The 55,531-nt window shown below is 65.6% G+C and carries 60 protein-coding genes (2 of these 60 running past the window's edge); 43 read left to right on the forward strand and 17 right to left on the reverse strand.

What is annotated here, in order from left to right; genetic code table 11:
- From Hhyl2_RS06000 to Hhyl2_RS06020, 5 genes are all read left to right on the forward strand, one after another.
- A protein-coding gene (locus Hhyl2_RS06000) for a mandelate racemase/muconate lactonizing enzyme family protein (protein WP_483549823.1) crosses the window boundary here: on the forward strand, positions 1-660 show its 3' portion. 396 nt of this gene lie to the left of the window's left edge; 660 of the gene's 1,056 nt are visible here — the last part of the coding sequence; the start codon falls outside the window, past its left edge; the stop codon is at positions 658-660.
- A complete protein-coding gene (locus Hhyl2_RS06005; RefSeq protein WP_483549824.1) occupies positions 653-2,143 on the forward strand; it encodes a class I adenylate-forming enzyme family protein in 1,491 nt (496 codons plus the stop codon). Before Hhyl2_RS06000 ends, Hhyl2_RS06005 begins: the two co-directional genes overlap by 8 nt.
- A 70-nt stretch (positions 2,144-2,213) precedes the next feature.
- Positions 2,214-3,125 (forward strand): DUF7537 family lipoprotein, encoded by a 912-nt coding sequence (locus Hhyl2_RS06010; protein WP_483549825.1) that lies wholly within the window; start codon positions 2,214-2,216, stop codon positions 3,123-3,125.
- Positions 3,126-3,179: 54 nt separating this feature from the next.
- On the forward strand, positions 3,180-3,917 hold the full coding sequence (locus Hhyl2_RS06015; RefSeq protein ID WP_483549826.1) for an NRDE family protein: 738 nt from the start codon (positions 3,180-3,182) through the stop codon (positions 3,915-3,917).
- Positions 3,918-3,945: 28 nt separating this feature from the next.
- Entirely contained in the window at positions 3,946-4,296 is a 351-nt protein-coding gene (locus tag Hhyl2_RS06020) for a helix-turn-helix transcriptional regulator (protein ID WP_483549827.1), read from the forward strand.
- A gap of 78 nt (positions 4,297-4,374) precedes the next feature.
- Here Hhyl2_RS06020 and Hhyl2_RS06025 read toward each other — a convergent pair whose 3' ends face one another.
- Genes Hhyl2_RS06025 through Hhyl2_RS06040 form a run of 4 tightly spaced genes read right to left on the reverse strand, consistent with a single transcriptional unit; the run spans position 4,375 to position 6,986 of the window.
- Positions 4,375-4,788 (reverse strand): hypothetical protein, encoded by a 414-nt coding sequence (locus tag Hhyl2_RS06025; protein ID WP_483549828.1) that lies wholly within the window; start codon positions 4,786-4,788, stop codon positions 4,375-4,377.
- Positions 4,789-4,837: 49 nt separating this feature from the next.
- A complete protein-coding gene (locus Hhyl2_RS06030; protein ID WP_483549829.1) occupies positions 4,838-5,173 on the reverse strand; it encodes a DUF8060 family membrane protein in 336 nt (111 codons plus the stop codon).
- Positions 5,170-6,180, reverse strand: a complete 1,011-nt coding sequence (locus tag Hhyl2_RS06035) for a DUF7490 domain-containing protein (protein WP_483549830.1) — start codon at positions 6,178-6,180, stop codon at positions 5,170-5,172. Before Hhyl2_RS06035 ends, Hhyl2_RS06030 begins: the two co-directional genes overlap by 4 nt.
- Before the next feature lie 53 nt (positions 6,181-6,233).
- The gene (locus Hhyl2_RS06040) at positions 6,234-6,986 is read right to left on the reverse strand and encodes a DUF2797 domain-containing protein (RefSeq protein WP_483549831.1); all 753 of its coding nucleotides are present in this window, start codon (positions 6,984-6,986) and stop codon (positions 6,234-6,236) included.
- Between the two features lie 76 nt (positions 6,987-7,062).
- Here Hhyl2_RS06040 and Hhyl2_RS06045 point away from each other — a divergent pair, with 76 nt between their 5' ends.
- Positions 7,063-7,518: a YbhB/YbcL family Raf kinase inhibitor-like protein gene (locus Hhyl2_RS06045; protein ID WP_483549832.1), complete on the forward strand. Its 456-nt coding sequence runs from the start codon at positions 7,063-7,065 to the stop codon at positions 7,516-7,518.
- Here the strand turns inward: Hhyl2_RS06045 and Hhyl2_RS06050 are convergent.
- Entirely contained in the window at positions 7,515-8,441 is a 927-nt protein-coding gene (locus Hhyl2_RS06050) for an NAD-dependent epimerase/dehydratase family protein (RefSeq protein WP_483549833.1), read from the reverse strand. The two genes, Hhyl2_RS06045 and Hhyl2_RS06050, sit on opposite strands and share 4 nt — an antisense overlap.
- Positions 8,442-8,532: 91 nt before the next feature.
- On the opposite strand from Hhyl2_RS06050, the gene Hhyl2_RS06055 reads away from it, so the two are divergent.
- From Hhyl2_RS06055 to Hhyl2_RS06095, 9 genes are all read left to right on the forward strand, one after another.
- Complete coding sequence (locus Hhyl2_RS06055; RefSeq protein ID WP_483549834.1) at positions 8,533-9,183, forward strand: DsbA family protein; 651 nt, start codon at positions 8,533-8,535, stop codon at positions 9,181-9,183.
- Complete coding sequence (locus tag Hhyl2_RS06060; RefSeq protein ID WP_483549835.1) at positions 9,180-9,728, forward strand: tRNA (cytidine(56)-2'-O)-methyltransferase; 549 nt, start codon at positions 9,180-9,182, stop codon at positions 9,726-9,728. The genes Hhyl2_RS06055 and Hhyl2_RS06060 overlap by 4 nt, the downstream gene beginning before the upstream one ends.
- A 12-nt stretch (positions 9,729-9,740) precedes the next feature.
- Positions 9,741-9,938, forward strand: coding sequence for a hypothetical protein (locus Hhyl2_RS06065; RefSeq protein ID WP_483549836.1), 198 nt, complete (start codon positions 9,741-9,743; stop codon positions 9,936-9,938).
- Between the two features lie 69 nt (positions 9,939-10,007).
- On the forward strand, positions 10,008-10,535 hold the full coding sequence (gene tfe, locus Hhyl2_RS06070) for a transcription factor E (RefSeq protein WP_483549837.1): 528 nt from the start codon (positions 10,008-10,010) through the stop codon (positions 10,533-10,535).
- Positions 10,535-11,206, forward strand: coding sequence for a DUF2110 family protein (locus Hhyl2_RS06075; RefSeq protein ID WP_483549838.1), 672 nt, complete (start codon positions 10,535-10,537; stop codon positions 11,204-11,206). Before tfe ends, Hhyl2_RS06075 begins: the two co-directional genes overlap by 1 nt.
- Before the next feature lie 4 nt (positions 11,207-11,210).
- Entirely contained in the window at positions 11,211-11,999 is a 789-nt protein-coding gene (locus tag Hhyl2_RS06080; RefSeq protein WP_483549839.1) for a DUF5803 family protein, read from the forward strand.
- Between the two features lie 55 nt (positions 12,000-12,054).
- A complete protein-coding gene (locus Hhyl2_RS06085) occupies positions 12,055-12,747 on the forward strand; it encodes a competence/damage-inducible protein A (protein WP_483549840.1) in 693 nt (230 codons plus the stop codon).
- A 203-nt stretch (positions 12,748-12,950) separates the two neighbouring features.
- The gene (locus Hhyl2_RS06090; RefSeq protein WP_483549841.1) at positions 12,951-14,024 is read left to right on the forward strand and encodes an ATP-NAD kinase family protein; all 1,074 of its coding nucleotides are present in this window, start codon (positions 12,951-12,953) and stop codon (positions 14,022-14,024) included.
- A 104-nt stretch (positions 14,025-14,128) separates the two neighbouring features.
- Entirely contained in the window at positions 14,129-15,163 is a 1,035-nt protein-coding gene (locus Hhyl2_RS06095; RefSeq protein WP_483549842.1) for a PhoU domain-containing protein, read from the forward strand.
- A 14-nt stretch (positions 15,164-15,177) separates the two neighbouring features.
- On the opposite strand, the gene Hhyl2_RS06100 is transcribed toward Hhyl2_RS06095, so the two are convergent.
- Positions 15,178-16,359, reverse strand: a complete 1,182-nt coding sequence (locus Hhyl2_RS06100; RefSeq protein ID WP_483549843.1) for an LEA/WHy family protein — start codon at positions 16,357-16,359, stop codon at positions 15,178-15,180.
- An 82-nt stretch (positions 16,360-16,441) separates the two neighbouring features.
- Here Hhyl2_RS06100 and Hhyl2_RS06105 point away from each other — a divergent pair, with 82 nt between their 5' ends.
- The 5 genes from Hhyl2_RS06105 to Hhyl2_RS06125 all read left to right on the forward strand — a co-directional run bounded on the left by Hhyl2_RS06105 (position 16,442) and on the right by Hhyl2_RS06125 (position 19,397).
- Positions 16,442-16,672, forward strand: a complete 231-nt coding sequence (locus Hhyl2_RS06105; RefSeq protein WP_483549844.1) for a DUF7525 family protein — start codon at positions 16,442-16,444, stop codon at positions 16,670-16,672.
- Positions 16,673-16,752: 80 nt separating this feature from the next.
- Complete coding sequence (locus tag Hhyl2_RS06110; protein WP_483549845.1) at positions 16,753-16,977, forward strand: DUF7123 family protein; 225 nt, start codon at positions 16,753-16,755, stop codon at positions 16,975-16,977.
- Between the two features lie 38 nt (positions 16,978-17,015).
- On the forward strand, positions 17,016-17,447 hold the full coding sequence (locus tag Hhyl2_RS06115) for an SRPBCC family protein (protein WP_483549846.1): 432 nt from the start codon (positions 17,016-17,018) through the stop codon (positions 17,445-17,447).
- Positions 17,444-18,262 (forward strand): carbon-nitrogen family hydrolase, encoded by an 819-nt coding sequence (locus Hhyl2_RS06120; RefSeq protein ID WP_483549847.1) that lies wholly within the window; start codon positions 17,444-17,446, stop codon positions 18,260-18,262. Before Hhyl2_RS06115 ends, Hhyl2_RS06120 begins: the two co-directional genes overlap by 4 nt.
- Positions 18,263-18,341: 79 nt before the next feature.
- A complete protein-coding gene (locus tag Hhyl2_RS06125) occupies positions 18,342-19,397 on the forward strand; it encodes a DUF4349 domain-containing protein (protein ID WP_483549848.1) in 1,056 nt (351 codons plus the stop codon).
- Between the two features lie 247 nt (positions 19,398-19,644).
- Here Hhyl2_RS06125 and Hhyl2_RS06130 read toward each other — a convergent pair whose 3' ends face one another.
- Together Hhyl2_RS06130 and Hhyl2_RS06135 are read right to left on the reverse strand one after the other, a co-directional pair.
- A complete protein-coding gene (locus tag Hhyl2_RS06130) occupies positions 19,645-21,177 on the reverse strand; it encodes an aldehyde dehydrogenase family protein (RefSeq protein WP_483549849.1) in 1,533 nt (510 codons plus the stop codon).
- Between the two features lie 72 nt (positions 21,178-21,249).
- Entirely contained in the window at positions 21,250-23,361 is a 2,112-nt protein-coding gene (locus Hhyl2_RS06135; protein WP_483549850.1) for a CDC48 family AAA ATPase, read from the reverse strand.
- Between the two features lie 85 nt (positions 23,362-23,446).
- Here Hhyl2_RS06135 and Hhyl2_RS06140 point away from each other — a divergent pair, with 85 nt between their 5' ends.
- The 6 genes from Hhyl2_RS06140 to Hhyl2_RS06165 all read left to right on the forward strand — a co-directional run bounded on the left by Hhyl2_RS06140 (position 23,447) and on the right by Hhyl2_RS06165 (position 31,303).
- Positions 23,447-23,581: a DUF7128 family protein gene (locus tag Hhyl2_RS06140; protein WP_483549851.1), complete on the forward strand. Its 135-nt coding sequence runs from the start codon at positions 23,447-23,449 to the stop codon at positions 23,579-23,581.
- 51 nt (positions 23,582-23,632) lie between these two features.
- A complete protein-coding gene (locus Hhyl2_RS06145; RefSeq protein ID WP_483549852.1) occupies positions 23,633-26,731 on the forward strand; it encodes an FAD-binding and (Fe-S)-binding domain-containing protein in 3,099 nt (1,032 codons plus the stop codon).
- 100 nt (positions 26,732-26,831) lie between these two features.
- Positions 26,832-28,157, forward strand: coding sequence for an MFS transporter (locus tag Hhyl2_RS06150; protein ID WP_483549853.1), 1,326 nt, complete (start codon positions 26,832-26,834; stop codon positions 28,155-28,157).
- A 57-nt stretch (positions 28,158-28,214) separates the two neighbouring features.
- The gene (locus Hhyl2_RS06155) at positions 28,215-29,045 is read left to right on the forward strand and encodes an MBL fold metallo-hydrolase (protein ID WP_483549854.1); all 831 of its coding nucleotides are present in this window, start codon (positions 28,215-28,217) and stop codon (positions 29,043-29,045) included.
- Positions 29,046-29,125: 80 nt separating this feature from the next.
- Positions 29,126-30,367: a zinc ribbon domain-containing protein gene (locus Hhyl2_RS06160; RefSeq protein WP_483549855.1), complete on the forward strand. Its 1,242-nt coding sequence runs from the start codon at positions 29,126-29,128 to the stop codon at positions 30,365-30,367.
- 39 nt (positions 30,368-30,406) lie between these two features.
- A complete protein-coding gene (locus Hhyl2_RS06165; RefSeq protein ID WP_483549856.1) occupies positions 30,407-31,303 on the forward strand; it encodes a phosphoribosyltransferase HisG-related protein in 897 nt (298 codons plus the stop codon).
- A gap of 29 nt (positions 31,304-31,332) precedes the next feature.
- Here Hhyl2_RS06165 and Hhyl2_RS06170 read toward each other — a convergent pair whose 3' ends face one another.
- Complete coding sequence (locus Hhyl2_RS06170; protein ID WP_483549857.1) at positions 31,333-31,572, reverse strand: DUF5816 domain-containing protein; 240 nt, start codon at positions 31,570-31,572, stop codon at positions 31,333-31,335.
- Between the two features lie 72 nt (positions 31,573-31,644).
- Here Hhyl2_RS06170 and Hhyl2_RS06175 point away from each other — a divergent pair, with 72 nt between their 5' ends.
- Positions 31,645-33,006 (forward strand): bifunctional metallophosphatase/5'-nucleotidase, encoded by a 1,362-nt coding sequence (locus Hhyl2_RS06175; RefSeq protein ID WP_483549858.1) that lies wholly within the window; start codon positions 31,645-31,647, stop codon positions 33,004-33,006.
- Positions 33,007-33,038: 32 nt separating this feature from the next.
- Positions 33,039-33,482, forward strand: coding sequence for a universal stress protein (locus tag Hhyl2_RS06180; protein ID WP_483549859.1), 444 nt, complete (start codon positions 33,039-33,041; stop codon positions 33,480-33,482).
- On the opposite strand, the gene Hhyl2_RS06185 is transcribed toward Hhyl2_RS06180, so the two are convergent.
- On the reverse strand, positions 33,443-34,447 hold the full coding sequence (locus tag Hhyl2_RS06185) for a mechanosensitive ion channel family protein (RefSeq protein ID WP_483549860.1): 1,005 nt from the start codon (positions 34,445-34,447) through the stop codon (positions 33,443-33,445). The two genes, Hhyl2_RS06180 and Hhyl2_RS06185, sit on opposite strands and share 40 nt — an antisense overlap.
- A 79-nt stretch (positions 34,448-34,526) precedes the next feature.
- Between Hhyl2_RS06185 and Hhyl2_RS06190 the strand changes: the two genes are divergently transcribed.
- Together Hhyl2_RS06190 and Hhyl2_RS06195 are read left to right on the forward strand one after the other, a co-directional pair.
- Positions 34,527-35,261 carry a proteasome assembly chaperone family protein gene (locus tag Hhyl2_RS06190; RefSeq protein ID WP_483549861.1) on the forward strand — a complete coding sequence of 245 codons (735 nt, stop codon included), beginning with the start codon at positions 34,527-34,529 and terminating at the stop codon, positions 35,259-35,261.
- 113 nt (positions 35,262-35,374) lie between these two features.
- Positions 35,375-35,569, forward strand: coding sequence for a DUF8106 domain-containing protein (locus Hhyl2_RS06195; RefSeq protein ID WP_483549862.1), 195 nt, complete (start codon positions 35,375-35,377; stop codon positions 35,567-35,569).
- A 3-nt stretch (positions 35,570-35,572) separates the two neighbouring features.
- Here the strand turns inward: Hhyl2_RS06195 and Hhyl2_RS06200 are convergent, their stop codons facing one another.
- Positions 35,573-36,424, reverse strand: a complete 852-nt coding sequence (locus Hhyl2_RS06200; protein ID WP_483549863.1) for an eIF2B alpha/beta/delta subunit family protein — start codon at positions 36,422-36,424, stop codon at positions 35,573-35,575.
- 88 nt (positions 36,425-36,512) lie between these two features.
- Between Hhyl2_RS06200 and Hhyl2_RS06205 the strand changes: the two genes are divergently transcribed.
- Complete coding sequence (locus Hhyl2_RS06205; RefSeq protein WP_483549864.1) at positions 36,513-36,947, forward strand: type IV pilin domain-containing protein; 435 nt, start codon at positions 36,513-36,515, stop codon at positions 36,945-36,947.
- A 6-nt stretch (positions 36,948-36,953) separates the two neighbouring features.
- On the opposite strand, the gene Hhyl2_RS06210 is transcribed toward Hhyl2_RS06205, so the two are convergent.
- Positions 36,954-38,039 (reverse strand): DoxX family protein, encoded by a 1,086-nt coding sequence (locus Hhyl2_RS06210; protein WP_483549865.1) that lies wholly within the window; start codon positions 38,037-38,039, stop codon positions 36,954-36,956.
- 141 nt (positions 38,040-38,180) lie between these two features.
- Here Hhyl2_RS06210 and Hhyl2_RS06215 point away from each other — a divergent pair, with 141 nt between their 5' ends.
- From Hhyl2_RS06215 to Hhyl2_RS06230, 4 genes are read left to right on the forward strand one after another with little or no spacing between them, the layout of a single operon-like run.
- Positions 38,181-38,660: a GNAT family N-acetyltransferase gene (locus Hhyl2_RS06215; RefSeq protein ID WP_483549866.1), complete on the forward strand. Its 480-nt coding sequence runs from the start codon at positions 38,181-38,183 to the stop codon at positions 38,658-38,660.
- Between the two features lie 39 nt (positions 38,661-38,699).
- A complete protein-coding gene (gene priS / locus Hhyl2_RS06220; protein WP_483549867.1) occupies positions 38,700-39,878 on the forward strand; it encodes a DNA primase small subunit PriS in 1,179 nt (392 codons plus the stop codon).
- Positions 39,875-40,756 carry a hypothetical protein gene (locus Hhyl2_RS06225; RefSeq protein ID WP_483549868.1) on the forward strand — a complete coding sequence of 294 codons (882 nt, stop codon included), beginning with the start codon at positions 39,875-39,877 and terminating at the stop codon, positions 40,754-40,756. The genes priS and Hhyl2_RS06225 overlap by 4 nt, the downstream gene beginning before the upstream one ends.
- Positions 40,757-40,796: 40 nt before the next feature.
- Positions 40,797-41,309 carry a TspO/MBR family protein gene (locus Hhyl2_RS06230; protein ID WP_483549869.1) on the forward strand — a complete coding sequence of 171 codons (513 nt, stop codon included), beginning with the start codon at positions 40,797-40,799 and terminating at the stop codon, positions 41,307-41,309.
- 52 nt (positions 41,310-41,361) lie between these two features.
- Here Hhyl2_RS06230 and Hhyl2_RS06235 read toward each other — a convergent pair whose 3' ends face one another.
- From Hhyl2_RS06235 to Hhyl2_RS06245, 3 genes are all read right to left on the reverse strand, one after another.
- The gene (locus tag Hhyl2_RS06235; protein ID WP_483549870.1) at positions 41,362-41,712 is read right to left on the reverse strand and encodes a HalOD1 output domain-containing protein; all 351 of its coding nucleotides are present in this window, start codon (positions 41,710-41,712) and stop codon (positions 41,362-41,364) included.
- Between the two features lie 71 nt (positions 41,713-41,783).
- A complete protein-coding gene (locus Hhyl2_RS06240) occupies positions 41,784-42,434 on the reverse strand; it encodes a helix-turn-helix domain-containing protein (RefSeq protein ID WP_483549871.1) in 651 nt (216 codons plus the stop codon).
- A gap of 147 nt (positions 42,435-42,581) precedes the next feature.
- Positions 42,582-43,664: a S1C family serine protease gene (locus Hhyl2_RS06245; RefSeq protein ID WP_483549872.1), complete on the reverse strand. Its 1,083-nt coding sequence runs from the start codon at positions 43,662-43,664 to the stop codon at positions 42,582-42,584.
- Between the two features lie 105 nt (positions 43,665-43,769).
- Here Hhyl2_RS06245 and Hhyl2_RS06250 point away from each other — a divergent pair, with 105 nt between their 5' ends.
- From Hhyl2_RS06250 to Hhyl2_RS06275, 6 genes are all read left to right on the forward strand, one after another.
- Complete coding sequence (locus Hhyl2_RS06250; RefSeq protein WP_483549873.1) at positions 43,770-44,489, forward strand: metal-dependent hydrolase; 720 nt, start codon at positions 43,770-43,772, stop codon at positions 44,487-44,489.
- A gap of 42 nt (positions 44,490-44,531) precedes the next feature.
- Positions 44,532-45,614, forward strand: a complete 1,083-nt coding sequence (locus tag Hhyl2_RS06255) for a M24 family metallopeptidase (RefSeq protein ID WP_483549874.1) — start codon at positions 44,532-44,534, stop codon at positions 45,612-45,614.
- A 188-nt stretch (positions 45,615-45,802) separates the two neighbouring features.
- Positions 45,803-47,515 carry a glycoside hydrolase family 13 protein gene (locus tag Hhyl2_RS06260; protein WP_483549875.1) on the forward strand — a complete coding sequence of 571 codons (1,713 nt, stop codon included), beginning with the start codon at positions 45,803-45,805 and terminating at the stop codon, positions 47,513-47,515.
- A 285-nt stretch (positions 47,516-47,800) separates the two neighbouring features.
- Complete coding sequence (locus Hhyl2_RS06265) at positions 47,801-48,097, forward strand: DUF7999 family protein (RefSeq protein WP_483549876.1); 297 nt, start codon at positions 47,801-47,803, stop codon at positions 48,095-48,097.
- Positions 48,098-48,208: 111 nt separating this feature from the next.
- Positions 48,209-49,903 (forward strand): glycoside hydrolase family 13 protein, encoded by a 1,695-nt coding sequence (locus Hhyl2_RS06270; protein WP_483549877.1) that lies wholly within the window; start codon positions 48,209-48,211, stop codon positions 49,901-49,903.
- 75 nt (positions 49,904-49,978) lie between these two features.
- On the forward strand, positions 49,979-51,691 hold the full coding sequence (locus Hhyl2_RS06275; RefSeq protein WP_483549878.1) for a glycoside hydrolase family 13 protein: 1,713 nt from the start codon (positions 49,979-49,981) through the stop codon (positions 51,689-51,691).
- A gap of 4 nt (positions 51,692-51,695) precedes the next feature.
- On the opposite strand, the gene gfcR is transcribed toward Hhyl2_RS06275, so the two are convergent.
- Both gfcR and Hhyl2_RS06285 read right to left on the reverse strand, forming a co-directional pair.
- A complete protein-coding gene (gene gfcR / locus Hhyl2_RS06280; RefSeq protein ID WP_483549879.1) occupies positions 51,696-52,340 on the reverse strand; it encodes a transcriptional regulator GfcR in 645 nt (214 codons plus the stop codon).
- A 351-nt stretch (positions 52,341-52,691) separates the two neighbouring features.
- Entirely contained in the window at positions 52,692-53,600 is a 909-nt protein-coding gene (locus Hhyl2_RS06285) for a DUF8054 domain-containing protein (protein ID WP_483549880.1), read from the reverse strand.
- 103 nt (positions 53,601-53,703) lie between these two features.
- On the opposite strand from Hhyl2_RS06285, the gene Hhyl2_RS06290 reads away from it, so the two are divergent.
- On the forward strand, positions 53,704-54,693 hold the full coding sequence (locus Hhyl2_RS06290; RefSeq protein WP_483549881.1) for an aldo/keto reductase: 990 nt from the start codon (positions 53,704-53,706) through the stop codon (positions 54,691-54,693).
- 50 nt (positions 54,694-54,743) lie between these two features.
- On the forward strand, positions 54,744-55,531 hold the 5' portion of the coding sequence (locus tag Hhyl2_RS06295; protein ID WP_483549882.1) for a TrmB family transcriptional regulator. It continues 289 nt past the right edge of the window; only the first 788 of its 1,077 coding nucleotides appear in the window; the start codon lies at positions 54,744-54,746; its stop codon lies beyond the right edge, outside the window.

Consider the following 55,531-nt stretch of genomic DNA (forward strand, 5'->3'; position numbering starts at 1 on the left):
CCGGACGAGACGGCGAGGGCCGTCGCCGACGCCGTCGAGGCCGGGTTCGACTGCTGCAAGGTCAAGGTCGGCGCTCGGTCGGTCGATGCCGATGTCGAACGCCTCCGGGCCGTCCGCGACCGCGTTGGCGCGGATGTCACGCTCAGGGCCGACGCCAACGGTGCCTGGGACCGCGAGACGGCCCACGAGGCGTTCGCTCGGTTCGCCGATCTGGACGTGGCCTACGTCGAACAGCCGCTTCCCTCGGCGGACCTGGCGGGCCACGAGGACCTGCGTGGCGGCGAGGTCGGCGTCGCTATCGACGAATCGCTCGTCGACCACCGCGTGGATACGGTGCTGAACGCCAACGCTGCCGACGTCCTGATACTGAAGCCGATGGTGCTGGGCGGGCCCGGCAACGCCCACACGCTGGCGCTCAGAGCCAGGGACCGCGGCGTCGAACCGGTCGTGACGACTACAATCGACGGTGTCGTCGCCAGACTCGCGGCGCTGCACGTCGCGGCCGCCGTACCGAACATCGGGGCATGCGGCCTGGCGACCGGCGACCGCCTCCAGCGCGACCTCGCCGCCGACCCAACGACGCTGTCGCACGGGACGCTGTCGGTGCCCCAGGGGCCTGGGCTCGGCGTCCATCCCTCGGAGGTACGGACCGATGCGTGACCCGGTCGACTGGCCGACGAGAGATCTCGTCACCCACCGCGTCCGAAGTACGCCCGAGCGGACGGCAGTCGTCCACGCTGACGAGGATGGGAGATGGAGCTACCGGGACCTCGACGAGCGAGTCGACGAGGCCACAGCCGTCTTCGCCGCTCACACATCGACGACGGGGACCGTCGCGACGCTCGTCGACACACGGATCGAGGTCGCGCCGCTGCTGTTCGGAGCGATGCGGACGGGGACGACCCTGGTTCCGTTGAACGTCGAACTGGACGCCCCGACCCTCACGGCGCAACTAGATCGGGTGTCACCGGAGCTGCTGGTCTGTGAACACGAGACGGCAGCGACGGCTCTCGACGCCGCCGACTGTCCGGTCGTCTCCGTCGACGACCCCGAGAGCGACGGTGTCGGCGACTTCGACGCAGACCAGAATCCGCCGGAGCCCGTCGCACTCGCACGGGACGACGTCCAACTGGTCCTGTTCACCTCGGGGACGACGAGCGACCCGAAAGGCGTCCAGCTGACGGTCGGGAACCTGGTCGACAGCGCCACCGCCTCCGCGTTCCGACTCGGCGTCACTCCAGGCGACCGCTGGCTCGTCACGCTACCGACCTACCACATGGGCGGGCTGGCCCCGTTCGTCCGGAGCGCACTCTACGGGACCGCGGTCGTCGTCCAGCGATCGTTCGACCTGGGTCGGACTGGGGCAGTGATCGCGGCTCACGAGATCACTGGCGTCTCGCTCGTGCCGACGATGCTCACGCGACTGCTCGACGAGGGCTGGGACCCACCAGCGTCACTGCGGACGGTTCTACTTGGCGGCGGGCCGGCGAGCGAGGACCTCGTCGACCGGTGCCGCGAGCGTGGGGTCCCGGTCCACCCGACCTACGGGATGACCGAGACGGCCTCCCAGATCGCGACGGCGCGTCCAGAGATGGCCTTCGATCATCGTGGGACGGTCGGACAACCACTGGTCTGTACCGACGTGACCGTCGTCGACAGCGGCGGCGAGCCCTGCGAAGCCGGCACCCGTGGCGAACTGGTCGTCGACGGGCCGACAGTGACGCCGGGCTATCTCGACGATGCGCGGACCGAGACGGCCTTCGGCGAGTACGGGTTCCACACTGGGGACCTGGGCTATCGTGACGACGACGGCCGCATCTGGATCGTCGGTCGCGTCGACGATCGTATCGTCACCGGCGGCGAGAACGTTGTCGCCGGCGACGTCGTGGCGACCATCCAGGATATCGAGGGCGTAACCGACGCCGTCGTCGTCGGCCTCCCCGACGAGGAGTGGGGCCAGCGCGTGGCCGCACTCGTCACCGGCGACGTGTCGGCAGCGGCCGTCCGGTCCCACTGCAAGCGACACCTGGCCCCCTACGAGGTCCCGAAAACTGTTCGCGTCGTCGAGTCGCTCCCACGGACCGCTTCCGGAACGGTCGACCGCGAGGCTGCCCGGGCCGTCCTTGCGGAATCAGCTGGGTGAGTCCATCGGTTTCGCCACCTCGCCGATCGAAAGAATTACACCCTACGCGGGTAAATTTCTTTCAGATTAGATGGTATCAAACAGGGTGGGATGGTGTGTGGTCGCGCTCGGTCTGCTCGTCGCCCTCGCCGGGTGCTCGGCGGGGACGGACGGTTCGACCGGCGAATCTGCGTTCGAGGCTGGTGACGGTACCACCGTCTCGGACGTGAGCAGTTTCGACAGCGGGAACATCTCCGGGGAATCGCTCTCGGATCGCCACGTCGAGCGAATCGAGGACGCTGGCTCGGTGACCGTGCAGTTCTCGCTGACAGAACACCGGGATTCGAAAGACGTCGCGTTCACGCAGACACGGTCTGTCGACTTCGAGTCCCGAGAACAGTACAAGGACGCTCGGATCCGCGGATCCAGCGGTATCCTGCGCGCAGATCTGCTCCGTGTCCGGCAGTACGAGACTCCGTCCGAGCGGTACACGAACACGACCTCAGACCTGGCCAACGGGTCCTACGGCGACTACAACGGCTCTGTCGGTGGCGCCTGGGAGGGGGCGAACGTCAGCGACGTCGTCTTCGGCCAGACGCTGGAGGGTGCCAGCAACGTGACCTGGACACGCAACGGCAGCGGACAGTTCGAGGGGACCAGTGTCGCCCGCTACGAGTCCGACTCGCCGGGGAACGTGAGCGGCTTCCAGACCAACGCGTCACTGAGCGCCGACCTGGCGCCCAACAGCACCGACACGAACGCGACGCTGAACGTGACGAACGTCACCATCAACGACGCGAACGCGACGCTTCTGGTCGATGGTGACGGCGTCGTTCGCCTCCTGGAATACAACGTGAACGTCACCCGCGGGGGCGACGCGGTCACCTACGAGCTGCGTATCGTCGTCACCGAGGTCGGGTCGACCACGGTCAGCAAGCCCGACTGGGCACCTGGTGTGAAAGCGAACGCCACGGAAGCGACGGCCACACCGGCAGCGGGATAGTCGGCCAGTCACCCCTCGCCAACGGTTTTCTCGTTCCAGCGCCTACGGACAGTCGTGTGTACCCTCGTCCTCGCCTGGCAGGTGTTCGACGGAACGCCTGTCGTAGCGGCAACGAACCGTGACGAACGTCTCGACCGCGAGTCACAGCTCCCCGAACTGCGCCACTGGGGCGCCCGCGTAGTCGCACCGAGCGACGCCGAAGCCGGCGGAACCTGGCTCGGCTACAACGAACACGGCGTCTTCGCGGCCATCACGAACCGCTGGGTCGACACCGAGTTGGCGGGCGAACGCTCGCGCGGCCTCCTCGTCCGTGACACGCTGGGCCACGAGAGCGCCGAGTCGGCCGCGCGCGCCGTCGAGAACGCGGTCCGTGAGGCCGAGTACGAGGGGTTCAATCTCGTGCTGGCCGACGAGAACGCAGCCGTCCTGCTGGAGTGGGACGGCCAGCTCGCCGTCCGGAACTTCGAGCCCGGTGTCCACGTCGTCGTCAACGTCGGTGCGGACGGCGACTACCGCATTCCCGGCTTCCGTCCCGAGGTCGGGGAACAGCAGGCGAACAACGCCGACCGGGTGCGCGAGGCGCTCCAGGTCGAGCCGGGAGAGGACGCCGCGACGTGGCTCGACCGTGCGGCGGGCGTCATCAGCGACCACGACTACGGCGTCTGCATCCACGGCGACGGCTTCGGGACCCGGTCGTCCTCGCTCATCTCGCTGGGGACCGAGACGACCTATCGGTACGCCGACGGCCCACCCTGCCGGACCGATTACCGACCGGTCGAAAGTCAGATTTAACCGCCCGACCGTTCTGATGTAGGATATAATGAGTTCTGCGACCGCGGAAGCGGACCTCTCCGAGGACGAGCGCGCCGGCCTGAACCTCATCCGTGAGTCCGGGGGCATCCACCAGAGCGAGTTCTGGAAGGAACTGGACGTCTCGTCCCGGAAGGGCAGTCGCATCGTCGAGTCCCTCTTCGAGAAGGGGCTCATCCAGCGCGAGGAGACGGTCTACGACGGCCACAACACGTACTACCTGACCCCGGCGGCACGGGACCTTGACTTCTCGCTGCTGATGGCCGGAGACCAGCTCTCGCCGTTCATCGGCGACGAGGAGGTCGACCCACACGACGACACCTTCTCGCAGTGGATCATGACGCTGGCCTACGAGGACTGATCTGGGCAGCAGTTCGTTTTTGCGCGCTGGCAGCGCAGCAGCTCTGTAGCCAGGAGAAACTGGAGAAATGGTGGCCGCTCAGTCTTCGAGCGCGTCGGCGATGCGGTCCAGCGAGCGACGAACGTCGTGGACCTCGTCGCGGAGCTTCCGGATCTCGCGGGTGAGTTCCTCGTTGTCGCTGCTCTCCTCCTCACCGCCGGGACCGCGCGGCCCGCCGCCCATGCCACCGGGGCCGCCGGCACCGGGACCGCCGCCCATCATGCCGCCCATCATCTGGGCGAAGGGATTGCCGCCCATGCCGCCTGGACCGCCACCGCCGCCCATCATCTCTTCCATGCGTTCCTCGCGGCTCATCTCGCCCTCTTCGCCCTCCTCGCGTTCCTCTGCGCGCTGCTGGCGGATCTCCTCGACGCGCTCTCGGAAGGACTTCTCCTCTCCGTCGTCGTCCGATACGTCCGGTTCCGCGGATTCCTCGGGTTCGTCGTCTGCCATGGACGCGGGTTCGGTAGGGGCGCTGAAAAGGGTTGTCGTCCGCGACCCCTCAGGCCAGTCGACGGACCAGCAGCGAGATGCCGGTCGCGGCCACCAGCACGACCACGAGGTTGAACCCGGCGCGGAACAGCGGCCGGTACCGCCGGCTGACGAACTCGTTGACCGCCGCCGAGGCGGCGAAGTAGAACTGGAGGGACGCGATCAGCGCGATGAGCACGAGGATGGCGAACGCGGCCCACTGGGCGTAGACCGCGATAGAACGGCCACCGCCGTCGGAATCAGTATCGGGGCCGGCGTCGGTCTCCACGTCCGTGCTGTCGGGACTACTCGCTGCTTCGGCGGTCGGTTCGGTCGTGTCGTCGGTGTGGGATGCGGTGTCGGTCATTGCTGCCTCCGTGCGAGGACGAACGTCGCGGCGAGGATCGCGAGCAGTGCGGCGACGGCGGTGAAGCCGGGCCCGCTACTGGCGGTGTATCTCGGTTCCTCGGTCGCCTGTGGGACGCCGGTCGACTCCTCCTCGAAGTCGCCCGACTGGAATCCGGTGTCGCGTCGGGTGGTGTTCTTCTCCAGTACCTCTGTCGGGTCGAGGTTCGCCGGCGCGCTCTCGGTGGCGATGATGACGCCGTCGGACTGGAGCGTGCCGTCCAGCCAGTAGTTGTAGCCGTCCGGGACGGTCAGGTGGGCGCTGACGGTCGTCGTCCGGCCCGGTCGGATCTGACCGACACGGATGCTCGTCTCGTTGGCGACGACATTAGATTCGGCCTGTCGGGCCCGCAGGCGGAGTTGCAGGTCGCCAGCAGGGTCGTCACCGATGTTCGTGAGGTCCACCGAGACGTTCAACGTGGTCCGGTTGTCGTCGACCTCGTGGATCCGATACGAGATGGCGTCCCTGGGGACCTCGGCGCCCTCGTAGTCGTGGAACGAGACCGTACTCCGGGCATATTCGGGCGCCAGCGCATCGACGTTGCGGACGCTCGTCCGGCCGACGGTCCGGCGGCGCTCGTCCGCGTAGACGATGGTCTCGATGCGGTAGCCGCCCTGCCGTTCGACGGTCAGGTTCGTCAGGATCCGTACCTCCCGGTCGCCGCTGATGTTGCCCAGCGACTGCCGAGTCGTCGTCGCGACGAGGCCGGTGTCCGTGTCGATGGCCCGGGTCTCGACGGTGACGTTCGAGGCGGTCCCGCCACGGTGTTCGAGTCGCGAGTCCAGGGTCAGAGTGACGGTCTCGCCGCGGACGTCCCGTGCGTCGATGGTCGTCTCACGGAGGTCCAGCGAACTCGGCCGGACGTTCTCCGTCGGCTGGGAGAACGCGCCGGGCACCGCGAGCAGGGACCCCAGGAGCGCCAGCGACAGCAGGAGGGCGAGGGCGGCGAGCGTGAATTCGCGTCGCACGGTGGAACTGGCTCGGCCGTTCGGTAAGTATCTTGTGAACGGTCTGACTGGTCCTAGAACGCACCCAGACTCGACTGGAGGTCCCGATCGGTGGTCCCTTCGTCGACCTCGTAGCCGACGAGATCCCGCAGGTCGACCGCGTAGGTACTCCCGTTGTTCGACAGCACGGCGATTCTACCCTTGGTTCCCACGACAGTACCAGTCGCGAGCGTCTCGGAGAGCGGCCGCTCCGCGAGGTCCAGTCCGTAGTCGAACTCGTAGGTCTCGATGGCCGAGTACCGGCCCAGGAGGTCCTGCCACCACTCGTCGTCGACGGTGTCCGCGAGGCCGGCTATCTTCCGCGGGACGCGGACGCGGTCGCCCAGGTTCGTCGCGATGTCGGCCTCGACCTGTCTGGCGACCCGACCGTCGCGGACCGTCCGGAGATGGGCGGCCCGGTCGGCCCCCTGTTCGCGGAGACGGGTCCCGAGGCGCCACGAGCGGGTGACGCCGACCTTCACGACGGCGGGGGCGAACGCAGCGAGATAGACGGCGTGTTCCTCCTCGCAGGTGTCCAGCGGTTTGTCGCAGTCACCGGTACACATGGCGCAGGGCCAGCGGTCCGTGTGTTCCGGACAGTAGGGTGCCGACAAGTCGGAACACCGATGATGGGTGTCGCCGCCGACGGCCCCAGCACAGTGGCGCTCACCGAGGGTGTAGGAGAGATCGGTACCCGCATCGAGAGGCTTGCGCGTGACCGTTCCCGTGTCTGCGAGCACGAGTGACGCAGGATCATCTACGCGTGGCCGGTAGCCGACGACTTGCACGACCGCGGGTTAGGGAGGCCCGCTCAAATGCGTACCGGGACGACGCTTTTGTCGGAGGAGATATATATGTTCACATATGCCAGACCTGTCGCTGACCAGCCCGGTCTTCGAGGACGGAGGTCCCATCCCCGAAGAGTACGGGTACACCCGCTCGAACACGAACCCACCCCTGGATATCGACGGCGTCCCGGAGGAGACGCTGTCGCTGGTCCTCGTCGTCGACGACCCCGACGCGGAGGAACCCGCTGGGAAGGTGTGGGACCACTGGGTCGTCTGGAACATCTCGCCCGATATCGGGCATATCCCCGAGGACTGGTCCGTCGAGGACGCCAGCGAAGGGCAGAACGACTTCGGCGAGACCGGTTGGGGCGGGCCGAATCCCCCGGACCGGGAACACACGTATCGGTTCCTGCTGTACGCGCTGGACGCGAAACTCGGTCTCTCGCCGAACGCGACGAAAGACGACGTCTACGACGCCGCCAGCGGGCACGTCGTCGACAAAGCGGAACTGACCGGGACCTACGGGCCCTAGAGTTCGTCGAGCAGTTCCCGCGTCGACTGGCGGACGGCGTCGTCGCTGGACTGGCTCGGCTCCCAGCCAAGTCCCGCGAGTTTCTCGACGGAGAGTCGCATCCGGGGGACGTCACCGGTCCAGCCACGGTCCCCGCCCGTGTACTCGCGCTCGGGGTCGATCCCCATCTCGTCGGCGACGATATCCGCGATCCGGTCGACGGAGGTCGTCGTCCGGGTCCCGAGGTTGAAGACGTTGTGCGCCGCGTCTGCGTGTTCGACGGCGAACTCGATGGCGTCCAGACACTCGGCGATATGCATGTAGGACTTCTCCTGGCGCCCGTCGCCGAGGATCGTCAGCGAGTCCGGGTCCGCACGCAGTTTCTCGATGAAGTCCGGGATGACGGCGCCCCGGAGGCGGGGGCCGACGATGTTGGCGAACCGGAACACCCACGACTGGATGTCGTGGCTGTGTGCGTACGTCGAGACGAGCGACTCCTCGGCGAGTTTGGTCGCTCCGTAGACGCTGATCGGTTCCAGGGGCGCGTAGTCCTCCGGCGTGGGGCGCGGGGCTTCCCCGTACACTGTCGAGGACGAGGTAAAGACCAGGTTCTCGACCCCGACCTCGTCCATCCGTTCGAGGACGTTGTAGGTCATCGCGCTGTTGTCGCTGAACTGTCGCCGCGGCGTGTCGGTATCGACCAGTTTCGAGGCGGCGAGATGGACGACGGCGTCGACATCCGCAGTGATGGCGTCGGCGACGACGCCAGCGTCCGTCAGGTCGCCCTCGACCACCTGTGCATCGTCCGGCACCCACTCGATCGCTCCGTTCGACGCGTCGTCGGCGACGGTCACCTCGTTGTCCGCGACGAGGCGTTCGACCAGGTGCGAGCCGATGAACCCCGCCCCGCCGGTGACGACGACGTGCGTGTCGGAAAGCTCCATACCGAGGGGTGTAGGCAGGCCCGAAATAAGATTCCGGTCTTGGCGTACCGCGTGACAGAATGGTTTTATGCGTCCCGGCAAGAGGAGCAGTATGAACACGTCGACACGCCGCGGGTTCCTGGCCGCGAGCGTCGGAGTCACGGCGTTGAGTGCTGGCTGTCTGTCGAACTCCGGCGGGTCGGGTGGGTCCCCCGACGTTCCGACCGCGGAGGGACAGCCCCTCGCGACGCCCGTCGCCGGCAACCCCGACGCGGACGTGACCGTCGCAGTCTACGAGGACTACGCCTGCCCTCACTGTCGAACCTTCTCGCTCGAAGTCTTCCCGAAGGTCCGCTCGAACTACCTCGAGGACGGGTCGATCAGATACGAGTTCAACGACTTCCCGATCCCGGTCGACGAGAACGTCTCCTGGCAGGCTGCGAGTGCCGCGAGGGCCGTCCAGGACCGCGCGGGTGACGAGGCCTTCTTCACCTACAACAAACGCCTGTTCGAGAACCAGAACAGCCTGGGCCCCGACCAGTACGAGAGTCTCACCGACGGGATCGACGTCGACGGACAGGCCGTCCGTGAGGCGGGTGTCGGCGAAGCGTACAAACCGACGGTGTCGGCCGACCGGGAAGACGGCATCGAGAACAACGTCAGTGGGACACCGACGGTCTTCGTCGACGGCAGCGCCGTCCAGTGGAGTGAAATCGCCTTCGGCCCGGTTCGGGACGCCATCGAAGCGGCACTGAACGGATGAACGACGACCACGACGTGACCGTGCTCCGTCTCGGACATCGGCCGGGACGGGACGAGCGGATGACGACACACGTGGGACTGACCGCCCGTGCGCTGGGTGCCGACCGTGTGATCATGGCCGGATCGGCCCGTGACAGGACCGACACTATCGTCGACATCACAGAGCGGTTCGGCGGCCCGTTCGACGTCGAGACGACCCAGGAACCAAAACGGGTCATCCGCGACTTCGAGGGCGCGGTCGTCCACCTGACGATGTACGGCGAACCGGTCCAGGATGTCGTCGACGACGTCCGAGCCGACCACGAGGCCGGGCCGCTACTGGTCGTCGTCGGTGCCGAGAAGGTCTCCTTCGAGGTGTACGAGGAGGCCGACTACAACGTCGGCGTCACCAACCAGCCCCACTCTGAGGTGGCCTCGCTGGCGGTGTTCCTCGACCATCTCTTCGAGGGACGGGAGCTCGACCGCGAATGGGAGGACGCCGACCGGGTCGTCGTCCCGAAGGAGACCGGAAAGAAGGTCGTCGAGCCGGATACCGACACCGAGTGAGGAGCCAGAACAGTGCTCGACCGTCTCACGGCGCCGACCTCGCGGGTGGTTCCGGTCCTCGGGACCGTCTATCTGGTCTATCTGGCGACACAGCCACCGCCGGCACGGTGGGTCGGCCTGGCCTGTCTGCTGATCCTGTCGCCGTTCGTCGGCGGCTGGCTGCTCGGCCGCTACGCCGACCTCGGACCCTGGGCAGACGACGGGGGCTAAGCCATCAGTGAGCACAGCCCACGAGCCGAGCCGGAGGTTTTAACCACGTGACCCCCCGAAAGACCGACAATGGCTTTTGAAGACCTCTTGGAGGATCCCGTGATACAGAAGTACCTCCACGAGCTTGTCGGACCGAAAGGGATGCCGGTCGCCGCCGCGCCGCCGGACGGCGAAGTGACCGACGAAGAACTGGCCGAAGAACTCGGTCTGGAGCTGAACGACGTCCGCCGGGCGCTGTTCATCCTGTACGAGAACGACCTGGCGTCGTATCGGCGGCTCCGGGACGAGGATTCGGGGTGGCTGACCTACCTCTGGACCTTCGAGTACGACGAAATCCCGGAGAAGCTCGAAGAGGAGATGCACCGGCTGCTGGACGGGCTCGAAGAGCGCCGGCAGTACGAGCGCGACAACGAGTTCTACCTCTGTGAACACTGTGGCATCCGCTTCGAGTTCGGCGAGGCCATGGAGTTCGGCTTCCAGTGTCCCGAGTGTGGGAACCAGGTCGAGTCCATGGAGAACACCCGCCTGGTGACCGCCATGGAGAACCGTATCGAGGAACTGCGCGACGAACTGAACGTCGACCACGTGGAAGCCTGATGGTCGTCCTGGGAACGAAAGTGTACGTCGCGGGCGACGCTCGCGAGCGGACACTCGATGGACTGCGTGGTATCGTTCGGGACCGGTTCGGCGACCTGGACGTCGAGTTCGAGGTCGGCCTGCGCCACGACGAGTTCCCGACCGTCACCGTCACCGGACCCGACGAGACGGTCGCGCGGAATCTCCTGCGCGAGGAGTTCGGCGAACTCGTCACCGACCGAGAGGACGGCGAGACGTACGTCGGCACGCTCGAACAGTGGGACGAGGACGGGTTCGTCCTCGACGTCGGCTTCGACGAGACCGTCCGGATTCCGGCCAGCGGGCTGAATCTCGGGCAGGGCTCGCCCGCACAGATCCGCAAACGGTTCGGCCTCGTCCAGCACCTCCCGCTCCGGTTCGTCGCCGGCGACGAGCCACGGCTGGCAGACGAGGAGGTCGACCGGCTCTACGAGTGGTCCCGTGGCAACGGTCGGGTCAACGCCAACAGCGTCACCCGCTCGGAGGCGCGGGCGACCGTCAACCGTGCCGGTCACGCACAGGACATCGTCACGGTCGAACGGCTGGGACTGCTCGAACAGAGTATCATCTGCAACCCGGACACGGACGCGCCGGGGCTGCTCTCGGATATCGGGCAGTACATGCCCTCGGAACTGCTCGCAGTCGTCCCCTGAGACTATGAACCGCCGCCACCTCGCTCTCGCTGGCCTGGTCGCACTGCTCGCCCTCTCGGGGTGTACCGGCCTGTTCGGCCCGCAGCCGTCGGATCCGGATCGCCTGAACCAGAACGCGAGTTACGACTGGAACACGCCGGAGGACGCCACCATCGTCGTCAACCGCTCCAGCTACACCGCCGTCTACGACGTCGAGAACCAGTCGACGTTCCAGGTGTACACGCGAGACGGGCTGGGTCGCGAACGGAGCGTCCCGATCCGTGGCTTGCGCTTCCGCTACGCCAACGGGACCGTCGTCGGGCCGGCCAACTCCTCGCTGGCGGCGACCGAGGGGAGCCAGCGGACCGAGATCCAGTTCGGCGGCAACGTCTCCGGCGAGGTCGCCTTTACCGCGCCCCGATCGGGCAAACAGTTCACGACGCCCGTTTTCGTCGAGGAGGGATCGTACGCGGTGACGCTGCCGCCCGACGCACGGGTCGGGATCCCGCTGCTCTCGCAGGTCAGCCCCGGCAACGCCAATCGGTCCGTCGATCAGTCCGCGGACCGGATGACCGTCTCGTGGGGCTCGGTCGACTCGCGGATGATCAGCGTCCGGTACTACCTCCAGCGTGACCTGCTGATCTTCGGCGGGCTGACGGTCATCGCGGTCGTGATCGGCTCGGTCGGGACGCTGTACTACTACCGACAGCTCCAGGCGGTCAAGCGCCGCCGACAGGAGGCCGGGATCGACCTCGAAGAGGAGGAGGACGACGACGATCCGCGCGACCGCGGGCCGCCGCCAGGGATGCGCTAATCGCCCGGCACCGGCCTACCGACAGTATTTGTGTCACCCGGTCCTACGGGGAGCTATGCGCGTCGCGGTGGTCACTGTCGGGGACGAACTGCTCGCCGGAGAGACGGTCAACACCAACGCGGCCTGGCTCGGGCAGCAACTCGCCCAGCGGGGCGTTACGGTGGGCCGGGCGACGGTCGTCCCGGACAACACCGCCGACATCGCTCAGGTCGTCAACGAGTACCACGCCGCCTACGACGCCGTCATCGTCACCGGCGGCCTCGGTCCGACACACGACGACGTGACCATCGACGGCGTCGCTGCGGCGTTCGGTCGCGACGTCGTCGAGAGCGAGGAGGCCCTGGCGTGGCTCGAAGAACACGGCGGCTACACGCGCGACGACCTGACCGACGGCACGGGAGAGGTTCCCGAGGGAGCCCGAGTCCTCCCGAACCACGAAGGCGTGGCGCCGGGCTGTGTCGTCGAGAACTGTTACGTCCTGCCCGGCGTCCCAGCCGAGATGAAGCGGATGTTCGAGGAGGTCGCGGACCAGTTCAGTGGCGACCCGGAGCACGTCGTCGCCGTCGAGACGAGCGAACCGGAGAGTGCGCTGCTGGACCGACTAGCAGCGGTTCGCGAGGAGTTCCCGTCGGTCGGTGTCGGGAGCTATCCGGGCGAGCACGTCACGGTCCGGTTCAAGAGCACCGACGAGGAGGCCGTCGAGGCGGCCGCTGCCTGGTTACGCGACCGCGTCGACACCCCGGACTGACCACCGCGCTAGCGGTAGAGGTACAGGAGCCAGAGTGCGGTTACCAGCAGTCCGCCGACCGTGAGCACCCAGCCGGAGAGGTTGACGACGCCGGGCTGGACGCTGCCTGCCAACAGTGGGAGCATAGCAGGGGCTTCTGTGCGCCGTGGCTTGAAACACACGCTCCCGGTCGCCTTTTGCCGCAGGGTATCGTAGGTCGAGTGATGCGACGAATCGGTGTCGTGGTCAACCCGATCGCCGGGATGGGTGGCCGCGTCGGCCTGAAGGGTACGGACGGAAAAGTCGAGGCGGCACGGCGCCGGGGGGCCGACCCGCGTGCCCCCGACCGAGCACGCGAGGCACTCGACGGCCTCAGAGACGCGGCCGGCGAGGTCGAACTGCTGACCGTCGGAGAGCCGATGGGCGAAACGGTCGTCAGGGAAGCCGGCTTCGACCCCGAGGTCGTGGCCAGTCCCGCCGATCCCGAGGAGACGACGAGTGCGGACACCAGCGAGGCTGTCGCCGCGTTCGTCGATGCGGGTGTCGACGCCATCCTGTTCGTCGGCGGTGACGGAACCGCGGTCGACGTGGCGACAGCACTGGACGACGCGGGGGTCGACATCCCGATGCTGGGCGTCCCCGCCGGCGTGAAGGTCTACTCGTCGGTGTTCGGCGTCTCGCCGCGGGCGGCCGGCCACATCGCCGCGACCTTCACCGAGACCGAGCGCGCCGAGGTCAACGACATCGACGAGGACGCGTTCCGGGGTGGCGAGGTCGTGACAGAACTCAGGGCGGTGGCGACGGTCCCGGTCGCCGACCAGCGCCAGTCCGCGAAACAGCGCGGCGGTGGGGACGTTGCGACCTTGGCCGAGGCGGTCGCCGAGGGGGCCCAAGCGGGCGTCACCTACGTCCTCGGTCCCGGCAGTACTGTCGGGGAGATCAAGTCCCGACTGGGGTTCGACGGGACGACACTCGGGGTGGACGTCTGGCGCGACGGCGAGGTGCTCGTCGCGGACGCCAGCGAATCGGAGATCCTCGACGCCCTGGGCGAGGAGAACGTGGTGATCGTCTCGCCCATCGGCGGCCAGGGGTTCGTCTTCGGTCGGGGCAACCAACAGCTCTCGCCGGAGGTGTTGCGCCGGTCGAGTATCCAGGTCGTCGCCTCCAGCCGGAAGCTCGACGACGTGGGTCGCCTGCGGGTCGATACGGGCGACAGCGCGCTCGACGAGGAACTCGCCGGGTGGGTACGGGTCCGTGTGGGTCGCTACGAACAGCGCCTCGTCGAGGTCGTGGCCTGACAAACGTCCGGGGAACACCTCCGGACTCCGATGATTGTATTCTGCTGTCTCGATAAGTGGGAGTATAGTCAAGATTAAGGTCGGCCGCGGCCAACAAAGGGCATATGGAAACGCGGAAAGTCCAGCGGTTGGGGCCATCGACGCTCGCGATGACTCTGCCCGCCGAGTGGGCCAGCAAGCACAACGTCGAGAAGGGCGACGAGGTGTCGCTGCGGATGGGCGGTAAAGGGACGCTGACGGTCCTCCCCGAGTCCGTCCAGACCGAGGAGTCCCAGGCGACCATCCACGCGGAGAACCTCAACGCCGACGCCGTCGAACGCGCGATCGTCGCACAGTACGTCCTGGGCCGTCGGATCATCCACGTCGAGGCAGCCGAGGGCAGCACACTGGACTCGGCACACATCAACGCAGTCTACAACGCCGAGACGCAGTTGATGGGATTGGGCGTCATCGAGGAGACCCCCGAGCGGATCGCGATCCGCTGTTCGGTCGACCCGGAGGACTTCACGCTCGACAACCTCCTGGAACGGCTCGAATCGACCGGGTCGACGATGCGCAACGAGGCGATCAAGTCCCTCGCTCACGGGAACCCCGACCTGGCCCAGCGGGCGCTGAACCGTGAACGGCAGGCCAACAAGATCTTCGTCCTCCTGTTGCGGCTCATCTTCACCGCCTACCAGAACCCGAACCTCGCCCGCGCCATCGGCCTGGAAGACGGCTTCCCGCTGATCGGCTACCGCTCGATCGCGAAGAACCTGGAGCTGACCGCCGACAACGCCGAGGACATCGCCGAGATCGCCCTGGAGGCGACCGACCACTCACTGAACGTCGATAGCTCGACCATGCGGCGCATCCGGGAGTTCACCGACAAGGTCAACGAGATCAGCGAACTGGCCGTCCAGGCGGCCGTCGAACGCGACTACGACACGGCCATCGAGGTCCGCGAGGAGTACGCGAAGGTCGGCGACCGGGAACACGAGATCCTCGACGACCTGCCGGAGATGGAGAACGAGTCGCTGCTGCAGATCCGCGAAGTCCTCGTCAGTCTCCGTCAGACCGCCGAGTACGCCGTCCGGAACGCGGAGATCGCGACGAACCTCGCGCTGAACGAGGAGTCCGAACACACGACGATCGAGTGAGGGCGGGTCGCCCGTCAGAGAGACAGTAGTCCGTCGTCGGATTCTGTCCGGGTGGCTGTCGGAGTCGGCGTGGGAGTCGAACCGGTTGTCTCTCCGCCGTCCAGCAGTCCGTCGTCGGTGTCAGTCGCAGTCTGTGTATCCGTTCCCGTATCGAGCAGCCCGTCGTCGGTCGGCGTGGGCGTCGGAGTGGCGCTCCCTGACTCGCCGCCCTCCGAGCCGTCGGCCCCCGACTCGCTCTGGGACGACACCGTTCCCGTCGGATACTCGTCCTTGTTGCCGAAGATGTCGGTCTCGATCTCCTTCTCGTAGTCGACCGCGTCCAGCGGGATGCGGATCTGCGTCCCGCCGCCCTCAAGCACCATGTAGAAGTCGATACGCAGCTGCGTGTACTGGTTGCGCTGGAGGTGGGTCACCCACCAGTCGTCCAGATTCTCGTTCTCGATGGCGGCCCGCGCGTCGATGGTCTCGGTCTCGCCGGGCGAGATGACGTGACTCTTCGTCGTCTCGCCGGACCCGACCGTGACGTCGTTCATCGAGACGGTGTACCCGATCTTCGAGATGGTGTAGGGGATCGGCTTCGGGTTGTGGACGGTGAAGGCCAGATCCATCGGCGTCCGCTCGCGGGTGAGGTTCGCCCGGTCCCAGGAGCCCCGCGTCTCGTTGATGTAGAGCACCGGATCCGAGATCAGCGGTGCGTTCGCGTCGACCGGGCGGGTCTCGGTGCTGTTGAACTGCCCGACGATGTCCGTCTCGATGGACTTGCCCTGCGTGACCGACAGCGACTGCCCGAGCGTCGACGATCTGACCTCGCCGTCGATCTCGACCTGCGTCTGTTCGCCGTTCTGGACGTGAGTGTACCACCACGCGGGGATCTGCTCGTTGTCCATCTGCGTGGTGAAGTCGAGTGTCGTCCGTCCAGTACCGAGCTGGAGGCCCTCGCGACCGCCCTCGGCGATCGGAACCGAATTCATCCGGACCGTATAGTCCACCGCGGTCCCGCCGAGCTGGACCCCGATCGGGTTCGGATTCGCAACCACGATGTCGGTTTCGACGGTCGTCGTCGACTCGGACACGCCAGCGAACCGGTTCTCGACCGACTGGACGGACGGCGCTCCGAGGACGCCGGTGAGCACACCACCGACGAGGAGCACGATCAGTCCGACCACGACGACTGCGACCTGCCGTTTTCGTCCCATCGTGGGTCTCTCGCTCACCGGGATGTATAGGTCCTGTGGCCCGGCCCGAATGAACTAAGTAGCCGACACCGAATGCACCGGTATGGCCTCAACGGATGCAGAAACCGACATGGGACTCGGCCTCGGACTGGTGTTCGGGCTCGTCGCAGTCGGCGCAGCGTTGCTGACGACAGTCAACGGGTACACGTACGCGACACGGACCGCACAGGGACTGGAAGCGACCGGGCTCCAGGTGACCAGCGGGGTCGCGTTCGGGGTCGCCATGCTGGCCGCCGGTCTCGCTATCGTCGCCGTCCACGTGTTCGACGGCTGACGAATTGCTGCACGACGTTCGTTTCTGGCAGTCCATTCGTGGAAAGGAATCGTTAAATTGGGTCGTGACGTACATCTACTATGGCCGATTTCAGCGAAGAGGACCGGCGCATCCTCGAGTACCTCAGGGACAGCGTCTCGCGGGGTGAGAGCTACTTCCGCGCGAAGAACATCGCTGAATCCATCGGTCTCTCCGCCAAGCAGGTCGGTGCGCGGTTACCGCGGCTCGCGGAGGAGGCCGACGAGGTAGATATCGAGAAGTGGGGTCGCGCTCGGTCGACGACCTGGCGCGTGACCACGAGTTAGTCGGTGGATTCATTCGGGAGCAGGTCGGAGTTTCTGCTATGACCGTCCGGGTCGAGCAGACGATCACAGTGTCGGCGCCCCCCGAACGCGTCTGGGAGTTCATCGCCGACCCGGAGAAACGTGCCCGTTCGATCAGCGTCGTGACCGACTGGGAGGACCGTGGTGACGGGAAGTCCACGTGGTTCCTGCAGCTCCCGATCCCAGTGATCGACCGCACCGTCCGCGTCGACACCGAAGACGTCGACCGCCGACCGCCGGAGTACGTCCGGTTCGTCGGCAAGTCCAAGGTGATGCGGGTCCAGGGCGAACACGAACTGGACGCGACCGACGACGGGGGGACGGAACTGCACAACCGGTTCGTCGTCGACGGCCGCTTCCCAGGCGTCGAGCGGTTCTTCAAGCGGAATCTCGGTGGCGAGATCGACAACCTGGAGGCTTCCCTCCGGGAGGATCTGGGGCTGGAAGCATGAGACTGGCGGTGGCACAGTTCGAGATCGAGGCTGGCGATCTCGGCGGGAACGTCGACCGAGCGATCGACGCGATCCAGCGCGCGGCTGCGGACGGCGCCGACCTCGTCGTGCTGCCGGAACTGTTCACCGTGGGCTACTTCGCGTTCGATCTGTACGCCAGACACGCCGAGAGCGTCGCTGGCGAGACGATCGCTCGGCTTGCCGCCGTGGCCGACGAGAACGACATCGCCATCCTCGCCGGGAGCATCGTCGAGGACCTCGAAGCGAGCGCCGACGACGGGTTCAGGGTTCCAGCGGAGTCGGGACTGGCTAACACCTCCGTGTTCCTCGGCCCCGAGGGCGACCGCCGAGCAGTCTACCGGAAACACCACCTCTTCGGCTACGATTCGGCCGAATCGTCGCTGCTGGAACCCGGCGAGCACGTCGACACCGTCGACTATGGCGGCTTCACAATCGGGATGACGACCTGCTACGACCTCCGGTTCCCGGAACTGTACCGGCGACTCGTGGACGAGGGTACGACTCTCGTCTGTGTGCCCAGCGCGTGGCCGTATCCCCGCGTCGAGCACTGGGAGCTGTTCGGCCAGACCCGCGCCGTCGAGAACCAGCTGTACGTCGCCGCGGCCAACGGCGTCGGGAGCTTCGAGGACGCCGAGTTGCTCGGCCGGTCGACTATCTACGACCCCTGGGGGACCGTCCTCGCGAGTTCGGCCGACGAACCGGCACTGGTGGTCGCCGACCTCGACCCCGAGCGCGTCGAACGCGTCCGCGCGGAGTTCCCCGCGCTGGCCGACCGTCGGATGGATCTGGAATAACTCCAGTCGCTCTTTCACATAAAATCCGTTTTGAGCGTACGTCGATATTAACCCCCTCTCGGAGCGACGTACATCCGTCATGTCCAAGCAAGCAGCAACGGTGGCGGTGGTGGCCTGCCTCCTGCTGGCAGGCTGTGCGGGCGCGGGCCTCGGATCGGGCGACAGTGCGGAGAGCGCCGGCGGTGGCCAGCAAGCCGCGGCGACGGCCGCGAGCGCCGATAGCGGGTCCGACCTGAGCTACGACGCGGCGAGCGAGGGGGGCGACGGCGGTGACGGTGGCGGGGATGCCGGTGGCGGGAGCGACGTCGCCAGCGGCGCACAGCAGCGTGCGATCATCAAGACCGGGTCGATGGTCGTCGAGGTCGAGAACTTCTCGACGGCGCGCTCGACCATCGCCCAGCGCGTCAGATCACAGGGCGGCTACGTCGGCGGCTCCGACCAGCGGCTCCACCGCAGCGGCAACGAAACCTGGATCACCGGCCACATCGTCGTGCGCGTCCCCAGCGACTCCTACGAGGACACCCAGTCGCTGGCCGCCGACCAGGGGACGGTCCTCTCCGAGGAGACCACCACGAAGGACGTCACCGACCAGCTCGTCGACCTCGAAGCCCGCCTGGAGAACCTCCGGAGCCGGCGCGACCGGCTCCGCGACTTTTACGCGCAGGCCAACAACACCGAGGAACTGCTCCGCATCGAGGAACAGCTCTCGGAGGTCCAGGGCCAGATCGAACGTCTGGAGGCCCAGAAACGGTCCCTGGAACAGCGCGTCGCCTACTCGACGATCCGGATCGAACTGCACGAGCCCGAACCCGGCATCGACCAGATCAGGACCCAGTACCACGAGCAGTCACTCGTCGCGGTGTTCATGGGCTCGGTGAACGACGTCGTCGTCTTCGCGCAGGCCTCGCTCGTGACCGTCGTCGGCGCGCTGCCGTGGCTGGCAGTGCTCGCCGTGCCGGCCATCGGGCTGCGACGGTGGCTACGTGGGCGCTCGATTCCGTTCGTCGGAACCCGCGAGAATGTACCGGATACCGAACAGACCAGCCAGAACGAGTCGGCTGTCGAGGATGACGAGAAGCAATCAGATAGCGACGATCCCGAGGAATCCTCCTCAGACACCGGGCACTCGGAGTAAGCCCACCGTACTCACCGGATGACGACACCGGGCCTTTTTTTACGCTCGGTCCAAAACGATTTCCTGCCGGTGAGACGCTTTTCACGTCGCACCCGGCAACAACACAGCCCGTCTCGCTGCTCGGCCACCCGGCGTCGCTCGTCCGCCAAAGGCTGTCCGGACAGCCTTTCTCGAAGACGAATCGGTGTAGATCAGTCCCGTATAGTGCGCCCTGGGCGCATACCGGGAATCACGACACCGACCGATCTCACTCCTCGTCCGTCGAGATATCCGCCGAGAGCCCCTGTGCCATCCGGATCTCCTTCGAGTTGTTCAGCGTCCAGGCCGTCCGTTCGGTGACGGCCTCGATGACCTCGCGGGCGTGTGGCGGGCCGCTGCCCGACTTCTTGACACCGCCGAAGGGTAACTGGACTTCCGCGCCGATACACGGGAGGTTCGCGTAGGCGAGACCGACCTCGGCGTGGTCCCGGTAGTAGTGCAGTTGGCGGTAGTCCTCGGAGATGACCGCGCCGGCGAGGCCGTACTCGGTGTCGTTGTGGATCTCCAGCGCACGTTCGATGTCGCCCTCGTACTCGACGAGCGCGACGTGGGGGCCGAAGACCTCCTCGCGGTAGGCCGTCAGATCGGTGTCGGGCGCGACCTCGTAGACGAACGGGCCGACCCAGAACCCCGCCGCGTGGCCGTCGGGGAGTTCGTCGCCGGAGAGGTCCTGGCGGTCGACGAGGACAGTGGCCTCCGATCTGCGGACGGCGTCGTTGTAGCGGCCGAACTTGTCGACCTGCTCCTGGTCGACGAGCGGACCCATGAAGGTGGCCTCGTCGAGGGGATCGCCGACGGTCACGCGCTCGGCCAGGTCGACGAACCGCTCTCTGAACGCCTCGTAGACGTCGGTGTGGACGAGCAGTCGCTCGCTGGAGACACAGCGCTGGCCGGTGGTCTTGAAACTCGACATCACGGCAGAGTGGACGGCGATGTCGAGGTCGGCGTGTTCCGTGATCACGATGGCGTTCTTACCGCCCATCTCACAGCAGGCGTTCCGGCCGGCGCGGCCGCCGATCTTCTCGTCGATGCGGTGGCCGACCTGGGCGCTGCCGGTGAACAGCACCGTGTCGACCCGGTCGTCTTCGACGATGGCGTTGCCGGCGTCGCCGTAGCCCTGGACGAGGTTGAACACGCCGTCGGGGATCGACGTGTCGTCGAACATCTCGGCGACGATCTGTCCGCAGTAAGGCGTCTGTTCGGCGGGCTTCCAGACGACGGTGTTGCCCTCGACGAGTGCGACGGCCATGTGCCAGAAGGGGATGGCGACCGGGAAGTTCCACGGGGTGATACAGCCGACGACACCCTTCGGCGTCCGGCGCATGTACGAGTCCTTGGCGGCGACCTCCGAGGGCACGACGTCGCCGTGGGGATGCCTGGCGTTGCCGGCGGCCAGTTCGACCATGTGTGCCGCCTCGACGACGTCGGCCCGGCCCTCACTGATCTCCTTTCCGCACTCCCGGGAGACCATCGCGCCGAGTTCGTCGGTCCGCTCACGGAGTTCGTGGTAGATCTCCCAGAGGTACTCCGCGCGGTCGATATACGACAGCGTTCGCCACTCGGCTGCGGCATCTCGTGCAGCCCCGACAGCCTGTTCGATCTCGTCCGGCGATCCCATCTGGGCCGTGGCGATGTCGTCCCCAGTCGCCGGGTTCACGCTCTGGAAGGTCTCCCCTGTCCTGCTTGCTACCCACTCGCCGTCGATGTAGTGGTGTAACTCACTGTCTGACTGACCTGTCATAGGAACTAGTTGGACGGCCACGGTCAAAAGTGGTGCGTCAACACACCGCAAGGGATGGGGGCCTGCGACCTCTCAGCGCTCGCGTTCGCGCTCCAGCGCCCGCTCGAAGTGCTCGGCGGTGATCTCGACCTCGTCGGCGTGTTCGGTCGCCTCCTCCGGACCGAGTTCCTGTGCCGTCTCGCGGATGGCGAGCATCGATGCCTCGCGGACGACCGCTTCGAGTTCCGCCCCGGAGAAGTCCGGCGTCTCGCTGGCGATGTCGGACAGCGAGATGTCTTCTGCGAGGGGCTTGCCGTCGGCGTGGACCGCCAGGATCTCCTCGCGGGCCGCCTGGTCGGGGTTGGGCACCTCGACGTGCTGTTCGAGGCGGCCGGGTCGCAGGAGCGCGTCGTCGATCATATCGCGCCGGTTGGTCGCGGCCAGGACCACCAGATTGGGGTTCTCGGTGACGCCGTCGAGTTCGGCGAGCAACTGGGAGACGACGCGTTCGGTCACCTCGTTGCCGTCCCCGCGGTGGCTGGCGATGGCGTCGATCTCGTCGAGGAAGATGATGCTCGGCGCGGTCTGGCGGGCCCGCTCGAACAGTTCCCTGACCGCTTCCTCGCTCTCGCCGACGTAGCGGTCCATGATCTCCGGCCCGGCGACGTGGATGAAGTTGACGCCGCTCTCGCCGGCGACGGCGCGGGCGAGCAGGGTCTTCCCAGTTCCCGGTGGTCCGTAGAGCAAGATCCCACTCGGTGGGTCGGTGTTCGTGGCGGTGAACAGTTCGCCGTACGAGAGCGGCCACTCGATGGCCTCGGTGAGCGTCTGTTTGACCTCGTCGAGGCCGCCGACGTCCTCGAAGGACACCGTTGGGGACTCTGCGACGTACTCCCGCATCGCGCTCGGTTCGACTGTCGCCATGGCGGCGTCAAAATCGGGGCCGGTCACGTCGGGGTCCTCGTGCTCGCGACGCAGTGCCGCCATCGCCGCCTCGGTGGTCAGCGAGGCCAGGTCGGCGCCGACGAATCCGTGGGTCTGGGCTGCCAGCCTGTCCAGATCGACGTCCTCGTCGAGTGGCATCCCGCGTGTGTGGACGTCGAGGATCTCCCGGCGCCCCGGTTCGTCTGGCACGCCGATCTCGATCTCGCGGTCGAAGCGGCCACCGCGGCGCAGTGCTGGGTCGACGGCGTCGACGCGGTTGGTCGCGCCGATGACGACCACACGGCCGCGGTCTTCGAGGCCGTCCATCAGCGTGAGCAGTTGGGCGACGACGCGGTTCTCCATGTCGGCGTCGTCGTCGCGCGAGCCAGCGATGGAGTCGATCTCGTCGACGAACAGGATCGCCGGGGCGTTGGCCGTCGCCCGGTCGAAGGCCTCACGGAGCCGTTCCTCGCTCTCGCCTTTGTACTTGGAGACGATCTCGGGCCCGGAGATGGTGTCGAAGTAGGCGTCGACCTCGTTGGCCACCGCGCGGGCGATCAGCGTCTTCCCGGTGCCGGGCGGGCCGTGCAGGAGGACGCCCTTCGGCGGGTCGATGCCGAGCCGCCGGAACTGTTCGGGCTCCGAGAGGGGCATCTCGATCATCTCGCGGATGCGGTCGAGTTCGTCGTCGAGGCCGCCGATGTCCTCGTAGCTGACGCCGGTATCTGAATCGGCCTGGGAGGAGGGCGCAGCGTCGGATTGCTCGCCGGCCGCGGAGCCACCGGTGTCGCTCGTCCGGGGCAGCACGGTCACCGTCGTCCGGTCGGTCACACGGACCGACTCGTCGGGCGTCGTCGACCGGACGAGGAAGGTACCCAGCCCGTCGACGTGGACACGCTCGCCGGCCTGGACCATCCGGTCGACGAGTCGCGAGCGGACGGTGTGTTCGTACTCCTCGGTCCCTGGGAGGGGCTCGGCCGGCTGGACGGTGATGGCACTGGCTTCGGTCACCGATCCCTGGCGCACCTGGACGGTGTCCCCGATGTTGACGCCGGCGTTCGCCCTGGTGTCCGAGTCGATCCGGACGAACTGGCCGCCGTCGTCGGCCGGCCAGACCTTCACGACGGTCATCTTGTTCCCGTCGACGATGACCGGGTCGCCGCTCAACACGCCGAGCCTGCTTCGCACGGATTCTGGGAGCCGCGCGATGCCACGTCCGGCATCTCGCTTGTTCGCTCCCTCCACCGTGAGTTCGATACCGCCGTCTGGGGACCCACTCATAGCCCTCCGTAGCCGGTCGAGGCTCTTCAGGGTTCCCGTTGTGTCGCGGGAAAACAATATACGACAGGGCGTCGGAGCTTCGGGTATGGTAGTCGATACCGAGCGTGACGGGATGACATGGTACGAGTGCGAGTCCTGTGGGCTCATGTTCGACGACCAGGAGGATGCTCGCCAGCACGAGTCCAACTGCGACGACGAGGACCCCTCGTACATCCAGTGAAAACTGCGAACCAGGCGACAGTATAACGTCCTGCCGTCCGAAGGCCCGTCCATGGGCGCAACCGAGCAGGGGCCACGCGGTGACCCGGCCAGCGACGAACGGGCCGACTACGACCACCAGTCAGACGCCGTCGCTCGACCGGCGCTCGTCGCGGACCTCACAGAGCGCGTCGAGGGGACGGTCCGGTTCGACGACTACTCCAGGGAACTGTACGCGACGGACGCCAGCGCCTACGAGATGACGCCGGTCGGCGTCGTCTACCCCCGGTCGACGGACGACGTCGCGGCCGTCGTCTCCTACTGCGCGCAGCGGGAGATTCCTGTCCTCCCTCGGGGCGGCGGGACGAGCCTCGCCGGCCAGGCGGTCAACGAGGCTGTCGTCCTCGATTTCACGCGGTACATGGACGCGCTCGTCGACGTCGACCCGGACGAGGAACGCGCCGTCGCCCAGGTCGGGACGACGCTGGGGGACCTGAACGCCGAACTGGCCGCCCACGACCTGAAGTTCGCGCCGGACCCCGCCTGGGGCGACAAATCGGCACTCGGCGGCGCCATCGGCAACAACTCCACCGGCGCCCACTCGCTGCAGTACGGCAAGACCGACCACTACGTCGAGGAGTGCGAGGTGGTACTCGCCGACGGGACCGTCACCACGTTCGGTGAGATGACCGTCGACGAGTTGCGGGACGCAGCCGACGCCGACGGCGACCTCGAAGCACGCATCTACGCCGAACTGGTCCGGATCCTCGACGAGGAACGCGACGCCATCGACGACGCGTTCCCCGACCTGAAACGCAACGTCTCGGGGTACAACCTGGATCGGTTCGTCGCCGAGGTCTCGGGTGAGTACGGCGACCCGGACACGGTCAACGTCGCCCGAGTGCTGGCGGGCAGCGAGGGAACTCTGGCCGTCGTCACGGAGGCGACCGTCTCGCTGGAACCCATCCCGGAGACGAAGTCGCTCGCTCTGCTTGCCTTCGAGGACCTCGTCACCGCGATGAAGGACGTCGCGCCAATCCTCGAACACGACCCGGCGGCCGTCGAGGTGCTCGACGACGTATTGCTGGAGTTAGCGGGTGATACCGAGGAGTTCGGCGACCTCGTCGACGATATCGTCCCCGAGGGGACCGGCGCGGTCCTGCTCGTCGAGTTCTACGCCGACAGCAGTGCGGCGGGCAAACAGAAGGTCGCGGACCTGCTCGCCGACCGCGTCGGTGATGTCTCGTCGGTGGGTGTCCCACAGGAAGGTGCGGAGGATCTGACCGCAGCGCCGGTCCGGGCGTTCCACGGCCGAGAGGCCCACGACGACGCCGAGCGCGAGCGGTTCTGGAAACTCCGCAAGTCCGGCCTCCCGATCCTGCTCTCCCGGACGAGCGACGCCAAGCACATCAGTTTCATCGAGGACACGGCGGTCCCACCGGAGAACCTCCCGGAGTACGTCAGTGACTTCCAGGACCTGCTGGAAGACGAGGGGACCTTCGCGTCGTTCTACGCCCACGCCGGGCCGGGCTGCCTGCACATCCGGCCGCTCGTGAACACGAAGACCGTCGAGGGCGTGGACCAGATGGAAGCCATCGCCGACGGCGCGACCGACCTCGTCCGGGAGTACGGCGGGTCGGTCTCGGGCGAACACGGCGACGGCCGCGCACGCACCCAGTGGAACCACAAACTGTACGGCGACCACGTCTGGGAGGTGTTCCAGAACCTCAAGCGCACCTTCGATCCGGACTGGCTGTTGAACCCCGGCCAGGTCGTCGGCGTCGACGAGGCGGCCGTCGAGGCCGGCGAGGCACCCCCGCGAGCGCGGACGGCCGACATGACCGAACACCTCCGGTTCTCGCCCGACTACGAGTTCGACTTCGACTTCGACCCCGCGCTGGACTGGGCCAACGAGAACGGGATGCAGGGGATGGTCGAACTCTGTCACGGCTGTGGGGGCTGTCGCGGCCCCCAGGAGACCACCGGCGGGGTGATGTGTCCGACCTACCGGGCCGCCGACGAGGAGGTCACCGCGACCCGAGGGCGGGCGAACATGCTCCGCTCGGCGATGAGCGGCGACCTGCCCGACGATCCGACCGACGAGGCGTTCGTCTCGGAGGTGATGGACCTCTGTATCGGCTGCAAGGGCTGTGCGCGGGACTGTCCCAGTGAGGTCGACATGGCGAAACTGAAGACCGAGGTCGAGTACGCCCATCACCAGGAACACGGCGCAAGCCTCCGGGACAAGGTATTCGCCAACGTCGAGACGCTCTCGAAACTCGGGAGCGCGTTCGCGCCGGTCTCGAACTGGGCCCAGCGATTGCCCGGCAGCGATTTGCTGACCGAGAAAGTGCTCGGAATCGCTCGCGAGCGAGACCTCCCCACGTTCCGGCGGCAGACCTTCGAGAAGTGGTGGGCCAGCCACGACCCGACAGTTTCGGCAGCCGAGGCCGACCGGCGAGCGCTCCTCTTTCCGGACACCTACAACAACTACAGCCACCCCGAAGTCCTCCGGGCTGCCGTCGAAGTGCTGGAGGCAGCGGGCGTCCACGTCCAGGTACCGAGTGACGTCACCGCCTCGGGCCGAGCGGCCCACTCCAAGGGTTTCGTGGGGAAAGCGAAGTCCCGAGCACGGAGGAACGTCGACGCACTCCGGGGCCGCGTGGAAGACGGCTGGGACGTCGTCGTGGTCGAGCCCTCCGACGCCGTGATGTTCCAGTCGGATTATCTGGACCTGCTGGGCCACGACGACGACGCGACGACTGTCGCAGCCAGCAGTTTCGGCGTCTGTGAGTACCTCGACCGGTTCGCACTCGACAGCGGCGTCGACTGGGAGGCCCCCGTCGAGTCGCTGACCTACCACGGCCACTGCCACCAGAAAGCGACGAAGAAAGACCACCACGCCGTCGGTGTCCTCCGGCGGGCCGGCTACGAGGTCGACCCGCTGGATTCGGGCTGTTGTGGCATGGCCGGCAGTTTCGGCTACGAGGCCGAACACTACTCGATGAGCAAGGCTATCGCCGGCATCCTCTACGAACAGACCGCCGAGAGCGACGGCGATACCGTGGTCGCACCCGGCGCCTCCTGCCGGACGCAACTGGCAGACCGGCCGCTCGGCGACGGCGACGAACCACCACACCCGGTCGAGCGGCTGGCCGACGCGCTGGCGTGAGCGATTAGATATTCCCCTCGCCACCGCGATACCATCGGCCGGAGGACATTATTGTTGTAAATCCTCAACATTCATTGAGTCTCACGAGAGAGTGAGCGACGTGCACGCCCTCGCCCGGAATCGGACGTTCCTCCGACTGCTCGTCGGCCGCCTCGTGACGAACGCGGGGGACAGCATCTACTACGTCGCCGCCCTCTGGCTCGTCCACGACCTCGGCGGGTCGACCGTCTACACCGGCATCGCGTCGTTCCTCGTGATGATCCCGGGGATGCTCCAGTTCCTCGTCGGCCCGCTCGTCGACGACGTTCCTGTCCCGCGGCTCCTGGTCTCGACACAGGCCATCCAGGGACTGCTGGTCCTGACGATCCCGATCGCGGACTGGCTTGGCGTCCTCTCGGTCGAACTGGTCCTGGTCGTCATCCCGCTGGCGTCGCTCGTCAACCAGGTCACGTACCCCGCCCAGTCGTCGGCGTTGCCCCGCACCGTCGAGACCGAACATCTCTCGACGGCCAACTCCGTGTTCAACACCGCCCACGAGGGAGTGAACATGACGTTCAACGCTGTCGGGGGGATCCTCGTCGGGCTGGCCGCGGTGGGCGCGGTCGGTGCGTTGCTGATCGACGCCGGGACGTTCGCCATCGCCATCGTCCTGTTCGCTGGCCTGACTCTCCCCGAGCGTGGGTCGGGCGAGACGGGGGCAGCCGAGGGAGAAGCCACGACGCAGGCTCAGGACGACACCACCACAGCGGACGACAGGGACGCCGAATCCGTCCGGGAGCGGACCCGCCGCTACGTCGGTGATTTCAGAGACGGCCTCTCGTATCTCCGTGGGACCGCGTTCCTGCCCGTCATCGTCCCGCGGATCCTCGTCAGTTTCGTCGCCGGCGCGATGCTGGCCATCCTCCCGGCCTACGCCGCACTTCGCGGTGGCTCGGGGCTGTACGGCGTTCTCCTGTCGGCACTCGCGGCGGGCGCGCTCGTCGGGTCGGTCCTCTCGGCGAGACTCGACCGTGTGCCCTACGGCTACTTCATGCTCGGCGGGACTGCGCTGACGGGACTCGCGTGGATCGGTGCGGCACTGTCGACGTGGACACCAGCTATCGTCGCGTTCTTCGCGCTCGCGATCGTCTACTCGGGCGGCAACAGCGTCCTCTTCGACACGCTCGTCCAGACGGTCGTCCCCGAAGACATGATCGGCCGCGTGACGAGTTCGATGACCACGCTGGAGGGACTGGCCACGCCGTTCGGGTCGCTCGTCGGCGGCGCAGTGGCGGCCGTCGTCGGCCCGGTTACGATCCTCGTCGCACTGGGCGTCGCGAACTTCGTCGCGACCGCCTATCTGGCGCTGTCGGGACGACTCCGCTCACTCCCGCCGATCCGTGACGTCGAGCGGGGCGACGACCGGATCGAGCAGTACGCTGATTGAGACGGTATCTCCGGCCGACCCGTAACGATTTAACTGCGGCCACGCACAGACTGCGGTATGACAGTCGATTCTGACTGGGAGGACTGGCTCCTGCGCGCGGTAGAGGACGCCGACCCCGACGGACTGGCGATCTGGTATCTGGGCTGTAACGGCTTCATCGTCAAATCCAGCGGCGACACGACGGTGTTCATCGACCCCTATCTCGGGATCGGTGACCCACCGCGGACCGTGCGGATGGTCCCGGTGCCGTTCAACCCCGAGGACGTCCTCGAAGCCGACGCAGTCCTGGGGACCCACGAACACGTCGACCACGTCCACGGTCCCTCGCAGGCGCCGATCCTGGCGAGTACGGGCGCGGACTACTACACCACCGACAGCGGTCACGACGTCATCCGCGAGGAGGGGTGGACGAAGAACTGGTCCGTGACCGACGACCAGCTCCACGAGGTCGAAGAGGGCGACTCCATCGAGATCGGCGACATCACGGTCCACGTCGAGCCCGCGAACGACCCCGACGCCGAACATCCGGTGTCGTACGTCTTCGAACACGAGTCGGGCACCTTCTTCCACGGCGGCGACGCCCGTCCCGGCGACTTCGAGACGGTCGGCGAGTCCTACGACATCGACCTGGGGGTCCTGGCGTTCGGGACCATCGGCATGATCGAGGACAAGGAGACCGGCGAGGGCGTCCGGACCCAGTGGTACAACGACGAGAACATGATCGTCGAGGCGGCCAACGAACTACAGTTGGACACCCTGCTGCCGAGCCACTGGGACATGTGGAAGGGGATGACGACCGAACCGACCGTGCTGCACAACCACGCCAACAGCTTCGAGTACCCGAACTCACTGACCGTCGCCAAGATCGGCGACCGAGTGGACCTGTAAGCAGCCCCTAGCTTTCGGCAGTAGTGTCGGACTAACTATACAATGCATATTTAATAGTGTAGGGTCACGGAATAGAATACATGAGTGATGCACAAACATACGAAGAAGTCACCGTCAGCTCCGACGGGGTGATCGTCACCAAGCGGTTCGAAGCCGACGAGTTCCCCGTGCCGGCTATCGCGTTCAACGTCTCTTCGAAGCGTTCAGAGCCAGTGACGCTCCGTCTGGTAGACACGGTCCCAGACGACGTCGCCGTCGAGGACCTGGGCTTTCACCCGGAGTACGGCAGCGAATACTGGGACATCAACGAGGACCGCATCGCCTTCGAGAAGGAGATCCAGGCCGATTCGGAGTACACGACGGTCTACGGCATCCGCGCGACCGGGACCGACGACGTCGAGAAGTTCCTCACCGAGCCCGAGATCGAGTCGGTCGATCCGCCGCTCGACGAGGACGAAGCGGACATCGTCGGAAGCGGTGACGACGCGGTCAAAGACGTCATCGCCGGCGAAGCCGACAGCGTCCCCGGACTGGAGGACGACGAGGACGACGAAGACATCGAGACGCTGGACCTCAAAGATCCGAACAACCCGGACGCGGGGACCTCGGCCGACGCGGAGTCGGCCGACGCGGACGGCGAGGACGGTGACGCCGACACCAACGGCGAGGTCGGTGAGGGGACCGTCATCGCCGCGATGGCCGACGAGATCCGACAGAGCAACGTCTCGCCGGACGACGTGAAGCTCCTCCAGCGTGCGCTCGATGCGGTCTCAGACGGTGACAGCAGCGGTGGCGGTGGTGGTGACGGCGCGACGAACGCCAAGATCCAGCGCCTCCAGCAGGATATCGCGGATCTCCGTGCCTACACGGACGCTCTCGAAGAGTTCCTCGAAGAGAACGGGACCGGCGACGAGATGATCGAGGAGTTCAGCCAGCGCCTCGATCAGTTCGAGACGGAACTGAACTCCTTCGAGTCCGACATCCAGAGTGCACGGTCGACCGCGCAGTCGGCCAACGACGGCGTCGAGAGCCTCGAAGAGGAGGTCAGCACCGTCGAGGAGGACGTCGACGAGGTCGAATCCGAGGTCAACTCGATCGGCAACAGCCTCCGGACGGTCGAGGACGACGTCGACGAGTTCGACACGGAGATCGAGCAACTCAACGAGCACATCTCCGATCTCGAAGGCGAGGTCGAGGCGCTCCACGAGGAGATCGGCGACGGCGAGGTCGACGAACGGCTCACCGAACTGGAAGACGAGATCGTGGAACTCAACGAGTGGCGCGAGCAGCTGTCCTCGGTCATCGGCGGCGGCGGCAGCTAACCGAATTCGTTTTACCGATCCCTGTTCTGCGTTTCCACAATGACGACGACCAGAGTGGCCGTTCCACGCAAAGGGCGGCCTCTCGAAGCGGTTCTCGAACGACTGGCCGCACGGACCGGCACGACCGAGTGGGCGGACGACATCATCTCGACGCTCCGCTACGAGAAAGCGGTCACGAAGGACAACCAGACCGCCGAGGACCACGTCTACGATCGGCTCGCCACCTACTCGACGCTGGACGAGCCGACCGAGCCCGAGTACACCCTGTTACGGGACGACAGGGACGGGATGCCCCGCCGGATCGTCTTCGACAGCGTCACCGTCCCGACCAGCGAGGGCGACGTCCAGCTCGTCGGGCGCGAGGAGCCGTTCCGTGCGCTGCGGACCCACGAGTTCGCACTCGGGTTCGACAGCGCCGACCTCGTGCTCGAGGAGGTCGTCCAGCTCCGCGACGAGCCACTGACCAGCATCGACGAGATCAACGACCGTATCGACCCACTCGACACGGACGTCCGCGTCGTGACGGGACTGGGCGACACGGTCTACCACACGCTACTGGCGACACCGGACGTCATCGACAGCCAGGATGGCGGGCTGGACCGGGCGTTCGTCACCGACTACGAAGGGGACTTCTGTATCTCGCCGCGGTACGAACGACTCGTCGAGGCAGTCCTGGGGACCGCCGCACTCGACGATATCACGTTCACCTATCCCGACGACGGTGTCGAGGAGGAAGCCGACATCGCGGCCACCGGGATCGGTGTCTACCTGACCGTCACAGGGTCGACCGCTCACGACCACGGCCTGGAACTGGGTGAACAGCTGTTCCCGAGCGAGACGGTCCTGCTGGAGAACGCGAGCGAGGGGACCGAGACCTCCCAGGCGGTCGCGAAACTGTTCGAGGAACCCGAGGCGACCGCGCTACAGTCCGTCTGAGCGGCTAGGCCCGCCGCGCGACACTGTCCTCACTCGTGGGCCGCGTCCCACTCCTCGGCTTTCCGGAGGTTGCTACAGTCGTTGCACTGGATCCGGCCCATCGAGTCCATGGCGTTGTTGAACGTCTCGCAGTTCCCACAGAAGAAGCCCCAGCGGCGCTCGCGGTCGGCGTCGAGATAGACGACGTAGAAGGGTGCTTTCGTGCCGATATCGCCGTCCTCGTGGTCGACGTAGAGCGTCTTCCCGTCGGGTCCTGCACGCTGTTCCATATCGATGTCTGTACGGCCAGCGGCTAAACGACTGCGGAACGGCTATCCGGGCGTGTCTCCGAAAGGCAGGTGATGAGTCCTCGTCTCGTCCACTACTCCGACGTGGAGAACGCCTACGACGACCCGGACCGGCTCGCTCGGCTGGCCGGCGCGCTGGACGCACTTGACGGCGCCGACGCGCTGCTCGTCGGGACTGGCGACAACACCGGCCCCGGCGTCCTCTCGATGGTCACGAACGGCCGTCAGTCCGCCGACCTGTTCGACGCCGTCGAACCGGCGTTCGAGACGTTCGGCAACCACGACTTCGACCACGGCGTCGCGGCCATCTCGGATATCGTCGACCGGACGCCACAGCAGTGGCTGACCGCGAACGTCAGGCGGGACGGGGACCGGTTCCTCGCCGGAGAGACAGAGTCGTGGGCGGTCCGGGAGGTCGACGGCATCCGGATCGGTCTCGTCGGCGTGACGAACACGGACACGGGCGCGACCAGTCCGGGCGCCGATCCGCTGACGTTCACCGATCCGATCGCCGCGGTGAGCGACGCCGTCGCGGCCCTGCGCTCGCGCGGCGCGGACCACGTGGTCGTCCTCTCCCATCTGGGTCGCGACGACGAGCGCCTCGCCCGGACCTGCGACGTGGACGTCGTCCTCGGCGGCCACGTCCACGAGCGGCGGGTGACGACGGTCCAGGGGACGCTGCTGGCGCGGCCCGGATCGAACGGCCACACGGTCGTCGAGGTTGACCTCGACGGGGGACAGCCGACCGCGGCGTTCCGCGACGTCGACGAGTTCGGCATCCGTGACGACGCCGTCGCGAGCGCCGTCCGGGACCGACTGGCGGCGAGCGGACTCGACGAGACTGTAGCTCACGTCACAGAGCCCATCTCCCGGTCGCGGCAAGCGACGAAGGAGGGCGAGAGTCGCATCGGGAATCTCGTCGCCGACGCCTACCGCACCCAGACCGGTGCGGACATCGGGCTCCAGAACGCCGGTGGCGTCAGAACCGACGAGACGCCGCTTTCGGGGGACGTGACCGTTGCCGACCTCGTCTCCGTCGTCCCCTTCGAAGAACCCGTGGTCGTCGCTCGACTCTCCGGCGACGAACTCCGGCGGCTCTGCCGGCAGGCCAGTGGCCGCGTGGTCGATCACGGTGACACCTCGTGGTGGCACGCCCACGTCAGCGGTCTCGAAGTGACGTTCGAGCGCGAGACGAAGACCGTGGAGGGGCTTCGAATCGACGGCGATCCGGTCGAGGAAGACGACACCTACACGCTCGCGACGACGGACTACCTGCTCACGTCGCCACTGGAGTTCCCGGTACTGACCGAGGCTCACCGCGTCGAGACGCACGCGCTCCAGTACGAGGTCCTGGCGGACTACACCCGCGAGCACGGGATCGACCCGACGGTGGACGGTCGAGTCGTGCGTCGCTAGGGTTTTACCCCCCGCGGTCGAACCACCTGTCGATGAAACAGGTCGTCGTTCCGGTGCGGTATCCACTCTCTGAGAACTCTCGGGCGACCCTCGCGGAAGCAATCCGTGTCGCCGAGGCCGACGACGCCGCCCTCACTGTCTTGCACGTCAATCTCTATCAGAACGGACAGCACGTCTCACGATCCCAGCTCAAGACGACCGTCGAGGAGGCGTTCGGACACCTCCCTCGGACGCGGTACGTCGTCCGGTCCGGGATGCTCGTCGAGGAGACGATTCTGGACGAGGTCGCTGCCCAGGAGGCGGACGTCGTCGTCATCGGCGACAAACAGGTCGGTCGCTGGCGCCAGATGATCCGTCGACTCGTCGACGATCCGGACATCGAGCAGTTCCTCCGGGAGGAACTGGACTGTGACATCGTGACGGTCTCGCCCGACAGTCAGCCGTCCCGGTACTCGACGTCGTCCTCGGAGACCTGAGTCGAGTTCGGCGCCGGCGAGTCGCTCCCGTTCATCGAGACCTGCAGTTCCCCGCTGGTATCGTCGAAATACAGGTGCGAGTGGGGGTAGGCAATCTCGACGTCGGCCTCGTCCAATCTAGCCCAGACGTTCGTCTGGACCTTCGACCGGGCCGTCAGAAGCTTGTACGGTTCCGTCACCCAGTAGCGGAGTGTCAGCATCACCCCGTGGTCTGCGAACTCGTTGATGTAGGCCGTCGGTGCCGAGGGATACCGGGCCGCGCCGATGCGGATGTTCGGCCCGCCACCGATGACGTTGTCGACCTCCCGCGCCGCTTCCTCGATGAGATGTCGAGCCTGCTCGATATCGCTCTCGTAGGTGACCAGGACATCTAGCGAGAGACGGGTCCGGGAGTCTTCGGCGGAGAAGTTCACGACGTCGCGGTCCCGCATCGACCCGTTGGGGATGACGAGGAACGTATTGTCCATCGTGAATATCTTCGTGTGGCGAAGCGTGATGTCCTCGACGAAGCCGCGCTGATTCGTATCGACGAGTTCCACCATGTCGCCGATCTCGTAGGGCTGGTCGGCCAGCAGGAAGACCCCGGAGATGAAACTCCCGACGATCGGCGCGAGGATGACACCGATGACGGCCGAGAAGACGGCCACGGAGAGGCCGATCTCGCCCAGGCCGAGCCCCCAGATGTTCATGATCGACAGGAGCGCCAGGATGAACACGCTCACACGGATGCCACGGAGGACGGTGCGAGTCAGGCTCGGCCGTTTGAACCGCTGGGCGACCCGGCGGCCGAGCAACTGGACGATCACTCTGGAGGCGAGATAGCCGAGCGCCAGCACCACGAGGGTCTGGAGTATCTGGCTGATCCAGATCGGGATAGCGAACGGGAGGAGGCCACCGAATGACGTGGTGGTGGTCGGGGTGGGCGTCGGTGTTGGTGTCGCCTGTAACAACGAGACAGCGCCCATGTCCACACTGTACCAACCCCCCGAGAAAAGCGTTCCCCCTTCCACAACTGATTAGCAGTGGCCAACCAACTGTGATCACATGGCAAGGGAACCGCAGTTCGAACTCACCGACTCCGTCCGGAACGTCGACACACTCGTCGTCGGGGTCTCGACGTTCGGACTGGCTGGACTGACGGCTGTCGACTACCTCACCGACCAGTTACCGATGTCGCAGATCGGTCACCTCACGGGGGGCGGACCACCGCCGATCACACCCTTCGAGGCTGGGAACCCCCGCCACCATACGCGGGTGTATCGCCACGACGAGCAGTCGTTCGCTGTCATGGTCGGCGAACGAATGGTGACGCTGGACGCCGCGGCAGGTATCGCGGACGCCATCGAGCGGCTGTACCGCGACCTGGAGTGTGAGTCGATCGCGATACTCTCCGGAGTGCCGGTCGCACACGGGCCCGACGACCACGTCCCGTTCTACATCGCGACCGAGGACTACCGCCAGGCGTTCATCGACGGGACTGATATCCGCCCGATGGGGAACGGCTTCCTCGACGGCCTCCCCGCGGAACTCGTCGACAGAGGCATCGGGACCGATGCAGTCCGCGTCGGAGTGTTCACGACGCCCGTCCACGCACAGGCACCAGACGCCTCCGCAGCGTTGCGACTCCTCGACGCCCTCTCGACGGCGCACGACATCCAGATCGACACCGGCCCGCTGGAGACGTTCGCGGCGAGCGTCGAATCCCACTACCAGGCGCTCGCACAGCGGCTGGAGGAGGCAGACGAGGATCTGATGCCCGACGACCGGATGTACATGTGAAGCCACGTCCATGATTTTTCACGGATGGTTTTCCGACGTTTGGACCAGAAGTTACTGAACAATCAAACAATTATCCAACAGTTATTTCCCGCTGTGGCCCCTCCACTACAGTGATGACAGCTACCGATACCTACCCAGTCGACGCGGCGCGTTCCGAGCGCCCGCCACACACCCGCCAGAAGGGTGTCCTCTTCTGTGAGGTGTGTGGGTACGAGAACCCCGTGGGCGGGGACTGGGACCGCAGCGAGGATGGCGAGAGCGAGACGCTCTACTGTCCCGACTGCGGGACACAGATCGACGACCGGTGAGTCTCAGTACTCGATTACTTCTTCGTCCGTGACGACCGAGTCGAGCAATCGCGTCGGGGTGGCGTCGTAGGCCGGATTCGCCACCTCGAACCCCTCCGCCGGTTCGCGCATCACCTCGGTCGGCGAGCGGAAGTCGTTCTCGAAGGCGAACGCGCCACCCGCGAACTTCGCGGCCGCCCCGACGACAGTGACCGGGACGCCGACGTCCGCCGCCGTCGCAGCGATGGGGTAGGTCCCAACGCGGTTGTAGAGCGTGTCGTCGACGATACAGTCCATCCCGAAGAGCACGCGGTCCGCCTTCGGGAGGAAGTGTCCCGCCGCGCTATCGACGATGAGCGTCACGTTGACTCCGTCGCGCTCGGCGAGCGACCGGGCGGCCTTCCGGCCGATGTACCGTGGCCGGGACTCGGTGACGTAGATCTCGAACGATTCGCCGTCGGCTAGTGCCACGTCGATGGCGTCCAGAACCGTCGAGGAGTACTCGTGGGTGAACAGCACGTCGTGCCCGGCGATGAGGTCGGCGGCGCGTTGTGCGGCCTTCTCCTTGGCGGTCTCGACGTTCTGGACCACGGTTTCGACCGCCGACCGCGTGAGTTCCTTCGCCGTCTCGATGTCACCGGGGTTCGCGTCGACGACCTCCTCGACGATCCGTCGCTGGGTCGTGTGCAGCGACGCGTGGGAAGGGTTGGCTCTGCGGAGGGCACTGCTGTTTCGCTCTAGGGCGCGGAGGTACTCGTCGACGGTCGGGTACTCCCGTTCGGTGAGCGTCGCGAGCGCCTCGGCAGCCTTCACAGCGACGACCGATGAGCTGTGGGTCTGCATCTCCTCGATCTGCTCGACGGTCTCGTCTATCATGTTGATGGCTGTGACCCGGACCGACATGTGTCTTCCCCCTGGGCCGAACAGTCTTTATGCGGCCTCACCTACGTACTGGACAACAGAGATGGCTGGCCAGTTCTGGACCGACTCGGTCGGGATGTCCGAATCGATCGGCGTCGCGGTCCTCATCGGGATGACGATCGTACTGACCGCATCTGTTGGCCTGAGTGTCCTCGTCTTCGACAGCCAGGACGAGGCCGGCGTCCAGGCGAACTTCACGTACGACTACGTCGACGACAGCAGTCTCCTGCTGGTCACCCACGCACAGGGCGACGAACTGGAGGCCGGCAACATCGAGTTCGTGGGGCCACAGAGCACCGTCACCTGGGCAGCCCTGGCCAACACGAACGAGTCGGCGTCGATCGGCCCCGGCGATATCACGCAGTTGAGCAGTGGCAACGCCTACGGGGCGAGTGTCGCACAGAGCGACACGATAACGATATACTACAACACGAGCGGGAACCGGACACAACTGGACGAGTGGTCGGGCGGGAGCTGATGGCGATCAGTCCGCAGGGACGCCGGTGTCGTCGGGTTCCTCGGCCGGCCGTCCGATGGCGTAGTCCACCGACAGCGGGCCGGCACCCATCGTGAAGACGGCCGACGCCATCCCGAACAGCGCGACGTGAGCAAGGACCGGGTCGTCGGGCAACCCGAACAGCGTCGTCGTGAACAGGACGAACGAAGCAGCCGCAGCCCCCCGGGTGAAGAAGCCGGCAACGAGTGCGAGGCCCACGGCGATCTCGGTCACACCGGCGCCGACCACCCACAGTCCGGGGTCGACCGGGACGACCGCGGTGAGGTCGTACTTCTCGACGACCAGCAGCGCGCTGCCCGGGTCGGCCAGTTTCTGGAACAGGCCCAGGTAGATGAACGACACGCCCATACCGACGCGGATGATCGTCGGGACGTAGCGCCGGTACGGGTCGGTCGCGCTGTCGAGGAACCCCTTGAGGTGGTGGACGGGGTCGACACGCCCGTAGTAGGTCCCGTCGGTGCTGGCGACGGCCTGGAGCATGTCGTCGGCGCTGGGCCGGCCACCGCCGAGGATCACGAGTGCGAGAAACGCCGGGACGTACTCCAGTGCGAGGACGACGCTGGGGTCGATCAGGAGGGCGGAGGCGTACGTCCCGAGGCCGATCGTCGAGACGATGCGGGTCGCCAGGCCGAACAGGATACAGAACCCCAACCCGATGAACAGGACCCGGACGAGGGGGTTCGCCGTCGTATCGAAGGAGATCGTCGGCGCGAACAGATACCCCTGGAACCCCGCTCCCACGAGTGGGAGACCGATACTCAGACGGAGCATCCACGGCACGAGGTCCGTGTAGCCGGCGAGTTTGTCACGGAGGATGACGATGTCGGTGATCGTCGGCCGGACCCAGAGGTAGGCGGCGAGCCCGCCGACGATGAGCAGGCCGGAGAACGCGAAGACGGCTGCGTTGAACGGAGTCGAGAGGACCGCGACGACGAACTGGACCGCGTCCACCGCCGCACCGGGACCGTCGGTGACGTAATCGACGTGTGCGAGTGGTGGCGCGCTCGACGACAGGTCGGACGCACCACCGCTCGCTGAGGAGACGGGACTCATACGCCTTAGTTGGAGCGAGGCCACCTAACGGTGTTCCCACCTCTCGTTCGACGGTCGAGTCTCCGGTCCTGACAGTGAATTCTACTGTGTCAGGACGGACGGCGGTGGAATTATATTCGTCCCAGTGCTATACCCATGCCAGTGAGCGTCAACGTCGAAACACAGGTCGTCGACAGAGGGGACGACGACTACGTCGGTGCAGCCTGGCGCCTCAAGGAATCCATCCGCGAATCCGAGGGCGTCCTCAGGCAGCGACGCGGCTTCTTCCAGAACGCCTACCGTCGGTCGCGGGTCTACCTGTACATCGACCGGTCCGAGGACAAACTCATCGGGTTCGCCTCGGTGCGCCGTGACGGCTACATCCTCTTTCTCGCCGTCGACAGCGACTACCGGGGCCACGGCTTCGGGAAACGACTCATCGCCCGCGTCGCCGAGGACTACGGGAGCGTCACCTGTCACGCACGGACGACCAACCGCGAGGCCATCGAGTTCTACACCCACATCGGGTTCGAGATCCGTCGCCGGATCGACGACTACTACGAGGACGGCGGCGACGCCTACTACCTGAAACTGGGCGACGACTCGATCACCGAGAAACTGACGAAGCTCCTCCGCAGGTAAGGGAACGCTTTTGACCGGACCCACCCAAGCGGATAGCCGATGGAACAGCGGACGCGCAACTACCTCCAGGGGCGCTTCGGTGACCACTACCGACAGGCGTCGGTGACGCCGCCGCCGGGTGCGAACGAACGCGAATGGGGGTACATTCCCTGGACCGAGGGGCCCGGCGAGACGATGATCCGTCACGAGTCGCTGCTGGACCTGGGCGACATCGAGGGGTTTCTCGGCCGGGACAAGCCGCGACACGTCTACTTCTCCGCGGGACGGTACGACGACCCGAGCGCGTCCCGCATGAGTGACAAGGGGTGGCGCGCCTCCGACCTGGTGTTCGACCTCGACGCCGACCACCTGCCGTCGGTCACGCTCGGCGAGGACAGTTACGCTCAGATGCTCGCCAAGTGCAAGGACGCTCTCTTGCGACTGCTGGACTTTCTGGAGGACGACTTCGGCTTCGAGGATCTGACGGTCGTCTTCTCGGGCGGGCGTGGCTACCACGTCCACGTCAGGGACGCGGGTATCCAGGGGCTCGAACGGAACGCACGGCGCGAGATCGTCGACTACGTCCGCGGCATCGGCCTGGAGTTCGAGGAACTGGTCAGTTCCGAAGCCGTCGCCGGAACTGCAGGCCGCTCCAGCCCCGCCCAGAAACGGATGCTCGACGTCGACGGCGGCTGGAGCGCGCGAGCGCACAGTCACCTCCTCTCGCTGTTCGACGACCTGCTGGCGATGGAGGAAGCCGAGGCTATCGAACGCCTCCAGGAGTACGACCGCATCGGCGAGGGCAAGGCGACGGCCGCGCTGACCGCCGCCCGGAACAACTACGACGAACTGCAGCGGGGCAACATCGACGTCCACCCCGCGGTGTTCCAACTCGCGAAACTCGTCGTCCACGAGGCCGTCGCCAGCGACAACGCGCCCATCGACGAGCCGGTGACGACGGACACGAACCGGCTCATCCGGCTGCCGGGCTCGCTCCACGGCGGGAGCGGACTGGCCGTCAGGCGTCTCGAACGGGACGCGTTGGCCGACTTCGACCCGCTCGTCGACGCGGTCCCGGAGACGTTCCGTGGCCACGAGATAACCGTCGAAGTGACGGATGGCGGCCGCATCGACCTCGACGGCGATACTTTTACACTGGAGGAAGGAGAGGTATCGGTACCAGAAGCCGTGGGCGTCTTCCTGATGACCCGCGGGCGTGCTGAGAAGGCCCAGGAATGAATCTCGACGAACTCCAGTCAGTCAAGTCCCGCGAGCGCCAGACCGACCAGCTCCAGCAGCTGCGTCCGACCTTCTACGAGGAGGCTGGCGAGTTCGTCAACCAGCTCCGCGAGGAACGCGAACGCGCGGCCGAACGCGCCGACGACCCCTTCGACGCCCCCGAGGTGAACCGGCTCACCAACGACATCAAGACGGCCGAACAGACCGTCGAGGCCATCTACGAACGCCGCGTGGGGAAGGTCGTCAAGAAGGCCTCGCTGGCCGCCGCCGACATGCCCACCGAGGACGGCGGCCTCACACAGGAGGAACAGGACCTCTTCGAGACGCTCGTCACGGCCATCGAGCAGAACCGCGGCCACGTCCTGGACGTCATCGCCGGTGAGGCCTCGGCCGGGAGCGACGCCCAGTCGACGCCAGCCGTCACGGACTCTGCCAGCACGTCCGAGACCGACCGCCCGTCGTCCGACCAGCCAGACGTCACACCCGCCGAGTCGGCGCCCGATCAGTCCACTGCGGACACGGAACCGACCGTCGACGCTGCCGACCTGATGGGTGGCGGGACGGAGACACAATCGGGCGGCGACGACGGGACCGACAGGCCACGCAGCGAGGCAGCGGCCATCGCCGACGAGGAGGCCCCACCGCAGGCTCCTGCGGGCGAGACAGATGGTGGGCCACAGGCGGCGGAGCGAACGCCGGAACCCGACGGCGGCGAGACGACCGTCGACCGCCAGACCGTCCGTATCACCGCCGACGTGGGCGAGATCTTCGGCGTCGACGAGCGTGAGTACGACCTCTCGACCGACGACGTCGTGACACTGCCCGCGGACAACGCCGACCCGCTCGTCGAACAGGACGCCGCCGAGCCGCTGGACTGAAATCGGCAACAGCTATCCGCGTCCACCTCGTATCTTCTGTATGAGCGACCACGGCGAGGCGAACCGACGCCCATGGGCACTTGATCGACAGGACATCCCTGGCGTCGTGGCAGCCATCGTTCTCGTGAACGTCGTCGGTGCACTCCCAGCGCTACTGGGTGGTCCTGATTCGGCGTGGTTCCAGTCGCTGACCAAACCGGCCATCTATCCACCACCGTGGATCTTCGGCGTCGTCTGGCCGCTCCTGTTCACACTGCTCGGCATGGCGCTGTATCTGGTCTGGCGCGACGCGCGAGCGACGCCCGAAGGAGCCGTCGCTATCAGACTGTTCGTCGCCCAGATGGCCGTCAACGTGGCCTGGACGCCGACGTTCTTCTCCGCGCAAGACCTCACGCTGGCCCTGGCGGTCGTCGTCGGCCTCTGGCTCGTCGTCGTCCCGACGCTCTGGACGTTCTGGCGGATCGACAGACGCGCCGGCGCACTCCTGATCCCGTACCTCCTGTGGATCAGCTTCGCCGCGCTCCTGAACTACCGGTTCGTCGTTTTGAACTGACGCGACGGTCGCTACGAGGTGCTCCTCCAGCGGCTACGACTGCCGAGGCCGGTCAGTTCGGTCGCACCGAGACGACCCCACCCGTGCCCAGTTCGATACGGGACCCAGCATACGAGAGCACGATCTTCGTCGCACCAGAGACTGTCGTCCCGTCGGTATCCCGCCCGTTAGCGTCCGAAAGCGGTCGGAAGAGCGCGTCTACGGCGTCCGGATCGATTGTCTCGTACAGCGGCGGCAACTCCAGCGGGTCCGTGTCGGTCGCTTCCGAGACTGCCATGACGATTACTTCGCTGGGCGTTCGTTCGAGAAGGTCGACCTGCGAGCGATACACCCCGTCGACGACGTCCCCACCTGGAACAGGCCGCTCCTGCGATTCGTCGTCGTTCACATCACCTGAACTCATTAGCCCTATGTATTCTGTCTGTTCGTGTCAGTATTCCTTTTTCACAGGAACGGCGTATAAATAAGACGAGCTTACTTCGATTCGCCGATAGTGGCGCCGATGAGTCGATGCGTACCCCGGCGCAGTCGTGAACCGACGGACTGGCCCGTGATGCCCAGTTCGTCGCCGAGGTCTTCGAGTGTCACCTCGCGCGGAGAGCGGAAGTACCCGCGCTGGTAGGCCAACACGAGCGCTTCTCTCTGGTTCTTGGTCAGGTTGTACTGGTCGTTGAACTCGGTATCGGACAGGGATTGGACGGTCTGCAATCTGATCGAGAGGCCGTTCTCGCGGCACTTCTCCTGGAACGTGGCCAGGTCATCGTGACGATCTGCACGGATCTCGAACGCCCAACCCTCGGCCGTCCCGGTACCGGAGATGAGTGCGACGTTACACTCCGAGATGGGGCGAAGTATCCCCTCGAAATCGCTGACCCACTCCGCGCGAACCAGTTGTGCATCGGGGAGTGTGTCGATGACTTCGATGGTGGCTACGTGGGCAAATCGAAAGGGGTCTATCTCCAGCCTGTCGGTCCCCTCAGCCTGCTGGAGCCAGAAGTACGGGATGATCCCCCTGGTGGTCGGGACGACCCGTTCCAGTTCGACAGTGAGTTCCGGATGCTCGGAGAAGATCTCCCCGAGCGGAAACTCCCCCACGGGAAGTGTGAACGTGGCGATAGTCGCCATGGAGACAGGTTTGGACTCTAGAAGCTTAAACTGTCACGCCTGAGTATGCAACACGATCAAAAGGCCACATGGCCGATGCTGACTTGAACGCGGTGTGCACACAGGTCCTGCGTTCGTTGGTGACGAGCTCGCTGCGCTATCAGAGACTCAGGGGCGCGGTCGCGTGCCGAGCGTCAACTCGACGGTTCGTCGTCGGCCGGCACGGTCGAGTGTGACGTCGATGGTGTCGCCCGGGCTGGTCTGCAGGGAGAGGAAGGTCGACAGTTCCTGTCGGGTCGGCGTCGGCGTGTCGTTCAGTCGTCGAACGACGTCGCCGCCGATACCGATCTCCAGGCCGGACTGGACCACCGTCTCCTCGCTGCCCTGTAACACGCCGTCGGATGGGCCACCCTCGACGACCTCGTCGATGTAGACGCCCGACGCGGGGTCGATAGACGCCGCCTCGGCAAGCCGCGGGGTCACGTCGCGGAGGATCACCCCCATGTACGAGTGGTCGTAGCTGCCGTCCCGGACGAGCGACGGAACGACGCGCTGAGTGAGTGCCGCCGAGACGGCGAAGGCGACGTTGTCGCCGCCACCGGCGTTGATGACGCCCACGACGTCGCCGTCCAGCGTCACGAGCGGGCCACCGCTGTTGCCGGGGTTGACCGCCGCGTCGGTCTGGACTGCGTCGGCGATAGAGAAGTTGTTCGCGCCCTCCAGCGTCCGGTCGACGCCGCTGACGATGCCCGCCGAGACGGAGCCAGCCAGCCCGAAGGGGTTGCCGATGGCGACGACGCGCGTACCGATGGGTGGGTCGCTGCCGACGAACGACAGCGGCGCCGTGTCCGCTGGCGGATCGTCGAGCCGCAAGACGGCGAGATCGCTGTAGACGTCCGCCCCGATCAGTTCGACCTCGCGCCAGCCCGTATCCTGGAAGCGGACGTGGTACTCCTCGCCGCCGGCGACGACGTGTTCGTTGGTGACCATGTGCCGGTCGTCGATGAGAAAGCCACTTCCCTGGGAACCGCGGCCGTCCTCGGCGTAGACCCTGATCGAGGCCACCGCGTCGACAGCCGTCCGGTAGGCCGCCGTGAAGCCGTTCTCGTCGACGGGCGTCGTCGCTTCCGTACTGCTCCCAGTCGTCCCGTCGGTGTCAGACGTGCCCGGTGACTGGCAGCCGGCAACGCTCGCCGCGGCGGCACCGAGCGCCCCGAGGAAGGCCCGTCGGGACGTCGCGTCGAAGTCCATACCCAGACCCTCTGGCTCCCCCGCGAAGAACCCAACGGTAGGCGGGCGGCCCTCCACAGTTGCGGTGTAGCCTTAAGTACCAGCCGGGAGTACAGATGAGTGTCTATGGAACTGACTTGGTACGGTCACTCGACCTGGCACGTGGCGGTTGACGACACGGACCTGCTCATCGACCCGTTCTTCGACAACCCGAAGACGGATACGGACCCCGAGGAGCTGGATCCGGACTACGTGCTCCTGACACACGGCCACGCCGACCACATCGGCGACGTCGACCGGTACGAGGGGACGACCCTCGTCGCGACGCCGGAGGTCGTCGGCTACTGTCAGGACACCTTCGGTGAGTTCGACGCCGTCGGCGGCATGGGGATGAACCTCGGCGGCACCGTCGAGATCGGCGACGCCTTCGTGACGATGCATCGGGCAGACCACACCAACGGGATGGAGACCGGCTACGGGGCCACTGGCGGGATGCCCGCGGGCTTCGTCATCTCCGATACGAAGCCGACACAGGTCAGCGACGAGGAGTCGACGACGTTCTACCACGCCGGCGACACCGGCCTGATGACCGAGATGCGGGAGGTCATCGGTCCGTACCTCGAACCCGACGCCGCCGCGGTCCCGGTGGGCGACCACTTCACGATGGGGCCGATGCAGGCCGCCATCGCCGTCGACTGGCTCGACGTCGACTACGCCTTCCCGATGCACTACGACACCTTCCCGCCGATCGAGATCGAAACCGAGGACTTCGTCAGGGAGGTCAAGGCGGCCGGCAGCGACACCGAGGTCGTCGTCCTAGAGGGCGACGAGACCTTCGAACTGTAACGGGCGCCAGTTTTTATTACCACCCTTCCTGATAGCGGTGGTATGTCACTCACCGAGCGACTGGACGCGTATCTTGAAGCCAACGGATTGGAAGCGGTCTGGTTCGCGCGACCGAACTCCTTCGCGTGGCTGACCGGCGGCGGTGACAACGTCGTCGACAGGGCGGGCGACATCGGTGTCGCCGCGGCTGGCTACGACGGCGACGAGGTCCAGGTCGTCGCGGACAACATCGAGGCGCCGCGCCTGCGCGACGAGGAACTCGACGACGGCGTCCCTATCGAGACCTTCGACTGGCACGCGCGCGGCCTGGCCGACGTCGTCGAGTCCGTCAGCCCGGCACCAGCGGCCGCCGACTTCGACGTCGAGGGGTTCGAGTCGGTCGACGCAGGGGCGCTCCGACAACCGCTGACGGACGACCAGATCGAGACCTACCGCGAACTCGGCGCGGACGTGGCCGCGGCCGTCGAGTCCGTCGCTCGTGAGGTAGCGCCCGACGAGACTGAACTGGGCGTGACCGCAGACCTCCGGCAGGCGCTGGAACGCGAGGGGATCGCGACGCCGGTCGTCCTCGTCGGTGGTAGCGAGCGTGCGCAGTCCTACCGACACTACACTCCGAAAGACGAACCGCTCGACGACTACGCGCTGCTGTCGGTCACCGCCAGCCGAGACGGCCTGTACACCAGCTGTACCCGGACGGTGGCCTTCGATGCCCCCGAGTGGCTGGCCGACCGGGCCGAGAGTGCGATGCGGGTCGAGGCGACGGCGCTGGCCGCGACACGCGAGGTCGGGCGCGACGGTGGGACAGCCGCCGACGTGTTCGACGCTATCCGCGACGCGTACGACGCCGAGGGATGGGAGGGCGAGTGGCGCAACCACCACCAGGGTGGCGCAGCAGGATTCGCCGGCCGCGAGTGGATCGCGACCCCCTCCAGTGACGCCGCGGTAGTGCTCCCCCAGGGATACGCCTGGAACCCGACTGTTCAGGGTGCAAAGAGCGAGGATACCCACGTCGTCACCGACGACGACGTCGAGACGCTGTCGACGACGGGGAAGTGGCCAACCCGGACCGTCGAGGCAGTCGGGTACGACCTCGAACTGCCTCGCCACGGCGTCCTCGACCGGTAATAATCGACATCCCCAGGTCGGAATTATCCTCGTGACGATTATTCGACTATTTTTCGTGTCGATATCGGCCCGCGTTGTGTCTGTCGATTATCCCCGAATATAGCCCCGATTCGATTTGTTTGTTCGAATATTCCAAAAAATATCACCTGCGATACACTTTTACGCCTCAACGTTCAAGGTCGGGTACTATGAACGCAAGCGCACAGCTACTCGACCGCACGAGCGACGACCGCACGTGGTGGAAGGAGGCCGTCGTCTACCAGATCTACCCGAAGAGTTTCAACGACAGCGACGGCGACGGCGTCGGTGACATCCAGGGAATCATCGAGAAGGTCGACCACCTCGACGACCTGGGTATCGACGTGCTCTGGCTGTCCCCGGTCTACGAGTCACCGCAGGCCGACAACGGCTACGACATCAGCAACTACCGCGCCATCGACGACACCTTCGGCGACCTGTCGGACTGGGAACGCCTCCGTGACGAACTCCACGACCGAGACATCAAGCTCGTCATGGACCTCGTGGTCAACCACACCAGCGACGAACACGAGTGGTTCGAGAAGTCCCGCCGTCGCGAAGACGGGTACGAGGACTACTACCACTGGCGTGACCCCGCCGAGGACGGTGGCCCGCCGAACAACTGGGAGTCGTTCTTCGGCGGTCAGACGTGGTCGTGGGACGAGGAGCGCGAACAGTACTACCTCCACCTCTTCGACGAGAAGCAACCCGACCTCAACTGGGAGAACCCCGCGGTCCGAGAGGACGTCTACGAGATGATGCGCTGGTGGCTCGACCGCGGCGTCGACGGCTTCCGCATGGACGTCGTCAACCTCATCTCGAAGACCCAGGGCCTCCCGGACGGCGAGGAGGGCGACTGGCAGACCGGCCTGGAGCACTTCATGAACGGCCCGCGCATCCACGAGTTCCTCCAGGAGATGCACGACGAGGTGCTGGCAGACTACGACGTGATGACCGTCGGCGAGATGCCCGGCGTCGACGTCGAGGAAGCCAAACAGTACACCGGCGAGGACGGGGACGGCCTCGGGATGGTGTTCACGTTCCAGCACATGAACCTCGACCACAACGGCGGCGGCCGCTGGGATCCCTATGGCGACTACGAATACTGGGACCTGCTGGACCTCAAGGAGATCGTCAACCGCTGGCAGCACGGCCTGGCCGAAGAGGGCTGGAACAGCAACTACCTCGGGAACCACGACCAGCCACGCATCGTCTCGCGGTTCGGTGACGACGGCGAGTACCACGAAGAGTCTGCAAAGATGCTCGCGACGTTCCTGCTGACGCAGTCGGGGACGCCGTACGTCTACCAGGGCGACGAGATCGGCATGACCAACGTCGACTGGCAGCACCTCGACGAGGTCGTCGACGTCGACACCATCAACCACGTCGAACTCCTGCTGGAAGAGCACGACTTCGACGACTACCAGGAACTCCGTGATTTCGTCAACACGCGCTCGCGGGACAACGCCCGGACGCCAGTCCAGTGGGACGACGCGGAGAACGCCGGCTTCACCGACGGCGACCCGTGGCTGAAGGTCAACGAGAACTACCCGGAGATCAACGTCGCGGACGCTCGCACCAGCGAGGACTCCATCTTCGACCACTACCGAACGCTCATCGACCTCCGCCACGACCGCGACGTCTTCGTCTACGGCGAGTTCGAGATGGTGCTGGACCACCACGAACAGGTGTTCGCGTTTACGCAATCCCTCGAAGACGAGCGGGTACTGATCGTCCTGAACTTCAGCGACGAGCACCTGACTGTCGATCTGAGCGAGGCGGCCCTCGACGGGCGTCCCCTCGTCTCCAACTACGACGACCCGGATCACGAGTTCCCGTCGATCTCGCTGCGCCCGTACGAGGCGACCGTCTACGATATCTGAACTGGCCATCCACCGTCCGTCTGACCGACCGGCGTCCCACACGCTCTCGGCGTCGATACCGCCGAGTAGGAGGATCCTACCGTGTCAGAAGGACCTCCATAACTAAGTCTCTTCGGACCGATGACACGACGAACGATGAGACACTCAACAGGGTCAGGAAATGGGAGCCAACGGGTCGAACGATCGGGTACCACACAGGGGGCAGCGTCCGGTCGAGGATACACGGATCGCCGGGAGACCCGCGTATCGACGGGTGGGACCGCACGGCCAGATGGGCCGAGCCCGGTGGAGTTCGAACGCAGTGCCACGACCGATCCCGACACCCACCCGGAGCGGCGCTCGGTACGGGTCACGATCGTGAAACAGCCATCGGGGAGCGACTCGACGGTCGGTATCTGCGAGGGGACCCAGTCGACACTTCAGCTCGTCGATTACGCGTCGCCGATCCAGCGTGACCTGATCAATTCGCTCTCGGAGGGTGCCGTCGTCGACGTCGAGATCGAACAGGTGGTCGCGAGGGGGAACTGCTGGCGGGTGCTGGGCGTCCACGCCCGTTCCGAGGATCCCGCGTCGGAGCGCTGACTTCCACACTCGGGACTCGACAGACGGCGACTCGACTCGTCGCCCGCTGTCGAACCAGTCGGGGTTCGACGAAAAAACTATCACGGGAGTTACCGACAGTCCCGGTATACGATGACACGGGACGGTGGAGCGGACAGCGACCTCGAACGGGAATGGTGGAAGGAAGCAGTCGTCTACCAGATCTATCCACAGAGCTTCAACGATAGCGACGGCGACGGCGTCGGTGACATCCAGGGGATCATCGAGCGACTCGACTACGTGGCTGACCTCGGCGTCGACGTCATCTGGCTGAACCCCGTCTACGACTCCCCGCAGGTCGACAACGGCTACGACATCCGGGATTACCAGTCGATCTACGAGGACTACGGGACGATGGCCGACTGGGAGCGGTTGCTGGAGGAGATCCACGCCAGGGACATGAAGCTCATCATGGACCTGGTGGTCAACCACACCAGCGACGAACACGAGTGGTTCCGGAAGTCACGGGCCGACGAGGACGGCTACCGGGAGTACTACATGTGGCACGAGGGCGACTCCGAACACGCCCCGAACAACTGGACCTCGGGTTTTGGCGGGTCTGCCTGGGCCTGGGACGAGGATGTCGGGATGCATTATCTCCACCTCTTCGACGAGAAGCAACCCGACCTCAACTGGGAGAACCCCGAGGTCCGGAGCGAGATCCACGACATGATGAACTGGTGGCTGGAGAAGGGGATCGACGGGTTCCGGATGGACGTCATCAACCTCATCTCGAAACCCGAGGGGCTCCCGGACGGGATGCCCGGCGAAGGGTGGGTCGGCGCCGAGCACTTCGCCAACGGCCCGCGGATCGGGGAGTTCCTCGAGGAGATCGCCGAGGAGACCTACGACAACTACGACACGATGACCGTCGGGGAGTGTATCGCCGTCGACACCGAGACGGCCTCGAACTACGTGGGCGAGGACGGACCGATGGACATGCTGTTCCACTTCAAGCACATGCTGCTCGACGAGCAGGAGGGGTGGTGGACCCTGGAGGAGTGGGACCTCGTCGAGTTGAAGGAGGTCATCTCGCGGTGGCAGACCGAACTGGAGGGCTGGAACAGCATCTACCTGGGCAACCACGACCAGTCACGCATCGTCTCGCGATTCGGGGACGACGGGGAGTACCGCGAGGAGTCCGCGAAGATGCTCGCGACGTACCTGCTGACCCATCGGGGCACCCCGTACATCTTCCAGGGCGACGAGATCGGCATGACGAACTACCCCTGGTCGAGTCTGGACGAGATGCGGGATGCCGACGCGACGAACCGCGTCGAACTGGCCCTGGAATCCGGCCGGATCGACTCCTTCGAGGACGCGAAAGAGATCGTCAGGTACCGCTCCCGGGACAATGCCCGGACGCCGGTCCAGTGGGAGGACGCGGAGAACGCGGGCTTCACCGACGGTGAGCCGTGGATCCCGATCAACGACAACTACACCGATATCAACGTCGAAGACGCCCTGGAAGACGAGGAGTCGATCCTGCACTACTACCGACACCTCATCGACCTGCGGAGCGACCACGACGTCCTGGTCTACGGCGACTACGAACTGCTCCTCCCGGACCACGAGGCGGTCTACACGTTCACCAGAACGCTCGACGTCGAGGGCGAACAGACGCGCGCACTCGTCGTCCTGAACTTCTTCGACGGCGAACCGACGGTGGAGATCCCGGTCGAATACGAGACGGCGGACCTACTGACGAGCAACTACGACACCACCGACGACGACCCCGCGACGGTCACGCTCGAACCGTACGAGGGACGTGTCTATCTTCTGGACTGACATAATCTTTTTTACTGAAAGGTAGTGATAGTGGTTAACTACACCTGTTGTAGTGATCGTCGGGCACTACGAGCTATGATCGAACCAACTGACATCGAGCGGACGTGGTGGAAAGAGGCGACCGTATACCAGATCTATCCGCGTAGCTTCGTCGATTCGACTGGCGACGGCGTGGGTGATCTGCAGGGGATACTGGAGAAAGTCGACTATCTCGACGACCTGGGTGTCGACGTGATCTGGCTCTGTCCAGTCTACGAGTCCCCACAGGCGGACATGGGGTACGATGTCAGCGACTTTCGGGCTATCGACGACCTGTTCGGGACGATGGCCGACTGGGAGGAACTGCTCGACGCGCTCCACGACCGCGACATCAAACTCATCATGGACCAGGTCGTCAACCACACCAGCGACGAACACGAGTGGTTCGAGGCGTCGCGGTCCTCGAAGGACGACCCGAAACGGGACTGGTACCACTGGCATCCCGGCGAGGAGGCCGACGACCCCGAGAGTCCAGGACCGGCCGACCGTTCCCCCCCGAACAACTGGGAGTCGTTCATGGGCGGGTCGGCCTGGACGTGGGACGAGGGGACCGAGGAGTACTACCTCCACACCTACCACACCAAACAGCCGGACCTGAACTGGGCGAACCCCGACGTTCGCGAGGCCATCTACGAGATGCTCCGCTGGTGGCTGGAGCGGGGCATCGACGGCTTCCGGATGGACGTCATCAACCACCTCTCGAAACCCGAGGGGTATCCCGACGGCCGGACCGACTACGACTGGATCGGGACCGACCAGTTCTTCAACGGCCCGCGGATCCACGAGTACTGCAGAGAGCTCTACGACGAGGTCCTCTCGGAGTACGACATCATGGTCATCGGCGAGATGCCGGGCATCGACACCGACCAGGCCTCGGACTACTACGACGACGGGCTGGACATGATGTTCCAGTTCGAACACATGTCGCTGGACTACGGGGAGGACGGGCGCTGGGACTCCAGTGACTGGGACCTCACCGAGTTGAAAGAGATCTTCTCCAAGTGGCAGCGCGGCCTGCTTCCCGACGCCTGGAACGCGTTGTACCTGGGCAACCACGACCAGGCACGGATCGTCTCCCGCTTCGGCGACGACGGCGAGTACCGCGTCGAGTCGGCGACACTCATCGCCACGTTCCTGCTCACGCTCCGCGGGACACCGCATATCTACCAGGGTGACGAGATCGGGATGACGAACGCGGACTTCGCGTCACTGGACGAGACCCGCGACCCGGACACCATCAACCATATCTCGGAGATGATGGACGAACAGGGCGAACCCTACGAGACGTTCCGTGAGCTCGTGAATACACGCTCGCGTGACAACGCGCGGACCCCCATGCAGTGGGACGCCAGCGGCCAGGCGGGCTTTACCGACGGGGAGCCCTGGATCAAGGTCAACGACAACTACACCGACATCAACGTCAAGCGGGCCCGCGAGGAGATGGATTCGATCTGGCACCACTACCGGGACCTCCTGGCGATGCGGGCCGACAACGACGTGTTCGTCTACGGCGAGTACGAACTGTTCTATCCGGACGATCCCGACCTGTACGTCTATCGGCGGACGCTCGGTGACGAGCGAGCGCTGGTCGTCCTGAACTGGTCAGACGAATCGGTCGCCTTCGATCCCCCCGCAGACGTCACCGTCGACGATGCGTCGCTGCTGTCATCCAACTACGCTGATACCCCGGCGGACCCGGCTGCGCTGGATCTCCGTCCGTACGAGGCTGTCGTCTACTCGCTGACGTGAGCGGTTACCTCTCGTCTTCGTCGTCGCTGCCGACCCGGATGACCTGGAGCAGCGAGTAGACCGGAACGCCCTGGATGTCCTCGACGCCGCGTTTGTCGGCCAGGACGACACAGGCGACCGGGTTCCCGCCCTGCTGGCGGATCGCGTTGATGGTCTCGGACATCGTCTTGCCGCTCGTGATTGTGTCGTCGACGATGTAGCAGTCGCGGTTCCTGATCTCGGCGAAGTTTCGCGAGAACGAGCCGTCGGCGGTCTCGCTGTCGTCGTCGTCCCACTGATGTTTGGTCGGCGCGTACGTCCCCAGGTCCGTGTCGAGTTCGTGTGCGACGCTCGTCGCTAGTGGCGCACCCGCCTTCTCGATGCCGATGGTGAGGTCGACGTCCTGGCCCTGCTTCGAGAGCAGGTCCGCCATGGCCGCACCGGCGTGGTACAGGCGAGAGGCGTCCCGGCCGAGTGCCGACCAGTCGACGTGGATGTCGTGTGGGCCACCCGACGGTGTCTCGGTGGGCTGGGCGCCGGCGCCGCTCCGTTCGACAAGCCAGCTCGCTGTCTCGCGAGAAACGTTGAGTTCGTCTGCGATCTCACCCTTGGAGAGCCCCCGTTCTGCGAGTTCGGCTGCGCTCGCGACGAGGTCGTCCGTGTTCTTCATACACTCACCTCCGAGTGGGAGGGTTTAATAGCATGTGCTATCGGCCAATCGTTCTCCACAAACTATTTACAACGGGCGTTGTTAGTAATCTTCGGCTGGGTCGTGTCCTGTCGTTCGTGACCCGAACGGCTCTGATGACCCCAACCGAGCCCGGCGACGTGCCATCGTCATCCCCAATGCCTGGGCTCTACCCACCTACTGTCGCACACCCGGCCAGCGTCTGACCGACGAAACCGCGTCCGGTTTGCCAGGCCGGCGCGCATGGTTGTCACCAATACGGCCGCTTCGTGCGGTCGGCGGGATCTTCCCGTTCTCCGTTACCACCCCTCTACCAGCGTGGTCGCTCGCGAACTATTCGGCCGGGAAGCGATACACTCGCTGTTCACAGCTCGGACAGACGAGCGTCTCGTCTGGGGCTTCACGTGGATTCGTGTGTCCACCACAGCAGCCCGTCTCGGTCGATTCGGCGAGTTCGGTCCCACAGACGGGACACTCTTCCAGGAACATCCGGAACGTCTCGGTGGCCGCTGTCCGGACCTGATTGTCATCGACGTAGTCGTCGAGGACGCGATAGGCCGCGATTTCGGCGACAGCGACGGGCCGTGCAATCAGGTTCCCGCCGCCCGCCCCCACGACCACCCAGTCACGGTCGTCAGTGTGCAGTCCCTCGGCCTGCTGGACGTGGGGGAACGTCTCGCTGACCTCGGCTGCGAGTGCGTCGAGTGGAAGGGTCGCCAATTCGTCGATCGTGTCGTACCAGGCGCTCTCGACCTCGTCGGTAAGAAAGAGCATCTCCCCGTCGGCGTCGATGACACCCGCCTCGGCGAGTTCCCGCATCACGGTCTCGCCGTCCAGGTCTACCTCGTCCGACAGCGAGACGCTCTCGTCGGCCTCGTGGGACGGGTCGTCCGACTCGTCGGTTTCGGTGGCTTCCGTCGCGGTGTCGACGTCGGTGGCTGTGGTCTGACTATCGACGTCGTCGATGTCCGGCGGACTGTAGTCGTCGTGGAACCAGTCGTCCGGGAGCGGCGAGGCAGCCACGAGTTCCGGGGCGAACCGGGGCGTATACGGGACGAGATAGCCGCGGAGGTAGATGACGACGAGTCCGACTGTCGCGACCAGCGCGCCCAGCAGTCGCCGTTTCCGTAGCGTCAGTGCGGCGGCGACGACGCCGACGATAGCGAGATTGACGAGCGTGCAGGGCCAACACCTGTTGTTCCCCGTGTAGGTCTCATCACGTACCGAATCGAGATTCGACATAGGTATGGAGCCATTACAACAGCGCCCTTATCAATCTCCCCACGTGAGTCTCTGATGGAATACTCACCAAACTTTTTAACAACAGGTGTTGTTACATACTCGCATGCCTGATTCGGGGATGCAGTACACGACTCTCGGTTCGACAGGATTGGAGGTGTCCGAACTCTGTCTGGGGACGATGAACTTCGGGAGCAGCGAGCCCTGGATGATGGACGACGCCGACGAGAGTCGGGACCTTCTCCGGCAGGCGATGGATCTCGGTATCAACTTCATCGACACTGCCAACGCGTACTCGAACGGCGAGAGCGAAGAGATTGTCGGGTCGGTGCTGGACTCGTACCGCCGTGACGAGTTCGTCGTCGCGACGAAGGTCTTCTTCGATATGCACGAGGGTCCTAACGGTGGCGGGCTCTCGAAGAAGCACGTCATCGACCAGTGTCACGCCAGTCTCGACAGACTCGGGCTCGACTACATCGATCTCTACCAGATCCATCGCTGGGACGAACAGACGCCCATCGAGGAGACTCTCGAAGCGCTGACCTACCTCGTCGACGAAGGGTACGTCCGCTACATCGGGGCCAGTACGATGGCCAACTGGCAGTTCCAGCGGGCACTCTACACCGCCGACATCGAGGGCCTCGAACGGTTCGTCTGTATGCAACCGGAGTACAACGCCGTCGACAGACACGAAGAGGCGAATCTCCTGCCAGTCTGTGAGAGCGAAGGGATCGGGGTCATCCCGTGGTCGCCCCTCGGCGGCGGCTTCCTCGCAGGGAAGTACGACCGGGACGACGCTCCCGAGGACGGACGGGCGACCGACGACGAGTACACGGCGAACCGGTTCACCGACGAGAACTGGGCGGTCCTCGATGCGATACGGGACATCGCCGAGGAGAAGGGCGTCACGCCCGCACAGGTGAGCCTCGCGTGGCTACTCGAACAGCCGGTCGTCGACGCGCCGATCATCGGCCCGCGAACGACGGACCACCTCGAAGAGAACGTCGAGGCGGTCGACCTCTCCCTGAGCGACGCGGAGTGTGCACGGATCGAAGAACCGATCTTCCCGCAATGGCCCGTGGAAGGGAAAGACTGAGCGACGATAGCGACTACAACGACTCGATATCTGTAATACCTGACCTACTGATGAACGACGACGAACTCACGGACGTGTTGGAGGACGCTGGACTCTCTCCCTACCAGGCAGAAGCGTACGTCGCGTTGCTGGAGCTGGGGACGGCATCCGCGACTGACGTCGCGGAATCGTGTGACGTCCCGGATCCACGGATCTACGACGTACTGCGAGATCTGGAGTCGAAGGGGTACATCGAGACGTTCCAGCAGGACAGTCTGACTGCCAGAGCGCGGGATCCGAAGGGTGTGCTCGAAGATCTCCGCTCGCGCTCGACCAGATATCTCGACGCGGCCGAGACCATCGAGGAGCGCTGGAACCAGCCGGAGATATCCGACCACGAGGTCAGCATCGTCAAGCGGTTCGAGACAGTTCTCAACCGCGCACGGGAGTTGATCGAAGCGGCGGAGAACCAGATACAGATGGGGGTGAACACCGAGCAGTTCTACGAACTCGAACCGGCACTCAGGCAGGCGATGGACCGGGGTGTCGATATCAAACTGAGCATCTGCACCAACCCAGAGGACGACATCCCGACCAGAGAGGAACTGGAGGGGGCCTGCACGGAGGCCAGACACCGGGCGATCCCAGCCCCGTTCCTGGTCCTCGTCGATCGGACATGGACGTGTTTCGCGCCCCACCGGCACTCTATCAGCAACTACGGGGTGCTGGTGAACGATCGCACACACACGTACGTGTTCCACTGGTTCTTCCTGACCTGTCTGTGGGAGATCTGGGACACCGTCCATACGGTCCGGAGCCCGGAGACACCGACCACATACGTCGATCTCAGACACGCGGT

This window comes from Haloarcula sp. H-hyl2 (assembly GCF_056934385.1).

Coding starts and splice junctions, on each gene's coding strand:
- Hhyl2_RS06005 (WP_483549824.1), top strand. CDS start 653: ATGCGTGACCCGGTCGACTGGCCGACGAGAGATCTCGTCACCCACCGC.
- Hhyl2_RS06010 (WP_483549825.1), top strand. CDS start 2,214: ATGGTATCAAACAGGGTGGGATGGTGTGTGGTCGCGCTCGGTCTGCTC.
- Hhyl2_RS06020 (WP_483549827.1), top strand. CDS start 3,946: ATGAGTTCTGCGACCGCGGAAGCGGACCTCTCCGAGGACGAGCGCGCC.
- Hhyl2_RS06025 (WP_483549828.1), bottom strand. CDS start 4,788: ATGGCAGACGACGAACCCGAGGAATCCGCGGAACCGGACGTATCGGAC.
- Hhyl2_RS06030 (WP_483549829.1), bottom strand. CDS start 5,173: ATGACCGACACCGCATCCCACACCGACGACACGACCGAACCGACCGCC.
- Hhyl2_RS06045 (WP_483549832.1), top strand. CDS start 7,063: ATGCCAGACCTGTCGCTGACCAGCCCGGTCTTCGAGGACGGAGGTCCC.
- Hhyl2_RS06050 (WP_483549833.1), bottom strand. CDS start 8,441: ATGGAGCTTTCCGACACGCACGTCGTCGTCACCGGCGGGGCGGGGTTC.
- Hhyl2_RS06055 (WP_483549834.1), top strand. CDS start 8,533: ATGAACACGTCGACACGCCGCGGGTTCCTGGCCGCGAGCGTCGGAGTC.
- Hhyl2_RS06060 (WP_483549835.1), top strand. CDS start 9,180: ATGAACGACGACCACGACGTGACCGTGCTCCGTCTCGGACATCGGCCG.
- tfe (WP_483549837.1), top strand. CDS start 10,008: ATGGCTTTTGAAGACCTCTTGGAGGATCCCGTGATACAGAAGTACCTC.
- Hhyl2_RS06075 (WP_483549838.1), top strand. CDS start 10,535: ATGGTCGTCCTGGGAACGAAAGTGTACGTCGCGGGCGACGCTCGCGAG.
- Hhyl2_RS06080 (WP_483549839.1), top strand. CDS start 11,211: ATGAACCGCCGCCACCTCGCTCTCGCTGGCCTGGTCGCACTGCTCGCC.
- Hhyl2_RS06085 (WP_483549840.1), top strand. CDS start 12,055: ATGCGCGTCGCGGTGGTCACTGTCGGGGACGAACTGCTCGCCGGAGAG.
- Hhyl2_RS06090 (WP_483549841.1), top strand. CDS start 12,951: ATGCGACGAATCGGTGTCGTGGTCAACCCGATCGCCGGGATGGGTGGC.
- Hhyl2_RS06095 (WP_483549842.1), top strand. CDS start 14,129: ATGGAAACGCGGAAAGTCCAGCGGTTGGGGCCATCGACGCTCGCGATG.
- Hhyl2_RS06100 (WP_483549843.1), bottom strand. CDS start 16,359: ATGGGACGAAAACGGCAGGTCGCAGTCGTCGTGGTCGGACTGATCGTG.
- Hhyl2_RS06105 (WP_483549844.1), top strand. CDS start 16,442: ATGGCCTCAACGGATGCAGAAACCGACATGGGACTCGGCCTCGGACTG.
- Hhyl2_RS06110 (WP_483549845.1), top strand. CDS start 16,753: ATGGCCGATTTCAGCGAAGAGGACCGGCGCATCCTCGAGTACCTCAGG.
- Hhyl2_RS06115 (WP_483549846.1), top strand. CDS start 17,016: ATGACCGTCCGGGTCGAGCAGACGATCACAGTGTCGGCGCCCCCCGAA.
- Hhyl2_RS06120 (WP_483549847.1), top strand. CDS start 17,444: ATGAGACTGGCGGTGGCACAGTTCGAGATCGAGGCTGGCGATCTCGGC.
- Hhyl2_RS06125 (WP_483549848.1), top strand. CDS start 18,342: ATGTCCAAGCAAGCAGCAACGGTGGCGGTGGTGGCCTGCCTCCTGCTG.
- Hhyl2_RS06130 (WP_483549849.1), bottom strand. CDS start 21,177: ATGACAGGTCAGTCAGACAGTGAGTTACACCACTACATCGACGGCGAG.
- Hhyl2_RS06135 (WP_483549850.1), bottom strand. CDS start 23,361: ATGAGTGGGTCCCCAGACGGCGGTATCGAACTCACGGTGGAGGGAGCG.
- Hhyl2_RS06140 (WP_483549851.1), top strand. CDS start 23,447: ATGGTAGTCGATACCGAGCGTGACGGGATGACATGGTACGAGTGCGAG.
- Hhyl2_RS06145 (WP_483549852.1), top strand. CDS start 23,633: ATGGGCGCAACCGAGCAGGGGCCACGCGGTGACCCGGCCAGCGACGAA.
- Hhyl2_RS06155 (WP_483549854.1), top strand. CDS start 28,215: ATGACAGTCGATTCTGACTGGGAGGACTGGCTCCTGCGCGCGGTAGAG.
- Hhyl2_RS06160 (WP_483549855.1), top strand. CDS start 29,126: ATGAGTGATGCACAAACATACGAAGAAGTCACCGTCAGCTCCGACGGG.
- Hhyl2_RS06165 (WP_483549856.1), top strand. CDS start 30,407: ATGACGACGACCAGAGTGGCCGTTCCACGCAAAGGGCGGCCTCTCGAA.
- Hhyl2_RS06170 (WP_483549857.1), bottom strand. CDS start 31,572: ATGGAACAGCGTGCAGGACCCGACGGGAAGACGCTCTACGTCGACCAC.
- Hhyl2_RS06175 (WP_483549858.1), top strand. CDS start 31,645: ATGAGTCCTCGTCTCGTCCACTACTCCGACGTGGAGAACGCCTACGAC.
- Hhyl2_RS06180 (WP_483549859.1), top strand. CDS start 33,039: ATGAAACAGGTCGTCGTTCCGGTGCGGTATCCACTCTCTGAGAACTCT.
- Hhyl2_RS06185 (WP_483549860.1), bottom strand. CDS start 34,447: ATGGGCGCTGTCTCGTTGTTACAGGCGACACCAACACCGACGCCCACC.
- Hhyl2_RS06190 (WP_483549861.1), top strand. CDS start 34,527: ATGGCAAGGGAACCGCAGTTCGAACTCACCGACTCCGTCCGGAACGTC.
- Hhyl2_RS06195 (WP_483549862.1), top strand. CDS start 35,375: ATGACAGCTACCGATACCTACCCAGTCGACGCGGCGCGTTCCGAGCGC.
- Hhyl2_RS06200 (WP_483549863.1), bottom strand. CDS start 36,424: ATGATAGACGAGACCGTCGAGCAGATCGAGGAGATGCAGACCCACAGC.
- Hhyl2_RS06205 (WP_483549864.1), top strand. CDS start 36,513: ATGGCTGGCCAGTTCTGGACCGACTCGGTCGGGATGTCCGAATCGATC.
- Hhyl2_RS06210 (WP_483549865.1), bottom strand. CDS start 38,039: ATGAGTCCCGTCTCCTCAGCGAGCGGTGGTGCGTCCGACCTGTCGTCG.
- priS (WP_483549867.1), top strand. CDS start 38,700: ATGGAACAGCGGACGCGCAACTACCTCCAGGGGCGCTTCGGTGACCAC.
- Hhyl2_RS06225 (WP_483549868.1), top strand. CDS start 39,875: ATGAATCTCGACGAACTCCAGTCAGTCAAGTCCCGCGAGCGCCAGACC.
- Hhyl2_RS06230 (WP_483549869.1), top strand. CDS start 40,797: ATGAGCGACCACGGCGAGGCGAACCGACGCCCATGGGCACTTGATCGA.
- Hhyl2_RS06235 (WP_483549870.1), bottom strand. CDS start 41,712: ATGAGTTCAGGTGATGTGAACGACGACGAATCGCAGGAGCGGCCTGTT.
- Hhyl2_RS06240 (WP_483549871.1), bottom strand. CDS start 42,434: ATGGCGACTATCGCCACGTTCACACTTCCCGTGGGGGAGTTTCCGCTC.
- Hhyl2_RS06245 (WP_483549872.1), bottom strand. CDS start 43,664: ATGGACTTCGACGCGACGTCCCGACGGGCCTTCCTCGGGGCGCTCGGT.
- Hhyl2_RS06250 (WP_483549873.1), top strand. CDS start 43,770: ATGGAACTGACTTGGTACGGTCACTCGACCTGGCACGTGGCGGTTGAC.
- Hhyl2_RS06255 (WP_483549874.1), top strand. CDS start 44,532: ATGTCACTCACCGAGCGACTGGACGCGTATCTTGAAGCCAACGGATTG.
- Hhyl2_RS06260 (WP_483549875.1), top strand. CDS start 45,803: ATGAACGCAAGCGCACAGCTACTCGACCGCACGAGCGACGACCGCACG.
- Hhyl2_RS06270 (WP_483549877.1), top strand. CDS start 48,209: ATGACACGGGACGGTGGAGCGGACAGCGACCTCGAACGGGAATGGTGG.
- Hhyl2_RS06275 (WP_483549878.1), top strand. CDS start 49,979: ATGATCGAACCAACTGACATCGAGCGGACGTGGTGGAAAGAGGCGACC.
- gfcR (WP_483549879.1), bottom strand. CDS start 52,340: ATGAAGAACACGGACGACCTCGTCGCGAGCGCAGCCGAACTCGCAGAA.
- Hhyl2_RS06285 (WP_483549880.1), bottom strand. CDS start 53,600: ATGTCGAATCTCGATTCGGTACGTGATGAGACCTACACGGGGAACAAC.
- Hhyl2_RS06290 (WP_483549881.1), top strand. CDS start 53,704: ATGCCTGATTCGGGGATGCAGTACACGACTCTCGGTTCGACAGGATTG.